Here is a 57671-nt window from a genome sequence, read left to right as displayed (position 1 = left end):
TCCTGCAGATACAGGCCGTCGTCGCGCTGCTGGGCATAGAAATAATCGCCGCAGACTGCCTTCGGCTCGCGTTTCCACTCGCAGGACAGGGCGATCAGCAGGTGCCGCTCGTCGAGTTGCTTGACCGAAATGCGTCCTTTGGAGTAACCCCAGGTGCTGGCCGGCACGGTTGCCGACGAGGCCAGATTGTATTCGCCTACCAGCTTGGTCAGGGGAGCTTGCGCCGAGGCGCAAGCGCACAGCGTCAGGGCGGCGGCCGCAAGGGCGCCTTGTATCTTGGAAAATGGAGTCATGATGGCCATAAAGAAAAGTTGCCATATTATAGATGGCAACTTGCCAAGATGGCCGCGCGCTTGCGCGGCGCGCCGGCCGTTACTTCAGCTTGCTCAATTCCGCGATGTCGATGTTGACTACCTTGTCGCCCACGGCAGCGACCAGCGTCTTGAAGTGCGGTGTCGCTTCATGCCCCGTGTGGGCGGCCTTGTCGGTCCATTCCTCCAGCATGATGAAGCGCGTGGGTATCTTGTTGTCGAGGTGCAGTTCGTAGCGCAGGCAGCCGCTTTCCGCGCGGCTCGGCGGCACGAGGGCTTCCAGAGCGGCGCGCACGGCGTCGATATGTTGGGCTTGGGCATCGATGGTGGCGACGATGATCAGGGTCATGGAGGTCCTTGTGGTTGGGGTGCCAGCAGCTTAGCGCATCTGGCGCTTCCTTGCCGGCTGCGCCGCGACGGCTTGCGGCGCAGCCGGCACTCCTTACGCGGCTTGCAGCGCGCCGATCTGCTCGAAGGCCCCCGCCAAGGCTTGCTCTCTGGCTGCGTCGCTGACCTTGACGCCTTCGGCGCGCACGATCTCGATTTGCGTGACGCCGAGGAAACCGAGGAAGGCGCGCAGATGGCTTTCCTGGTGTTCCAGGGCCGCCATCGGCGTGTCGGCGCCGTAATAGCCGCCGCGCGTCGAGGCGATGATCACGCGCTTGCTGCCCAACAAACCTTCGGGGCCGTTGGCGCCGTACTGGAAGGTTTTGCCGGGGACGGCCAGCGCATCGAGCCACGATTTGAGCTGGCTGGGGATGGCGAAGTTGTACATGGGCGCGCCGATGACGATGACGTCGGCGGCCAGCACTTGCTCGAGCGCGCCGGCCAGCACTGCGCCGTCGGCGGCGCTGGGGGCTGCCGTAAATTGCGGCAACGGTTGCGCGGCCAGGTCATGATACTGGACGGTGGCGCCGGGCGCGGCCGCTTGCAGGCGGGCGACGATGGCGGCGGACAATTGGCGGCTGAGCGAATGCTCGCCGAGGATGCTCGAATCGATGTGCAGGATGTTCATGTGTGCCTTCTTGGGTGGTATGATCGGGTGGTATGTTTTTGTAATCGAGTTAAATATAGTGACTATCAAATTAACGCACAAGAAGGCACTTTTTCCACACTGGGGCACACGGATGTGACTATGGGCGACGCCGCCGCGCAAGGAGCGGAGCTGGAACGGCGCATGCGCGACGAGGGCGGCCATGCGGGCGTGGCCGCTTCCTGCCGCCCGATCACGGATATCCTCACGCGCGTGGGCGACAAATGGAGCGTGATGGTGGTGATATTGCTCGGCAATGGCACCAAGCGCTTCAACGAGATGCGCCGCCTGATCGGCGGCATCTCGCAGCGCATGCTGACGTTGACCCTGCGCGGGCTGGAACGCGACGGCCTGGTCACGCGCACCGTATTTCCCACCGTGCCGCCGCGCGTCGACTATGCCCTGACGGACCTGGGCCGCTCGCTATTGATCCCCATCAGCGCGCTGGGCGCCTGGGCGCATGGCCACCGCGACGCCATCGATACGGCGCGGCTGGTGTTTGATGCCAAAAGCGCCGCTCAAGCGCCATCAGGCGACTAGCTCGGTTCAAACGGCGGTATTGGCACTTTGCATGTCGTGCCGGTAGCGCGCTGGCGGCAGTTCGAACTGGGTCTTGAAAAAGCGGGTGAACGCGCTTTGCGAGGAAAATCCCAGGCGTTCGCCGATTTCCACCACGCTCAGACTCGTTTCGCGCAGCAAACGGCGCGATTCGCGGCTCTTGGCGCGCAGTTCCAGGGCGCGGAACGAAGTCTGTTCCTGCTGCAGTTGGCGCTGCAAGGTCCAGCGGTTCATCGCCAGGCCGTCGCACAGGGCCGGCAGCAGCGAGGCGCTGTCGGCATCCCCGGCGCCTTGCCGGCCCAGCAGATCGATGATGGCTTGCTCCACGCGGGCCGAAAACAGCTGCGCGCCCTGCAGCTGCTGCAATTGCCCCTGCGCGTGCCGCAGCGCGTGCGGCGCCAGCATGGCGTTGAACTGGGCGAAGGGCCGGTCCAGCGCCGGTGCGTCAAACGTCAAGGTATTGCGCGCCTGGCCAAAGGTGGCGGCGGCGCCGAAGCACTCGGAAATGGCCGGCGCGAACCATGGCGCCTTGCCCTGGAAGCCGGCACGAAAGGCGGTGGGCGCGCCATCGTCGTAGGCGCGCGCCACCAGCGACAGCATGCGGAAATTGGCCAGCGCCTGCATGGCGCCTCCTAGTGAACAGAATTCGGACAGGTATTCGATCTCGATGCGCGTGCCATTTTCACTCATCAGCATGAAGTCGAATTCGCCGATCAGGCCCCGCAAGTGCAGCAGCTCGTGCAGCGCGCTGCGCAGGGTGGGGCGGTTGAAGCAAACGTGGGCGATGCCCGAGTAATGCGCGAACCAGTGCGTCACGTCGAGGTCGAGAATGGCCCGGTGCTGCGGCAGCTGCTGCGCGTAAGCGGTCATGCGGCGGTGCCGCTCGGCATTGATGCGCCCGCCAGGTTCCGTGAGTTGCGCCGGCGTGATGCCGGTCTGCCGGAAGAAATCGGCGGGATCGTGGCCATCGGCCTGCATGGCGCGCGCGCATTGCTGCGCGATCCGGTTCGAAACCGTGCGCGTATCGGGTTTGTGCAAGGCTGTCTCCTGCTTATTCTGCTTGTTGTAGTAATTTTTCACAAATATTAGCACTTTGTAGGAAATTGTTGGTTGTTGTGCCATCTAACCAAAAATTGTTCTCGCGGGTATAAAGCGCGTGTTGCGCGGTCAAGAAACTCACGCATTCTCACGCTATATTGATTTCGGGCTGGCCCTGATGCCACCCGGATACCTACAAAAACAGTCTTGGAGATAATGATGAATTGCACTTTGAAACCGATGGCCCGCCTGGTCGCCGGCTGCGTCGCCACGCTTGCCCTGGCCGCCTGCGGCAACGACACTGTCAGCGAGGAATACAAGCAGCCCGTGTTCGGCGCCACCACCTACGCCCAGCTCAAGGCCGACGGCTATGCCTTCAAGGACATGAACCGCAACGGCAAGATTGACCCGTACGAAGACTGGCGCCTGTCGGCCGAGGCGCGTGCGGACGACCTGCTGTCGCGCATGAGCCTTGATGAAAAAGCGGGCCTGATGATGCACGGCACGGCGCCCACCGTGGCCGACCCCACCGGCATCGGCCAGGGCGGCGCGTATGATTTGACGGCCCTGCAAGACCTGATCGTCAAGCAGTACGTCAACACCTTCATCACGCGCATGGCGGGCGATGCGGCCAATATGGCGGCCCAGTACAACAAGGTGCAGGCTCTGAGCGAAACGTCGCGCCACGGCATTCCCGTGTCCATCAGCACGGACCCGCGCCACCATTTCCAGTACACGGTGGGCGCCAGCGCCGGCACCAAGGGATTCTCGCAATGGCCTGAAACCCTGGGCCTGGCCGCCATCGGCGACGATGCGCTGGTGCGCCGCTTCGGCGACATCGCGCGCCAGGAATACCTGGCCGTCGGCATCACGCAGGCGCTGTCGCCGCAGGCGGATCTGGCCACCGAGCCGCGCTGGTCGCGCATCAACGGCACCTTTGGCGAAGATGCGGACCTGGCCAAGCGCATGGTGCAGCACTATATCGAAGGCTTCCAGGATGGGAACACGGGCCTGCATGACGGCAGCGTGGTGGCCGTCGTCAAGCACTGGGTCGGCTACGGCGCCACGAAAGAGGGCTACGATGGCCACAATTACTATGGCCGTTACATGACTTACCCGGGCAACAACTTCGCCTACCACGTCAAACCGTTCGAAGGCGCCTTCACGGCCAAGGCGGCATCCGTCATGCCGACCTACGCTCTGCCGGACGGCAATATCACCATCGACGGCATCACCCTGGAACAGGTGGCGGCCGGCTTCAGCAAGACCATGCTGACGGATCTGCTGCGCGGCAAATACGGCTTCGAAGGCGTGATCCTGTCCGACTGGGGCATCACGTCCGACTGCGACGCCAACTGCCGCAATGGCACGGCGCCCGGCGTCGCGCCTTCCTTCATGGGCTTCGGCACGCCGTGGGGCATGGAAGACGCCACCAAGGCCGAGCGTTATGTGAAAGCCGTGACGGCGGGGATGGACCAGTTTGGCGGCGTGACGGAAGCGCCATACCTGACGCAAGCCGTGCAGCGCGGCCAGTTGACAGAAGCGCGCATCAATGCGTCGGCGCGGCGCATTCTGATCCAGAAATTCAAGCAGGGCCTGTTCGAACATCCGTTTGTCGATGCGGCCAAGGCGGCCACCACGGTGGGCAAGGCGGACTTCATCGAGGCAGGCCTGGAAGCCCAGCGCCGCTCGCTCGTCCTGCTGGAAAACAAGGACAAGGTCTTGCCGCTGGCGGCCACCGTCAAGAAAGTCTACCTGTACGGAATCGACGCGGCCGTGGCCAAGCAGTATGGCTATACGGTGGTCGCCACGCCGCAGGAAGCGGACGTGGCCCTGCTGCGCGTGGCCGCGCCGTATGAAATCCTGCACCCGAACTACATCTTCGGCAGCATGCAGCATGAAGGGCGCCTGAACTATGTCGACGGCGACGCCGACTACGAGGCGATCAAGAACGCGGCCAAATACGCGCCGAAGACGGTAGTGACGGTGTACCTGGACCGCCCGGCCATCCTCGGCAACGTGCAGGACAAGGCCAGCGCCATCCTCGCCAACTTCGGCGTCAGCGACGGCGCGCTGTTCGATGTCTTGACGGGCAAGGCCAAGCCGCAAGGCAAGCTGCCGTTCGAACTGCCGTCGTCGATGGCCGAAGTGCAGGTGCAGAAGTCGGACGTGCCGTATGACACGGCCCATCCGCTGTACAAGTTCGGTGACGGCCTGGCGTACTAAACGCCGTTTAACGTACGGTAATCCAGCTGCGCTCCTGCACGGAGCGCAGCGCCGCGGCTATCAGCCGGTCCACCTCGTAGCCATCGCGGAAGGTGGGCCAGACCGGCTGGCCGCCGGCGATGGCCTGCAGAAAATCGCGCGCTTCGATGACGATCTGCTCGTTGTAGCCCGTGCCGTGCCCGGCGCCCTGGCTGAACGCCAGGTAGTCGGGGTGGGCGGGTCCCATCAGCAGGCGCTGGAAACCCTGACGCTGCGCGGGGCGGCCGGCATCGTACAGCCATAGTGCATTCTGCTCTTCCTGGTCGAAGGCGAGCGCACCTTTCGTCCCCGTGATGCGATAGGTGTAACCCATCTTGCGCCCGGCCGCCACGCGGCTGAAGGTCAGGGCGCCCAGCGCGCCGCTGGCAAAGCGCAGCATCACATTCCCCTGGTCGTCATTCTCCACCGCTTCCATGCCAGCCGGACCTTGCCGCTGCGCGTGCACGGTATTCATGTCGGCCACCAGCGAGTCGACGGGGCCGCCCAGGCGCAGGGCCAGGTTGAGCAGGTGCGAGCCCACGTCGGCCAGCGCGCCGGCGCGCGTTGCCGTCGCTTCCCGCGTGCGCCACGAGGCGGGAGCGTGCGGGTCGTGCAGGTAGTCTTCCACGTGTTCGGCGGCGACGTGGATGATCTCGCCGATTTCGCCTGATTCGATGATGTGGCGCGCCAGCTGGCTGGCCGGCGTGCGGATGTAGTTATAGCCCACCATGTTGGCCACGCCCGCCGCTTCCGCCGCCTGCGCCAGCAGCAGGGATTCGGCGGCTGTCATGCCCAGCGGCTTTTCGCAAAATACGGGTTTGCCCAGGGCCAGCGCCGCCAGCACGATGTCCTTGTGCGTGGCCGGCGGCGTGGCGACGATGATGGCGTCGATGGCGGGATCGGTCACCAGTGCGCGCCAGTCGCCCGTGGAGCGGTTCCAGCCCAGTTCCTGCGCGCTGCGGGCGGCGCCTTCCGCGCTGCTGGTGCTGATGCATTCGCATACGGGGTTCAAGGCCGTGTGAAAAATGCTGCGCACGGTCTTGTAGGCGATGGTGTGGGCCTTGCCCATGTAGCCGGCGCCGATCAGGCCGATGTTGATGTCTTGCATAGGGAGTCTCCGAGGTTGTCGCGGTAGGGGATTCAGGCTTGCTGGCGCCAGGCCTGGCTGTCCAGCGCGTCGAGGAAGCGGGCGGCGGGCCAGTCTTGCGCCAGCGCGTCGTGCATGAGCTGCTGCTGCGTGGGCGGCGCCATGCCGGCTATGGGCTGGTCGCGGTCAAGGTTGCTGGGGAAGGCATAGCCCTCGGCGCAGGCGGCAATCGCATGAACAATGCCGTCGGCGGACAGTGCCCCCTGGTCGCGCAGCACCTGCAGTGCCGGATACAGCGCTGCGCTCATGGCGCGGCGGTCCAGCGCTTCCATGGCGCGCCCGAATGGCGACGACACTTGCAGTAAATTCGCCATGCGGCGGATGTCGGGCGAGCGGTTATGGCCCGCCGCATGAAACAGGGCGGGGTTGAAAAAGACGGCGTCGCCTTGTGACAGCGGCAGCTGCACGCAATGCTGCGCAAAATAATCGCGGAAAGGCCGCTGCTGCCAGGCGAGAAAGCCGGGCCGGTAGCGCTGCGAATAGGGCAGGTACAGGGTGGGGCCGGATACCAGCGGCATGTCGCAATGGGCGACGGCGCCCTGCAAGGTCAGGAGGGCCGACATCTGGTGCACGGGCGCGGGGTAGGCTGCGCAGCTGGCGGCGCTCTGGAAGCCCAGGTGATAGTCGCGGTGCGGCGCCTGGGCCGCACCGCCCGGGTTGACGACGTTCACTTGCGCCGTCATCTGGTAGGCGGGACCGAGCCAGGCCTCGGCGATCCACGCGAAGACGGGATTGCTGTAATAGCGGGCGAACGCCTCGGGCGCGCGCAGACACAGTTTTTGCTGGGCGTTCCAGATGCGGTCATTCGCGCCCGGTTTGGCGAAATGGTCGCCGCCCGCCTGGCCGCCGGCATGCTGCTCGTCGATCAGCGCGCGAAACACGCCGCTCACCTGTTCCAGGGTAGCCATGTCGTCGACGGCGCGCTGGAGCACGATGACGCCCGGACCATCCATCAGCGCCTTGCCCCATTCTGCCTGCAGCCCGCGCAGCGACGCAGCACTGGCGGCCAGCGCGCGTACCTGGTCGCAGTCGTAGACGAGAATATTTGCATCGACAGAGGCGGCGTGGGGATAGTCGGCCAGCGCCGTACCTTGGCTGACGGTGCGGATGAAATCATCGAGCCGGCAGTCTTGCGGCGACAGCCAGAAGGGGGCGGGCGGCGCGGCGTCTTGGGTGGTCATGCGGTGTCTCCTGAGTTTTACGTTGTAGAATCAGTATAGGGATGAAAATCCGCATTTTTCATCAGGAAATCCATCAAAAAACCATCAATAAACGATCAATTACCATGGACATGGCATGACGCATCCGTTTCCCGTCAAGGTCGTGGCGCTGCAGGCCGGCGTCAGCGTGGCCACCGTCGACCGCGTGATCAAGCAGCGCGGCGGCGTGCATGCCAATACGGTGCGCCGCGTGATGCAGGCGCTCGACGAGCTGGCGCGGCAAAGCACGCAGGTGGGTCTGTCCGGCAGAAAATTCATGCTTGACGTGCTGATGGTGGCGCCGCGCCGTTTTACGGACGCCGTGCGCGCCGCACTCGAATCGGAGCTGCCGTCCTTGCACCCGGCCGTGCTGCGCTCGCGCTTTCACCTGCATGAAACCCTGGAAGTGGAGGGCATCGTTGAACTGCTCGAACGCATCCGCAAGAACGGCAGCCACGGCGTGCTGCTGAAAGCACCGGACTTGCCGCCCGTGGCCGAGGCGGTCAACCGGCTGGCGGCGGCCGGCATTCCCGTGGTGACCCTGGTGACGGATTTGCCCGCTTCCGCGCGCCGCAGCTATGTGGGCATGGATAACCGCGCGGCGGGCGAGACTGCCGCCTGCCTGATCGGCCAGTGGCTGGGGGCGGGCCAGCGGCCAAGGAAACAGCAAGTGCTGGTGACCCTGAGCAGCAACCGCTTTCACGGCGAGGAAGAGCGCGAGATCGGCTTTCGCCGCGCGCTGCGCGAACGGCACCGCCATTTGGGTATCGTCGAAGTGAGCGAAGGCCACGGCATCGACGGCGCCACGGGCGCGCTGGTGCGGCAAGCCCTGGCCGGTCATGCGGACATCGCCGCCGTGTATTCGATTGGCGGCGGCAATGCCGCCATCGTGCAGGCATTCGCGCAGGCGGGCCGGCCTTGCCAGGTCTTCATCGGCCACGACCTGGACGCGGACAACGTGGCACTGCTCAAGTCGGGCGCCATCCACGCCGTGCTGCACCATGACCTGGGCCAGGACATGCGCCGCGCCTGCCAAGAGGTGCTGCGGGCGCAGGGCGCGCTGCCGGTCCTGTCGCAAGCGCCGCCATTGTCCGTCATCCAGATCGTCACGCCGTGGAACCTGCCGGCCCTGAACGGCCTGAATTGACAGGCATGCGAGGCTGGCCGATACTCGCCGATTCGCTCATCGCTCATCGCTCACCTCAGGAAGGAATCCCCCGATGTCCGTCACTGCGCAATTGTGCAAGACCGTGCTGGCAGCCGCACTTTCCATCGTATTTGCCATGCCCGCCATGGCCGCCGCTCCTGCCATTCCCGCAGTTGCAGGCGCTTCATCGGCCTGGGTCGAGGCCAGCAACCGCAACGCGGCCATCGTGCTGGCGGCGCAGGCGCAGTTTTCGCCCGAAGACGCCTCCGACACGGGGCTGTCCCAGTACGATGGCCTGGCTGCCGACCTGGGGCCGAACATCACCGAGCGCCATGTGGCGGCCATGCAAAAGGCGCGCGCGCAATTGCAGCAAAAGCTGGAACTGGAACGCGACGAGCGCATACGCCAGGACCTGGAAATCCTGATCGGCGCCGTCGACCAGGAAATCATGGGCACCCAGCTGGAAGCCAAATACACCCTGCCGTGGGTCGATGTGCCGCAAATGGTCTTTGGCAGCATGCAAAGCCTGCTGCAGGAGCAGCGTCCGGCCGCGCGCCGCGCCAAGGCGCTCGAACGCCTGCGGCGCTACGTGGGCCAGTTCCCGGGCAGCACGCCGATCACGGCGCAGGCCAAGGCGCGTTTCACGGAAAAAATCGGCCAGCCTGGCCTGGCGGGACCCGTGCGCCTGCAGGTGGAGCAGTCGCTGGAAAACGTGCCGACGTATATCGCCGGCATCCGCAAGCTGTTCGCCGACATGAAAATCACTGGCACCGAAGCTGCGCTGGCGGCCATGGAGCAGCAGCTGAACGAGTATGCGGCGTGGGAAAAGCAAGTGGTGCTGCCCCTGTCGCGCACAGATTTCCGCATGGCGCCCGAGCTGTATGCATTCCGCCTGAAGCAGGTGGGCATCGATATCGAGCCGCGCGCGCTGATCGAACGGGCGCAAGTGGCCTACCTGGAAACGCGCGCCGCCATGCAGGCGCTGGCGCCCGTCGTGGCGTCGAAACTGTCGCTGAAGGGCGTGGACGGCAGTGACTACCGCCAGGTGCTGCGCGCGCTGAAAAGCGATTCGATTCCCAACGAGCGGCTCGAAGCGCACTACAAGGGCGTCAATACGCAGCTGGAACAGCGCATCGCCCAGCAGCGCGTGGTCGATATTCCTGCGCGCGCCATGACCATGCGCCTGGCGTCCGCCGCAGAATCGGCGGCCCACCCGGCGCCGCATATGCGTCCGCCTCCGCTGATCGGCAATACGGGAGAACACGGCCAGTTCGTCCTGCCCGTCAGCAATCCGGCCGCCAGCGGCAAGGGCGAAGCGTATGACGATTTCAATTTCGCGGGCGCCGCCTGGACCCTGAGCGCGCACGAGGGCCGCCCTGGCCACGAGCTGCAGTTCAGCGCCATGGTGGAGCGCGGCGTGTCGCAGGCGCGCAGCCTGTACGCGTTCAACAGCGTCAACGTGGAAGGCTGGGCCCTGTACGCGGAAGCGGAGATGATTCCCTACGAGCCGGCTGAAGGCCAGTTCATCGCGCTGCAATTTCGCATGCTGCGCGCGGCGCGCGCCATGCTCGACCCGATGCTGAACCTGGGACAAGTCACGCGCGAAGAGGCGGGCCGTATCCTGACGGATGAAGTGATGCTGTCGAAACCGATGGCGCGCCAGGAGCTTGACCGCTACACCTTCAACATGCCGGGCCAGGCGGGCAGCTATTTCTATGGCTATACGCGCATCCTGCAGCTGCGCGCGGAAACGGAGCTGGCGCTGGGCGAGAAATTCGACCGCCTGGCCTTCAACAACTTCCTGCTGGGGCAGGGATTGCTGCCGCCGGACTTGCTGGCCAAGGCCGTGCGCGAACACTTCATCTCGGAGCAGAGAAAAGCCAAAAGCTGACGCCATGGCATGGGAGCGGCAGGGAAGGGGAATTTTGCCGCTATTGTCTTCGGGCGGGTCGTATAATGCCCCTCATTTGCCGGCCATCCAAGGAGTTCCGCTTGCAGTCACCGATCCGTTATCCGAACATGCCGCAACTGCTGCTGAAGGCCCGCGACAGCCTGCTCCAGCATTTCCGCCCCATCCTCAATCACTTCGGCGTGACGGAGCAGCAGTGGCGCATCATGCGCGCGCTCAATGAAAGCCCGACGCTGGAGCCGCGCGAGCTGTGCGAGATCTGCCAGATTTCCAGCCCCAGCATGAGCGGGATCCTGGCGCGCATGGAAGAAATCGGCTTGATCGGGCGCAGCAAGTTCGAAGGCGACCAGCGCCGCCGCAAGGTGCACCTGTCCGAAGCGGGCGCCAGTTTGCTGATGCAAATGGGTAAGCTCATCGACCTGCAGTATGCGCACCTGGAAGCGGCCTACGGCAAGCAGGTGTTCGAAGACATGCGCCGCGCCCTGGAAGCCTTTATTGCCCTTGAAACCCTGCCGGTGGCGCCCGCCATCCTGCGCTGACCTTTCCATTCCCCCGTTTTTCCGCCTGCCTGACCCTCCACCGGGCGCGTGTTTTTCGACACGCGCCGCCGCTGCTTTCCGCATGCCTGCCGCCGTCATTTCCGCACATTGCGGGGCACGCGGCCGCGCGCTTGCCGGTTTTGCTATAAGACTACGCCCTACAGTCAATCACTTACATGTGAGTAAATAAGCGTATAATTTGCCTCACTTGATCCAAATCAAGAAGAACAGCGGACGCCCGTATCAATGGATGGGGCGGCAACGCGGCGCCACGCCCGTATTTCGCCAGATAAAACAGGAAAGTCAGGAAAAAAATGAACACACCATGCATGCGCGCTGCGGCGCTGGCCGTCTCCACGCTCATCGGCGCAAACGTTTGCGCCCAAAGCAATGTCACCATTTACGGCGTCGTCGATGCGGCCACCGCCTACGCCAGCAACCAGGGCGGCAAGTCGACTACCTACATGCGCAGCGGTAACTTGTCTGCCAGCAAGATCGGTTTCCAGGGCGTGGAAGACCTGGGCGGCGACCTGAAGGCGCTGTTCCTGCTGGAAAACGGTTTTGAAAGCGACACGGGCGCCATGAGTTCCGCCGGCACCCTGTTCAACCGCCAGGCTTACGTGGGTTTGCAATCGTCAGCCTACGGCAGCGTGACGGCCGGGCGCCAGTACACCCCGTACTACCTGCTGGTGGGTTCTTTGGCGTCGAGCAACGTCCTGACGGGTGCCACCGGTGCCCACCCGGGCGATATCGACGGCCTCGATACGACCGTGCGCATCAGCAATTCCGTCACCTACAGCATGCCGGCATGGCGCGGTCTGCAGGCCAGCGCGCAGTACGGTTTTGGCGAAGCGTCTGATGGCAATGCCGTGGGCAGCAGCTTCAGCGCCGCCGTCAAATACAGCACCGCGCCAGCCGAATTCGCACTCGGCTACCTGAAGCTGAAAAATGGACAGAATGGCGCTGGCTGGAGCGACAAGGCCTCGGGCAGCTTCGGCATTTCCGCCCTCAACCAGGGCTACGCCTCGGCCGAGAGCGTACAGTTCATCGCCGCCAGCGCGCGCTACACCATGGGCAAGTGGATGGTGGGCGCCAACGCCAGCAACGTGCAATACCAGGCCGGTACCCGCTCGGCCTTCCGCGACACGGCCATTTTCAACACGGCCGGCCTGATCTCGAGCTATCAGCTGACGCCGCAGTGGTTCCTGTCCGCAGGCTATAGCGACACCTTCGCCAGCCACGCCAACGGCATCGCCGACCGCGCGCGCTACCGCCAGCTGTCGTTCGAGCAGAACTACGCACTGTCGAAGCGCACGGCGATTTACCTGATCGAAGCGCGCCAGCTGGCACGCGGCCAGACCCTGGGCCAGGATGGCGCCATCGTCAACGCCGTGGCCTCGGTCGGCGATTCGCAAAACGGCACGCCGTCGTCGAACGGCGGCCAGACGGTCGTCATGATCGGTCTCAAGCATTCTTTCTGAACGGTTGCTGAACTCACGGGAGCTTCAATTGGACGCTACATATAACAAGGAGGGCCGCGGCCCCCTGAATCCCGGCCGCCGCATGGTGCTGGCCGGCTTGCTGTCGGTGTCTGCCGCGGCGCTGATTCCCTGGGCGCTGGCCGAGCCGGTCGCCAATGCGGAAGAGGGCGCTTTCCTGGCCGTATCCGCCGTGCTGGTGGGCCGCCAGGCACTCGATCCGGATCTGGCCCAGCGCCTGTACAAGGCGCTGGTGGCGCAGGATGCCGCCTTTCCCGCGCACGTGCGCACCCTGCTGGCGCTGATCAACGCGCAAGGACTGAAGAGCGCAGGCATGCAAGCCGCGCTCGATGCGGCGCAGTCGCCGGTGGCCGCCTTGCCGCGCCAGATCGCCAGCGCCTGGTACCTGGGCATCGTCGGCACGGGCGAGGCGGCGGTTTGCGTCGCTTATGAAGAAGCGCTGAACGCAGCCGTCGTCGCCGATGTGCTGGTCCCCCCTTCGTATTCCTACGGCGCCTACGGCAGCTGGGCCAGAAAACCAATTTAAGGAGCCATGATGGCTGAACAATACACTGCCGATTACATCGTGATCGGCTCCGGCATGATCGGCTCCCTGGTCGCGCGCAAGCTCGCGCTGGCCGGCGCCAAGGTGCAGATACTGGAAGCGGGACCGCGCGTGACGCGCGGCGAAATCGTCGGCCGCTTTCGCAATTCCACGCGCCGCAGCGACTTGATGTCGCCGTACCCGTCGGTGCCGACCGCGCCGCACCCGATTTACCAGCCCAAGGACAGCGGCTACCTGGTGCAGGCCGGTCCGTATCCGTACCCGGCCGAATACATCCGCCAGTTTGGCGGCACCTCGTGGCACTGGGCCGCGCAAGCGTGGCGCAACGTGCCGAACGACTTCCGCATCCATACCCTGTATGGCGTGGGCGTCGACTGGCCGATCAGCTATGCAGACCTGGAGCCGTTCTACCAGGAAGCGGAAGACATCATGGGCGTCTCGGGCGCCGACAATACGGGTTCGCCGCGCAAGCAGGCCTTCCCGATGGAACCCGTGACGGAACCGTTTGCCATGCGCCGCATCCGCGAGCGCCTCGACCCCGTCTACAAGGTGGTCGGCAATACGGTGGCGCGCAACAGCGTCAGCTACGATGGCCGTCCGGCCTGCTGCGGCAACAACAGCTGCCAGCCGATCTGCCCCATCGACGCGCAATACCACGGCGGCATCGCCGCGCTGCAGGCCGAGGAGGCCGGCGTCCAAATCCTGTGCAATGCCAACGTCTACAAGCTGGAACACGACGCGCAGGGCCGCATCACGGCCGCGCTGTACTACGACGTCGACAAGAAAAGCCACCGCGTGACGGCCAAGACGTTTGTTTTGGCCGCCAACGGCATCGAAAGCCCGCGCCTGCTGTTGCTGTCCGCCTCGGAAAAGTATCCGAACGGCCTGGCCAACAGCAGCGACATGGTGGGCCGCAATCTGATGGACCACCCGAGCACTTCGCTCACCTTCGACGCCGATGAAGACCTGTGGCTGGGCCGTGGTCCGCAAAGCCCCAACTCGATCAACACTATGCGCGATGGCGACTTCCGCAGCCAGCATTCGCCGTATCGCCTCGATTTCACGAACATCTCGAGAGTCGACGGCGCCACCAAGGATCTGATCAGCAAGGGCGTGTTCGGCGAAGAATTCGAACAGCAGCTGCGTTTCCGCTCGGCGCGCGAAATGAGCTTGAAGACGGTGCTCGAAGTGCTGCCAAATCCTGAAAACCGCATTACGCTGAGCGAAGAAAAGGACAGCATGGGCATTCCCAAGCCGCAGGCGCATTACGCGATCGACGAGTACACGAAGCGCGGCCACGAGCGGGCGAAGCAGGATTTCGAACGCATCGCCAAGCTGATGGGCGGCACCAATCTGCGCCACAGCAAAGAAGGCGTATTTGCCAACAACCAGCACATCTGCGGCACCTTGTCGATGGGTTCCGACCCGGCCAAGGCCGTGTGCGACCAGTGGGGCCGCACGTTCGACCACGCCAACCTGTTCCTGTGCAGCACCGGCGTGCTGCCCACGTCCGGCACCTGCAATTCGACGGAAAACGGCCTGGCCGTGGCGCTGCGCACCGTCAAGCACATCCTCGACGAACAACAGGGAGGCACGGCATGATGGCGACCTTCAGAACGGCGGCCGGCGCCGCCTTGCTGTCCCTCGCGGCCTTGCCGGTGCTGGCGGCGCAAGCGCCCGGCGCTGACGTGCAATCGATCGAACGTGGCCGCTACCTGGCCACGGCGGGCGACTGCATCGCCTGCCATAGCGTGCCTGGCGGCAAACCGATGGCGGGCGGCCTGGCCCTGGCCACGCCGCTGGGGGCCATCGTCGCCACCAACATCACGCCGTCAAAAACGCATGGCATCGGGAACTACACCTTGGCGCAGTTTTCCGCCGCCGTGCGCCATGGCGTGCGTGCCGACGGCGCGCACCTGTATCCGGCCATGCCCTACACGGCCTACGCCAAGGTGACGGACGACGACACGGCCGCCCTGTACACCTACTTCATGCATGGCGTGGAGGCGGTGGACACGGCGCCTTCGCAAAAGACGGACTTGCCGTTCCCTTTCAATATCCGTCTGTCGATGGCGGGCTGGAACCTGCTCTTCCTCGATAAAAAACCGTTCGTGGCCGATGCGTCGAAAAGCATGGAGTGGAACCGCGGCGCCTATCTGGCGCAGGGCCTGGCCCACTGCAGCACCTGCCACACGCCGCGCAATGCGCTGATGGCAGAGCAGCTGTCGCAGGACCTGGGCGGCGCGGACCTGGGCACGTGGTACGCGCCGAACATCACGTCGGACGTCAACAGCGGCGTGGGCGGCTGGAGCCAGCAGGAACTGGCCGGCTACCTGCGCACGGGCCGCGCAGCCAGCAAGGCGCAGGCGGCGGGACCGATGGCCGAAGCCATCGACCATAGCCTGAAGCACCTGAGCGACGCGGACCTGAACGCCATCGCGCACTATATCAAGAGCGTGCCCGCCATCCGCGACAAGGCGGACGTGAAACCGGTGACGCAATGGGGCCAGCCCGGCAATGAGCTGGGCGCGATCCGCGGCGTGCCGCTGCCGCAAGACTTGAACAGGATGTCGGGCGCGCAGCTGTACGATGCGCAGTGCGCCAGCTGCCACCATGCCAGGGGCGAGGGCAGTGCCGATGGCTCCTTGCCACCCCTGTTCCACAATTCGGTGACGGGTCGCAGCAACAGCAATAACCTGGTGATGGCGATACTCGATGGCGTGGAGCGTCAGGATGGTGGCAGTGGACACCTGATGCCCGCCTTCCGCCAGACCCTGTCGGACGAGCAGATCGTCACCCTCGGCAATTACGTGCAGCAGATGTACGGCAACCCCGCTGTCAAGGTCACGCCGCAGCAGGTGACGACCCTGCGCAATGGTGGCGCGCCGTCCAACCTGATCGGCCTGGCCCGCGCGGGCATCATCGTCGGCGTGCTGGTGCTGCTGGGCTTGCTGCTGTGGTGGCGCGGACGGCGACGCAAAGAAACATCAGCAGTGTAAAAATACACCCTGAAGCAAAGGCTGGGGTCAGATCCGACAGGGTCTGATCCCTTTTTTTGCACGGGATTTTGCAACCTGTTTGCATCTGAGAAAATTATGTACTATCATTAGTTACATGAGACGCGACAGCAAACTATCATCGATCCTCCATGTGCTGCTGCACATGGCCCATGCGGGACGCCCGATGACGTCCGAAGAACTCTCCGGCTACCTGGACACCAACCCCGTGCTGGTGCGGCGCGTGATGGCCGGCTTGCGCGAGCGCGGCTACGTGGCGTCCGTCAAGGGGCATGGCGGCGGCTGGCGCATCGTCTGCGACCTGCACAAGGTGACCCTGCAAGACATCTACGTGGCCGTGGGTTCGCCCACCATCTTCGCCATGGGCAACCGCGTCGACCAGCCTGGCTGCCTGGTCGAGCAAGTGGTCAACCAGTCGCTGGCCGGCGCCTTCGATGAAGCCGAGGCGCTGCTGATCCAGCGCTTTGGCGCCGTCACCCTGGCCGACCTGGCCGACCGTTTCAGCCAACAATACGCCACCCACAAAGGAGCACCACATGCACATTCCTGAATCGCCTGGCATCCCGTTCGATGCCATCATCGTCGGCGGCAGCTACGCGGGCCTGTCCGCCGCCACGCAACTGGCGCGCGCCCGCCGCCGCGTCCTGGTGATCGATGGCGGCCAGCGCCGTAACCGCTACGCCAGCCATTCCCACGGTTTCCTGACCCAGGACGGCAGCGGCACGGCCGCCATCGCGGCCGAGGGCAAGGGGCAACTGATGGCGTATGCCAGCGTCACCTGGCTGGATGGCATGGCCGTGCAAGCGGCGGCCAACGGCGATGGCGACGGCTTCGACGTGACCCTGGCGGACGGTCGTCGAGTGCACGGCCGCCGCCTGGTGCTGGCCACCGGCGTGATCGACGAACTGCCGCCGGTTGCTGGTCTGGCCGAGCGCTGGGGCGGCAGCGTCTTTCACTGCCCGTACTGCCATGGCTATGAACTGGAGCAGGGCGCCATCGGCGTGCTGGCCACCGGCCCCCTGTCCATGCACCACGCCCTGATGCTGCCCGACTGGGGCACGGTGACTTTTTTCCTGAATGGCGCGTTCGAGCCCGATGCGGCGCAGCTGGCGCAACTCGATGCGCGCGGCGTCAAGCTGGTGCGCACGCCCGTAGCACGGATCGACGGCGTGGCTGACGTGGTCATGGCCGACGGCAGCCGCCACGCGATGGCCGGCCTGTTCGTGGCGACCCGCACCCGCCTGGCCAGTTCCCTGGCCGGCGAATTGGGCTGCGCGCTGGAAGAGGGGCCCATGGGACCGTTCGTGCGCACCGACGAGCAAAAGGCCAGCAGCGTGCCTGGCGTGTTTTGTTGCGGCGATGCGGGCCGCATGGCGGGCAGCGTGGCGTTTGCGGTGGCCGATGGCGCCATGGCGGGCGTGGCGGCGCACCGCTCGCTGATGTTCGGACTCGATCAGGCGGCAAAACCGCCATCGATCTTCAGCCCGGCGCCCGTGACGAACGCCGCTTCCGCGCTGGCCAGGTAAGCCACCATGCCGGCGATTTCATCGGCCGTGCCGTGGCGGGGCAGGGCCATCAGGCCGTGCATCAGGTCGGCGAAGTCGCCCGTCGGCGGGTTCATGTCCGTGGCGACGGGGCCCGGTTCCACGTTGTTGATGGTGATGCCGCGCGGACCCAGGTCGCGCGACAGGCCTTGCGTCAGGCCGCTCAGCGCCGATTTGCTCATGGCATAGGCAGCCGCGCCGCCGAACGGCATGCGGTGCGCATTCGTGCTGCCGATGTTGATGATGCGCCCGCCCGTTTGCATGTGCGCCACGGCCGCCTTGATGGCGACGAACACGGCGCGCACGTTGACGTTCAAGGTCTTGTCAAAGTCTGCCAGCGAAAAGTCGTCGATGGCGCCGGGCAGGAACACGCCCGCATTGTTGACGAGTATATCGACACGGCCGAACTGCGCCGCCACCTTGGCGATGGCGGCCGTCAGGGCGCTGGCGTCGGCCGCATCGGCTTGCACGCCCAGGGCCTTGCCGCCGCTTGCCTCCACTTTGGCGGCCAGCGCCTGCGCTTCGGCGGCGGAGCTTTGATAGGTGAAGACGACGTTGGCGCCCTGGCTGGCAAGGCGGCGCACGATGGCGGCGCCGATCCCGCGCGAGCCGCCCGTCACAAAGGCGATCTTGTCTTGCAGTGGCAAGGTGGTGCTGCTGCTGGTGCTGATGGTGGCTGGGGTTTGCATGATGTGCTTTCTGTGTGAGGAGTCGAGGAATTCAGTATCTGCCTTTCATTCCTGTCGCGCTAGACATCAATCTCTACAATCACTTTCAACCATTGCTATCAAATGGGCGGGTAGAATAGGCGCATGGAAGCCCTCAATCACTTGCAATCATTCGTGCTGTCTGCCGAGCTGGGCAGCTTTTCGGCCGCCGCGCGCCGCCTGGGGTTGACGCCGGCGGCCGTCAGCAAGAACGTGGCGCGGCTGGAAGCGAGTCTGGGACTGCGGCTGTTCCAGCGCAGCACCCGCCGTTTGACCCTGACGGAAGGGGGCGAGCGCTTCCTGCAGCAGATCGGCGGCGCCCTGTCCACCTTGCGCGAAGCGATCGCCGGCGTGGCCGAAGAGGGCGGCCAGCCGGCCGGCATCCTGAAAATCAGCATGGCGCCATCGTTCGGGCGCAGCTACGTGGTGCCCTTGCTGGGCGACTTCATTGCGCGCTATCCTGGCGTCATCCCTGACTGCCATTTCGACAACCGGCAAGTGGACTTGATCGGCGAAGGCTTCGATGTCGCCATCGGCGGCGGCATCGAACTGACGCCGGGCGTGGTGGCGCGGGAACTGGGCCACGCCCACATCGTCGCCACGGCGTCGCCCGCCTTCATGCAGGGCAAGGCCATGCCCGCGCATCCGTTGGACCTGGCGCACTTCGACGGCGTGGCGCGCCGCTCGGCCGGCAGCGGCAGATTGCGCAGCTGGATACTGCGCGATGGTTCCGGCGGCGAAGGCGTGGCCGAATGCCGGCCGCGCGCCATCTTCGACGATCCGGAAGCGATGGCGCAGGCGGCCATCCTGGGCGTCGGCGTGGCGCTGCTGCCCATGCCGCACGCGCTGGCCCACTTGCGCAGCGGCGCCCTGGTCCGCTTGCTGCCCGGCTGGCACGCCGATTCCGGCCCCCTGTCCGTGTACTATCCCAGCAAGAAACTGCTGCCCGCGAAGACGCGCGTGTTCGTCGATTTCTTGCTGGAGCAGTTCCGCCAGCGTGATTTCGCCGCGCAGATACGGCCCGATTAAATAATGAAAAATCTTATGCCTGACAATTACAGCCTGTTTTACACCTTTGATGGCGATGTACCCACCCGCTTCCGGGAAGTGCGTGTCTTCGGCACCACCGTGTGGACAGCCGCCGGTGCGGCCATGACCTGGGGCGAGGAGACGCGCACGCAGTATGCCAGCGTAGCCGAAGCGCAGGCCGCGTATGTGGCGCATTGCCAGGCCGCCCTCGACGAAGGCTATACGCTGGCGCGCGCCATGCTCGTCGACCCTGCCATCTTCGATTTCGCGTTGCTGCAAACCCTGGTGGCGGACGCCGCGCGCCGGGCTGTCGCTGCCGTGCGCCGTGCCCATCCCGGCCAGCACATCGACGCTTTCGCGCTGGTCAGCGACGACAGCGCCATGACCATCGGCCCGGCGGCCAACAGCCGCGAAGCGCTGGCCGCCTCGGAATACGGCGAAGAGATGTTGTGGAATCCGGCCGAATGGGCGTTTGAGGACGGGGTCGCGTATTTCGACAGCGCCTACCGTTTGCTGCTGCAGGCGCACCGCGACTTGCCGTTCGACGTCGATTTCAGCACCCTCCGCAGCGGCGTGTTCGAGGCCTGCATCGCGGCGCTGGCGCAGCTCGATGGCGAAGGCTGTTTTGGCGCGGGAGTGCAGCGCGACGATTTCGTACTGCTGTTCGAGGTCAGCGACAGCGAAGCCGTGGAAGGCGCCATGGCACGATTGAATCCGCCGGCCGTGGTGGCGCGTTTCGAGGCGTGGATGACCAGTTGCGCGGAGTAACGCTTACGCTGCCACCAGCCTCAGTCTCGTAATCTCCGCTGGCGCGCCGATGCGTTTCGGCGGGCCCCAGTAACCGGTGCCGCGGCTCACATAAATCCACAAGCGGCCTTGCCGGTGCAGTCCCGCCACATACGGCTGCTGCAGCGGCACGAACAGGTTCCAGGGCCAGAACTGGCCGCCGTGCGTATGGCCCGACAATTGCAGATCGTAGCCGGCCGCTTCGGCCTCGGGCGCGCTGCGCGGCTGGTGCGCCAGCAGTATGCGGGGGAGATCGGCCGGTGCGCCGGCGATGGCCGCTTGCGGGTCGCTTTTCTGGGCAGGGTCGAAACTGCCCGCATTGAAATCGGTGACGCCGGCCAGCGCCAGGCGCGCGCCGTCGTGTTCAAGGACCGCATGTTCGTTCATCAGTACGCGCAAGCCCAGGCGGCGGAACTCCGCCACCCACGGTGCTGCACCTGAATAGTATTCGTGGTTGCCCGTCACGAGGAAGACGCCGTGGCGCGCGCGCAGCTCGCCCAGCGGCGCCGTATGGCTGCCCAGTTGCGCCACCGTGCCGTCGACCACGTCGCCCGTGATGGCGACGATGTCGGCCCGCAGGCCGTTGGCGCGCGCGACGATGGCTTCCACGTAGGCGCGCTTGATGGTGGCGCCCACGTGGATGTCGCTCAGTTGCACGATGGTCAAACCCTGTAAGGCGGCCGGCAGGCCGGCGATGGGCACCGTCACTTCGCGCACGCGCGCCACCCTGCGGGCGTTGATGAAACCGACGGCGGTGGCCAGCAGCGCCAGAACGAGGACGGCCACGGCGGACGCCTGCGCGTGCGTGCGGGCGGCGGGAATCAGCAGGGTGAGTTCGCGCAGCACGGTGAGCACGAACAGCGAGGAAAAAAAGCCCATGCATAGCGAGCCGGCCCAGCTCAGGCGGTCGGCCAGGCGCGCATCGTTGGTGACGGCGCGGGCGAAGATGGTCATCGGCATGAGCATGGTCGAGGCCAGCAAGACGGCGCCGCCCAGCAGCCAGCCGGCCAGGCCGACGGGCAGGGCCGGCAGCAGCAGCCAGCCGAGCAGGGCGTGCAGGGCGCCCAGTATCATGGTGATGCGCAGCAGCGGCGTGCGGGTTTTCATGTGATGGTTCCAGAGGTGAGGCGGCCGCCGATTATAGCGGACGCCCTGGCAACGCGCAGCCGCCATCCCCGCCATCGCGCTCAGGGCGCGATATGCAATCCCAGCATGGCCAGCTTGCCGAAATCGACGGGTTTGGCAAAGTGTTCATTGAAACCCGACGCCAGGGCCGCCTGCCGGTCGTGTTCCTGGCCATAGCCGGTCAGCGCGACGAGCAGGAATTGCTGCGGTATCGGCAGCTGGCGCATTTTGACGGCCACGTCGTAGCCGCTCATGTCGGGCAGGCCGATGTCGAGAAAGACGATGTCGGGCTTGAATTCCAGGGTGCGCTCGGTCGCTTGCGTGCCCGTGTAGGCCGTGCGCACCGTGTGGCCGTACATTTCCAGCAGTTCGGCCAGGGTGTCGGCCGCATCGCAGTTGTCGTCGACGACGAGGATGCGCTGGCTGCCGCCGGTGGCCGCTTCCGGCACCGGCGCGGCCGGCTGCGGCAGGTTGGCGTCGAGCGGCAGGATGACTTCGAAGGTGCTGCCCAGTCCCACGCCGGGGCTGTGCACGCTGACCTGGCCGCCGTGCAAGGTCACCAGATTGCGCACCAGCGACAGGCCGATGCCCAGGCCGTCCTGCACCCGGTCGGGCGAGTGGCCGCTTTGCTCGAACAGGCCGAAGATGCTGTCGATATTGGCGGCGGCGATGCCGATGCCGTTGTCGCTGAGGCGGATGCGCACATTGTCGCCTTCGCGCGCGGCGGTGATGGCGATGCGCCCGCCCGGCGCCGTGAACTTGGCCGCGTTGAGCAGCAGGTTGGCGACGATCTGCGACAGGCGCACGGCGTCGCCGCAGACCCACAGTTCTTCCTTGGGCAGGTTCACGTCCAGCGCATGGCCGCGCGCTTCGACGCTGTGCGAACTCGTCTCCAGCGCGCTGCGGATGACGCTGGCCAGGCTCACGCTTTCCCATTGCAGCGAGATCTTGCCCTGCGAGATGCGCGACACGTCAAGCAGGTCGTCCACCAGGCGCACCAGGTGGTCCGTGTGGCGGCCGATGGTGCGGCGCGCATTGTCCTGCACGGCCGGCACGACGGGGTCGAGCTTGCACAGCAGGGCCAGCGCCGTGCGGATGGGGCCCAGCGGGTTGCGCAATTCGTGCGCCAGGGTGGCCAGGAATTCATCCTTGCGGCGGTCCACGTCGCGCAGCGCGCGCTCCACGCGGCCCAGGCGCAGCAGCGCCTTGACGTTGGCGATCAGTTCATCGGCCTCGATCGGCTCGACCAGGTAGTTGTCGGCGCCGCCATCGAGGGCGCGGATCTTGTCGGCCGAGCCGATGCAGGAAGCGGACGTCTGCAGCACCAGGATGGTGTTGGTCTCGGCGCCGCCCTTCAATTGGCGGCACACTTCCAGGCCGTTGATGTCGGGCAGCTTGACGTCGAGGAGGATCAGGTTCGGGCGGTCCTGGCGGGCGCGCAGCAGCGCGTCGCCTCCGTTCGAGGCTTCGATGACCTTGAAGCCGGCGCGTTTGAGGATGCGCGACTTGGCGTAGCGTGCGCCATCGCTGTCATCGACGTTCAGGATCAGAGCATCGCTGTTGTTATCCGGTAGCATGCGCATTGTCCCAGGTGGTTGTGCCTTGCGGCGGAACCGGCTCTTGCCGGTGGTGTGTATTGCCGATCAGCGCGCGCAGGGTCGCCAGCAATTGCTGGCGCGACAGCGGCTTGACGTAGTAGGCGTCGGCGCCCAGGGCCAGGCCCTTGCGCACGTCGTCGATTTCGGTGGCGACGATGACGGGCACCTGGCGCCGCAGCGGATCGTTTTTCAGCTCGGCCAGCCAGTGCCAGGCCGTTTCGCCGTGCAGCATGATGTCGAGGATGACGGCGGCGGGACGCTGCTGTTCCCAGCGCTCCTGCGCCTCGCGCACGCTGCGCGCGGGAACGACGCGAAATTCGCTGCCGGCCAAAAATTTTTCATACAGCAGGCGCACGGGCGGATTGTCTTCCACCACCAGCACGCCGATGCGCTGGTCGTTGCCATTGTCGTTGGCCGGCGCGCTGGGCGGCAGGCTGCCTTCGGGCGCATGGTAGCTGGTGGGCAGGACGACGGAAAACAGCGAGCCCTCGCCAGGCGTGCTTTCCACGCTCACCGTGCCATTGAGCAGGGTGGCCAGGTTGCGGCACAGGGGCAGGCCCAGGCCCGTGCCCTTGACCTTGCGCTGCATGTGGTTTTCCACCTGGCTGAATTCCTCGAAGATCAGCTGCACGTCTTCGGCGGCGATGCCCAGGCCCGTGTCGGAGACGGAAAAGCGGATGGCATCCTGCTCCGGCAAGCTCGTGGCGCTGACGATGATGGCGCCCGCTTCCGTGAACTTCAGGGCGTTGGCGATGAAGTTGCGCAGGATCTGCGACAGCTTGCCTTCATCCGTGTGGATGTGCAGCGCCGGGTCGGGATCGATGAAGGTCAGGCTGAGCGACTCGGACACCAGCAGCGGGCGCAGCATGCCGCGCAGGGCGCTGAACAGGTCGGCCACCTGGAAACTGTTGGCGTGCACGTCGACCTTGCCCGCCTCGATCTTGGCCAGGTCCAGCAGGTCGTTCACCAGATCGCTCAGGCTGACGGCGCTTTGCAGGATGAACAGCACCTGCTTTTCCTGTTCCTCGGACAGCTCGCCGTCGATGCGGTCGAGCAGCAGCTTGGACAGGGCGCGGATGGAGCTGAGCGGCGTGCGGAATTCATGGCTCATGTTCGACAGGAAGCGCGATTTCATCTGGTCGGCGCGGCGCAGGTGGTCGGCTTTTTCATCGAGTTCCGCGAACAGCGCCACCACGCCACGGTTGGTGTCTTCCAGTTCGCGCGTCAGTTGCAGCAGGTCGTCCTGGCGCGTCTTCAGTTCGGCCAGGGTGGTCAATAGTTCGCGGTTCTGCTGCTGCACTTCGGACAGCGTGATATCCGAGGGCAGCGCCTGCAGGCTGCCGGACAGCGTGCCGATCATGCTCCCGTCGAGCAGGGGCGCGTCGCGCGGAAACAGCTTGTGCAGCGTGATGTGCGTGCCGTCGCCCGGCGTGCTGTGGATATGGCAGCGGTCCATCAGGCGCTGTGCGCCCAGGATGCCCAGGCCCATGCCCGTCGGCGAGCGGTAGGTGCCGGCGAATATGCGGTCGAGCTGCGCGATGCCGGGGCCCTGGTCCTCGATGCGGATGCTGAGTACCTGCGGCGCCGTCTGGCCATCGATGGCGAAATGCACCTTGCCGCTGCCGGCGTAGTTGTAGACGTTGCGCGCCAGTTCCGACACGGCCGTGGCGATGCGCACCTGGTCCTGCACGCCGAAGCCGCACAGGGCGGCGATCTGCCGCGCGCGCTGGCGCGCTCCCACCACATCGAGTTCGCTGCCGATATGGGCCGTCAATATGCGTTGCGTCATGTTGTTTCGCTCCTTTCCGCACCGGCCGGCAGGTGCTCCTCGTGTTCGCGCAGCACCACCACCGTGACGTCGTCGCGCCCGCGCGCAAAATCGCGGTACAGTACGGCGGCGACGAGGCTGGGGTGGCAATGCGCCAGGCCAGGATACTGTTCCAGGTCCCAGCGCGTGTGCAAGCCGTCCGAGTGCATGATCAAAGTCGCGCCCAGCTGCCACGGATAGCAGAATTCCTGCACCTTGCGCAGGTTGCTGCCGACGATGCCGTTGTGCGACAGCAGATGCCGGCGCTGCTGCGCATCGAAGGCGCAGGCGGCGATGTTGCCCACGCCCGCATAGCGCAATTCGCGGCGCGCGCTGTCGATGTGCGCCACCGCCAGGGCCGCGCCGCGCGTGGTGCGCAGGGCGCCGTGGGCCAGTTCGATGAAGGGGGCGGGCAGGGGCGGCAAGCCGGGTGTGTCAGTTTCCAGCAAGGCGCTGGCGCGTTCCGAGGCGCGCGCCGCCAGCGGGCCGTGACCCAGCCCATCGGCCACCAGCAAGCTCAGTTCATGGCCTTCGCAGACCACGTTCCAGGCGTCGCCGCACACCTGTTCCGAGGGCAGCGGCAGGCACACGGCGCCGACCTGCCAGTTCGGATGGGCGGGAATGGCGCTGCTGGCGTGCTGCCCCCAGACCACCACCATCAGCACCGTGCCCTTGCCGGGCGCCGTGTACAGGTCGAATTCCTGGCCCAGGCGGCGTATCGCGCCCAGGCCCACGCCATAGGTGCCCGTGGTGGAATGGCCATCGGCCATGTGCTGGCGTACATTGCCCATGCCGGGGCCGTTGTCGATGGCCAGCACCTCGATGCCGCTGGTGCCGCCGCGCAGCACCTTGCGCAGCAGGATCTCGCCGCGTTGCGCGTGCTTGACGATGTTGGTCGCCGCCTCGCTGATGATGATGGCCAGCTGGCCCGTGCGCACGTCGTCGAAACCGATGCGCCGCGCCAGTTCATTGCCGGCGCGGCGGGCCGCGGCGATTTCGCTCGGTTCGCTGATGGGAAAACTGCGTTGCCTGGCTATGTCAGGGGCTTGCTCGATGTGGTTCAAAACAGCTTCCATTTCGCGATGGTGACGGTGGTGCCCGCGCCGGGCGCCGTGTCGATGTGAAATGCGTCGGCCAGGCGCTTGGCGCCGCCCAGCCCCAGTCCCAGTCCGCCGCCGCTGGTGTAGCCATCGGTCAGCGCCAGGGGGATATCGTCGATGCCCGGTCCCGCATCGACAAAGCGCAGTTCCAGTCCCTGCCGCCCGCCATCGCAGACACGCGCGATGCGCGCTTCGCCGCCGCCGCCGTAGCGCAGGGTATTGCGCGCCAGTTCGCTGGCCGCCGTGATGATCTTGGTCTGTTCGATCAGGCCAAATCCCATGGCGACCATGCTGTCGCGTACCTGCTTGCGCAGCCGCACGACGTCTTCGTCGCTGTGCAGGGGCAGGATCTGCTGCGCCTGTTGCATTCCTGCCTGTGCCTGCGCGCCTAGCATGGCGCCCCCGTCATGCGCATGCGCCGCCCCGTTCGAGCATCTTGATGCCCCGCTCCACGTTGAGCGCCGTGCTCACGCCGTCCAGGGTCAGCCCCAGCTCCACCAGGGTGATGGCGACGGCCGGCTGCATGCCGACGACGACGGTGTGCGCATCGAGGATCTTCGCCATCGCCGCCGTGTTGCTGATCATGCGGCCGATGAAGGAGTCGACGATGTCGAGTGCGGAAATGTCGATCAGCACGCCCGTGGCGCGGTCCGTCACGATGCGGGTGGTCAGGTCGTCCTGCAAGGTCATCGCCAGGCGGTCATGCATGTCCACCTGTATCGTCACCAGCAGCAGGCGGCCCATGCGTAAAATGGGGATTCTTTCCATAGGCGCCTCAGTGTGGTTGCTGCTGGTAGGTGATGCTGGAGCCCGTGCGTTTCAGGGCCACGACGAAAGCGTCGGCCAAGGTGGCCTTGGTCATCACGTCTTCCAGGTTGACGCCCAGGTGCACGATGGTTTGCGCGATCTGCGGGCGGATGCCGCTGATGATGCAGTCGGCGCCCATCAGGCGCGCGGCGGCGATGGTTTTCAGCAGGTGCTGCGCCACCAGGGTGTCGACGGTGGGCACGCCGGTGATGTCGATGATGGCGATCAGGGCGCCCGTATCGACAATCTTTTGCAGCAGGCTTTCCATCACCACCTGCGTGCGCGCGCTGTCGAGGGTGCCGATCAGGGGCAGGGCCAGCACGTTTTGCCACAGCTGCACCACGGGCGTGGACAGCTCCAGCAATTCCTGCTGCTGGCGCAGGATCACCTGTTCGCGCGCCTTCTGGTAGATGGCGATGGTCAGCAGGCCCAGCTCGTCGAACAGTTTGCTGGTGCTGACGATGGCGTCGCCCAGCTGGTCCGGCTGCGCCGTGATCGCCTTGCGCAGGTAGCCGAACAGCGGCTCCTTGAGGGCGAACATGAAGCTGGCCGTGTCGATCGGCGAATAGCCCTGGCGCACGCGCGACTGCGATATTTCAGCGAGCAGCTGGCGCGTATCGTCCCAGGCGCCGCCTTCGAGATCGAACGAGTCGCCGCTTTCCAGCGCGCCCGCCAGCAGCGGCAGCAATTGCGATGCCTGCTGGCGCAGCTCGTTTTCGGCGATCTTGTCGCGCCGCACCAGGCGGGCGATCAGGCCGGCCATCCAGCCGTCCAGCAGTTCCGTGTGGTGTTCGTTGATGATGCCGGCCAGTTGCTGCGCCTGGCCCGTGCCCGTTTTGTTTTTCATGCTGATCCTTGGCTGGAGTGGGGGTTGCGGCACGGCCGCAAACGGGCCCGCGCTGTGATGAAGAAATTATAGGCAGACATGGCCGCAGCTTGTGTTCCATGCCGCACATAGTGGCCATGTCAGTATGAAATACTGGCCATTTAAAGATGCATGTAATTTGCATGTTTAAGCGAATTCCGCTACACTGGCAACACTCAACAAGAGAAACACGCCATGAATATCGACAAATTCAAACAGCAGCACCTGGACATCCTGGCCGCCATCGACGACTTGCGCCAGCTGGCGCGCGGCGGTGTGGCCGCGCAGGCACAGGCCATTGCCGAACAGATCATCGCCATGAGCGGCTTGATCAAGCTGCACCTGGCCGTCGAGCAGCGTTACCTGTATCCGGCCGCGCAAGCGTCCGGCGTGGCCAAGGTGGCACAACTGGGACGCCAGTACGAAAACGAAATGCACGGCATCGCCGGCGCCTACCTCGATTTCGCCGGCCGCTGGAATACGCCAGTGCGCCTGGAAGCGGAACCGGAAGCCTTCCGCAGCGAAGCCAATACCGTCCTGCACGCGCTGTTCCAGCGCATGCGGCGCGAAGACCATGAGTTATATCCAGCCGTAGAGACGCTGGCCTAGACCGATTACTTACATTCTACTTACATTCTCACAGGAGTTCCACATGCTGACCCAAGAACAACGCGCCATCATCACGGCCACCGTCCCCATCCTCGAGCAGGGCGGCGAAGCGCTGACGCGCCACTTTTACAAGAACCTGTTCCGCGACCATCCCGAAGTGCTGCCATACTTTAACCAGGCGCACCAGCACAGCGGCGACCAGCAGCGCGCACTGGCCAATGGCGTGCTGATGTATGCCAAACATATCGATCAACTCGATGCGCTCGGTGACCTCGTGTCGATCATCGTCAACAAGCACGTGGCCCTGCAAATTCGCGCCGAGCACTATCCGCTGGTCGGCGCCAGCCTGCTGCAGGCGATCCGCGAAGTGCTGGGTGTAGAAGTGGCCAGCGACGCCGTCATCGATGCCTGGGGCGCGGCGTATGGCCAGCTGGCAGATATTTTGGCTGGCGAAGAAGGGCGCATCTACAAGGCGCAGGCGGCCGCGCCGGGCGGCTGGAGCGGCGCGCGCGATTTTCTGGTGAAAAGCAAGACGGTGGAAAGCGAAGAGATCACCTCCTTCCTGCTGGCGCCCGCCGATGGCCAGCCCGTGCTTGACTTTGCGCCAGGCCAGTACATCGGCGTGGTGGCCACGGTCGATGGCGTGCCCATGCGCCGCCAGTATTCCTTGTCGGCCGCCAGCAATGGCCAGACCTACCGCATCAGCGTCAAGCGCGAAGCGGGCGGCAAGGTGTCGACATTCTTCCACGATCATGTGCAGGCGGGCGACACGGTGCAGCTGACGCCGCCATCGGGCGACTTCGTGCTGACCGATAGCGACAAGCCGCTGGTGCTGATCAGCGGCGGCGTGGGCATCACCCCGACCCTGGCCATGCTGACGGCGGCCCTGCGCGGCAAGCGTCCCGTGCATTTCATCCACGCGGCGCGCCACCACGGCGTGCACGCGTTCCGCGCGCAGATCGACGAGCTGGCCGCGCAGCACCCGCAGTTGCAGCGCTTTTACTGCTACGCGGAACATGGTGGTGAACACGACGCGCCGGACGCCGTCGGCTTGCTGAATAAGGAGCAGCTGAATCACTGGCTGCCGGTCTCGCGCGACGTCGATGCCTATTTCCTGGGGCCGCAGCCATTCATGCGGGCCGTCAAGCAATACCTGCGCGAGCTGGGCGTGCCGGAACAGCAGACGCACCATGAATTCTTCGGACCGGCTGCCGCCTTGAACTGATTTTCTGCCTGCCTTGTGTTGTCCCTGCGAGAAAAAACGCTGCCGTAAGGGGCGGGTAAGTCTCGCGCTGTACTGTGAATCCAAGCTCGCACAAAAGAGCACGCTTTTACATAACAGGAGGCAACACAATGCATGACGATCTGGTTCAAAAAATCAAGGGCGACCCCAGCTATCATCAGCTGGTCAAGGTGCGTTCCCGCTTCGGCTGGGCGCTGACGGGCCTGATGATGCTGGTGTATTACGGCTACATCCTGCTCATCGCCTTTAACAAGGAATTTCTGGCCACGAAAACGGGCGCCGGCGTGATGACCTGGGGCATGCCGATCGGCCTGTTCGTCATCGTGTTTACCGTGCTGGTCACCGGCATCTATGTGCGCCGCGCCAACAAGCAATTCGACGACCTGACCAGCGCTATCCAGGCACGGGTGCAGGCATGAGCGCCGCCAAGCATGTGCTGCGCGGCGTGTCCTGTCTGAGCACCTTGGCCTTGCTCGGTGCCAGCAACGCCGCGTTCGCGGCCGGCGCCGACCTGGGCCAGGCAGTCAAGCAACCGACCAACTGGACGGCGATCATCATGTTCGCCGCCTTCGTCATTTTTACCTTGTTCATCACCAAGTGGGCGGCCGCGAAGACCAAGTCGGCTTCCGATTTCTACACGGCCGGCGGCGGCATCACGGGCTTCCAGAACGGCCTGGCGATTGCCGGCGACTATATGTCGGCAGCATCGTTCCTCGGCATTTCCGCCGCCGTCTTTTTGAACGGCTACGATGGCCTGATCTATGCCATCGGCTTCCTCGTCGGCTGGCCCATCATCACCTTTTTGATGGCCGAGCGCCTGCGCAACCTGGGCCGCTACACGTTTGCCGACGTGGCCGCCTACCGCTTCAAGCAGGCGCCGATCCGCATCTTTTCCGCTTCCGGCACGCTCGTCGTGGTGGCGTTTTACCTGATCGCGCAGATGGTGGGCGCGGGCCAGCTGATCAAGCTGCTGTTCGGCCTCGAGTACTGGATCGCCGTCGTCCTGGTCGGTACCTTGATGATGATTTACGTGCTGTTTGGCGGCATGACGGCCACCACCTGGGTGCAGATCATCAAGGCCGTGATGCTGCTGGGCGGCGCCACCTTTATGGCCGTGGCCGTGTTGGCGCAATTTAACTTCAGCCCGGAAGCGCTGTTCGCCAAGTCGGTGGACGTGCACGCCACCAAGGAAGCCATCATGGGTCCTGGCAGTTTCATCAAGGATCCGATCTCGGCCATCTCCTTCGGCATGGCGCTGATGTTCGGCACGGCCGGCTTGCCGCACATCCTGATGCGTTTCTTCACGGTGCCGAGCGCCAAGGAAGCGCGCAAATCCGTGTTCTGGGCCACCACCTGGATCGCCTATTTCTACATTCTGACCTTCATCATCGGTTTTGGCGCCATCGTGCTGGTGAGCACGAATCCCGAGTTCAAGGATGCCGCCGGCAAGCTGCTGGGCGGTAACAACATGGCGGCCGTGCATCTGGCCAAGGCCGTGGGCGGCAACGTCTTCCTCGGCTTCATGTCGGCGGTCGCGTTCGCCACCATCCTCGCCGTCGTGGCGGGATTGACCCTGTCGGGCGCGTCGGCCGTGTCGCACGATCTGTATGCGACCGTCATCAAGAAGGGCAAGGCGACGGGCGCCAACGAACTGAAAGTGTCGCGCGTGACGACGATCGTGCTGGGCATCATCGCCGTGGTGCTCGGTATCGCCTTTGAAAAGCAGAACATCGCCTTCATGGTCTCGCTGGCTTTCGCGATTGCCGCTTCGGCCAACTTCCCCGTGCTGTTTATGTCGGTGCTGTGGAAGGATTGCACCACGCGGGGCGCCACCATCGGCGGCTTCCTCGGCTTGATCACGGCCGTCGCGCTGACGGTGGTGTCGAAGTCCGTGTGGGTCGACGTGCTCGGCCATGGCGAAGCGCTGTTCCCGTATGCCTCGCCGGCGCTGTTCTCGATGACGGCCGGCTTCGTTGGCATCTGGCTGTTCTCGGTGCTCGACAAGAGCCCCCGCGCGCGCATCGACCGCGCCGGCTACGAAGCGCAGCAAATGCGTTCGGAAACGGGCATCGGCGCGGCAGGCGCCAGCGCGCATTGATGTAGAGGAGTTGCTGAAAGAAACAATGCCCGGTTCGCCGGGCATTGTTGTTTTTGCGCGCTTACTTTGCCACGCGCAGGGGAATCACGCCCGCCGCCAGCGCGGGCGCGCCCGGCGTCGCTTCGAGTATCGACGCCAGGGTCACCGTGTCGAGCACGGCCAGGAAGGCGGCCGTGGCCTGGCCCAGCTTGGCCTTCAGCAGGCAATCTGGTGTGAGCGGGCAGGTATTGCTTTCCTTGTTAAAACATTCCGCCATGAAAAAATCACTTTCCGTCTCGCGCACAACGGTGCCGATATTGATCTCGGCCGGGTCGCGCGCCAGGCGCAGGCCGCCATTTCTCCCGCGCACCGTTTCCACGATGCCTGACAGGCCCAGCTGGTGCACCACCTTCATCAAGTGATTCTTCGAGATGGAATGCAGGTCGGCGATGTCCTGGATGGTCACGAGGCGGTCGCGGTGCACGCCCAGGTACATCAGGGTGCGCAGGGTGTAGTCGGTATAGGCAGTCAGTCGCATGGGGTATCGTTCATAAGATGTGGATTACATCCTTGTTTCAACCGCAGCATACAGGAGAGTGCCGGCCGTGTGTGTTGCGCCGTCACTTTTCAGCCTCGAAAGACAAAAGTTGATTGCCTTTCGCTTAAATGCGTAGTAAATTTTCATATTGTTGCCATGGCAAACAGCTCGTAAGCCCTTGTAAGCCCTTTGGGTAGGATTTTTTTTGATGGAAATCAAGAGGATGGTGAAGCAATAAGGTAAATTTACTACAAATTCGACGATGGGCGTTTCCCGGGCCGGGAAGCGCGAACTACGCAATCTGTGCGGTGCCGCCGTGGCCGCCCCAGGAAATACATACCATGCAAATGAATGAAGTGAAAGACGAGCTGCTGAGCAGCGATATCCGCCAGCTGGGCCGTCTGCTGGGCGACGCCATCCGCAACCACCTGGGCGATCCCGCCTTCGAGCGCATCGAACATGTGCGCCAGCTGGCCATCCGTTTCCGCCGCGACAATGATGAAGCGGCGCGCGCGCAACTGTCGGACGCGCTGCAAGCGCTGTCGCAGGAAGAAACCACACAATTGACGCGCGCTTTCAGCTATTTCTCGCTGCTGGCCAATATCGCGGAAGACCAGCATCACATCCGCCGCACGCGCGCCCATTTGATCGCCGGCTCGCCGCCGCGCCAGGGTAGCCTCAGCCATGCCGTCGGCAATGTGTTTGACGCGGGCAAGGCCGATGCGCTGGAAACCTTCTTTGAAGATGCGTTCGTCAGCCCCGTCTTCACGGCGCACCCGACGGAAGTGCAGCGCAAGAGCATCCAGAATTGCCAGATGGCCATTGCCCGCCTGTTGAGCGAGCGCGACCGCGTGCAAATGACGCCGGAAGAGGCGGAGCAAAACGAAGAAGCGCTGGGCCGCGGCATCGTCACCCTGTGGCAGACGCGTTTGCTGCGCACGAGCAAGCTGTCGGTCATGGATGAAGTGGCCAATGGCCTGTCGTTCTACGACCATACCATCCTGCGCGAATTGCCGAAATTGTATTCCTCGCTGGAAACCATGCTGGCCCAGCGCGATGCCCGCTGGGAAGATGCGGAATTGCCCAATTTCATGAAAGTCGGCAGCTGGATAGGCGGCGACCGCGACGGCAACCCGTTCGTCACGGCCGACATCCTGCGCAGCACCCTGCAAACGCAGGCCGACAAAGTACTCGATTTTTACCTCGGTGAATTGCGCAAGCTCGCATCGCAGCTGTCGCTGGCGCAAATACTGAACGCCTGCAGCGAGCCGCTGCGCGCGCTGGCCGAACGCTCGGCCGATGCGTCGCCGCACCGCGTGGACGAGCCGTACCGCCGCGCCTTGCACGGCATTCATGCGCGCCTGGACGCCACGCGCGTGGTTCTCTCCGGCAAAGGCAAGCAAGCCGACGGCGTGCAGCCCTATGCGGCGGCTGCCGAACTGCTGGCCGACCTGGACGTGGTCCAGCATTCGCTCGTCAGCAATGGCTTGCGCGCACTGGCACGGGGCCGGCTGCGCCAGCTGCGCCGCGCCGTCAAGGTTTTCGGCTTTTCGCTGGCGCCGCTGGACTTGCGCCAGAATTCCGACGTGCACGAGCGCGTCGTGGGCGAACTTTTCGCGGGCGCCCAGCCGGGCCTGGTCTACCTGGACCTCGACGAAGAGCGGCGCATCAGCTTGCTGCTGGCCGAACTGGAATCGCCACGCCTGCTGACGTCGCCGTATGCGCAATACTCGGAAGAAACGACGTCCGAACTCGACATCTTCCGCGCCGTACGCGAAGCGCACGTCAAATACGGCCGTGAATCGGTGCCGAACTGCATCATCTCCAAGGCGGCCAGCGTCTCGGACTTGCTGGAAGTGGCTTTGCTGCTGAAAGAAGTGGGCTTGCTGCGCCAGGACAGCCGCGAAGTGGACGTCAACATCATTCCCCTGTTTGAAACCATCGACGACTTGCGCGCCGGCCCCGCCATCATGGCGCGCGCCTTCGGCTTGCCGTTCTACCGTGGCTTGCTCGAATCGCGCGCGGACCAGCAGGAAGTCATGCTCGGCTATTCGGACAGCAACAAGGACGGCGGCTTTTTGACGTCCGGCTGGGAACTCTACAAGGCCGAGATCGAGCTGGTGACGGTCTTCAAGCAATACCAGATCAAGCTGCGCCTGTTCCACGGCCGCGGCGGTTCCGTGGGCCGTGGCGGCGGACCCAGCTATGAAGCCATCCTGGCCCAGCCGGCGGGGGCCGTGCAGGGACAGATCCGCCTGACGGAGCAGGGCGAAGTCATCACGGCCAAGTATGCAAACCCGGAAGTGGGGCGCCGCAACCTGGAAGTGCTGGTGGCTGCCACCATCCAGTCGACCCTGTTGCCGCAGGCACAGCTGCAGCCGAAGGCGTCGGCCGGCGCTGGCCACCTGGCCGCGATGGAAGAGCTGTCCGGCACGGCCCTGAACGCCTACCGCGACCTCGTCTACGGCACGGAAGGGTTTGAACAGTATTTCTGGGAATCGACGGTGATCGCGGAAATTGCCGCCCTGAATATCGGCAGCCGTCCCGCCTCGCGCAAGAAATCCACGTCCATCGAGGATTTGCGCGCCATTCCCTGGGTGTTGAGCTGGGCGCAATGCCGCTTGATGCTGCCGGGCTGGTTTGGTTTCGGTTCCGCGGTGCAAGCCTACCTGGCAGCCCATCCCGCCGATGGTGCGGACGTGCTGCGCGGCATGTACACGGACTGGCCCTTCTTCACGTCCTTGCTGTCGAACATGGATATGGTGCTGGCCAAGAGCGACATCGCCATTGCCGGCAAGTATGCGGAACTCGTCAAGGATAAAGTATTGCGCGAGGCCATCTTCACGCGCATCCGTGCCGAATACGCGGCCACCCTCGACGCCTTGAAACTGATCACGGGCCAGGAAGAGTTGCAGCAAGCTAATCCGCTGATGCAGCGGTCCATACGCAACCGTTTCCCGTATATCGATCCGCTCAATCACGTGCAGGTGGAGCTGTTGAAACGCTTCCGTGAGGGCAAGCAGGATGCGGCGGCGCGCACGGGGATTCATTTGTCGATCAATGGGATTGCGGCGGGATTGCGGAATAGCGGTTAATTTTTAGGGCAGACCCGCCGAAAATCCGGGGTCAGACCCGGCGGGTCTGACCCCAGCTTTGCACTCTGGGTGGCTTTACGAACTCAGCAGAAAACATCAAGGAGACAGCATGACCATCAAAGTTGCCATCAATGGCTATGGCCGCATCGGCCGCAACGTCTTGCGCGCGTTTTATGAAGGCGGCAAGCAACAGGATATCGAAATCGTCGCCATCAATGACCTGGGCGACGCCAAGTCGAATGCCCATCTGACGCGCTACGACACGGTGCACGGCAAGTTTCCCGGCGTCGTCACCATCGATGGCGAAAACATGCTCGTCAATGGCGACCGCATCCGCGTCTTCGCGCAGCGCGACCCGGCCCTGATACCGTGGGGCGAACTTGGTGTCGATGTGGTGCTCGAATGCACGGGTTTCTTCACGACCAAGGAAAAAGCGTCAGCCCATTTGAAGGGCGGGGCGAAAAAAGTCATCATTTCCGCACCGGGCGGCAAGGATGTGGACGCCACCATCGTGTTCGGCGTCAACCAGCACGTGCTGAAAGCCGCGGATACCGTCATTTCCAACGCTTCGTGCACGACGAATTGCCTGGCGCCATTGGTCAAACCCCTCAACGACGCCATCGGCATCGAATCGGGCCTGATGACCACCGTGCACGCCTACACGAATGACCAGGTCTTGTCTGACGTGATGCATGAAGACTTGCGCCGCGCCCGCTCGGCCACGCATTCGATGATTCCCACCAAGACGGGGGCGGCGGCCGCCGTCGGCCTCGTCTTGCCGGAACTGAATGGCAAGCTCGATGGCTTTGCCATCCGCGTGCCGACGATCAACGTGTCGCTGGTCGACCTGTCCTTCATCGCCAAGCGCGAAACCAGCGTCGAGGAAGTCAACGCCTTGCTGAAAACGGCGTCGGAAGGCGCTTTGCAGGGTATTTTGACGTACCAGACGGAACCGCTCGTTTCCATCGATTTCAACCACAACCCGGCTTCGTCGAACTTCGATTCGACCCTGACCAAGGTTTCGGGCCGCCTCGTGAAAGTGTCGTCGTGGTACGACAACGAGTGGGGCTTCTCGAACCGCATGTTGGACACCACGGTCGCCCTGATGGCGGCCAAGTAAGAACGTAGTACCGCTGATCCAGCGCACCAGGACGGCCGGCCCACAAGGCTGGCCCTTGTAGCAACTTATTTTAGAAAGCAGCAACCATGACCATGCAAGTACAGCAACGCGCCACCAAGATCGTTTCCACCATCGGCCCCGCTTCGAACGATATCGACACCCTGGTCCGCATGTTCAAGGCCGGCGTCGACGTCGTGCGCCTGAACTTTTCGCATGGCAAGGCGCAAGACCATATCGACCGCGCCCGCATGGTGCGCGAAGCGGCTGCCCTGTGCGGCCGCGAAGTGGCCATCATGGCCGACTTGCAAGGCCCGAAGATTCGCGTCGGCAAGTTTGAAGAAGGCAAGATTTTCCTGGAAAACGGCGCCAAGTTCATCCTCGACGCGAAATGGGGCGAAAACGGTGAACTGGGCAATCTCGAGCGCTGCGGCCTCGACTACAAGGAATTGCCGCGCGACTTGCGCGCCGCCGACGTATTGCTGCTCAATGACGGCCTGATCGTGCTGACGGTCGACAAAGTCGTCGGCAGCGAAATCCACACCACCGTCAAGATCGGTGGCGAGTTGTCGAACAACAAGGGTATCAACCGCCAGGGCGGCGGCTTGTCCGCGCCAGCGCTGACGGCCAAGGATATGGAAGACGTGAAAACGGCGATGAGCTTCCAGGCCGATTACGTGGCCGTGTCCTTCCCGAAAAACGCCACCGACATGGTCATGGCGCGCCAGCTGGCCAATATCGCCGGCGAAGCGTGGGACCACAAGCCGATGATGATCGCCAAGATCGAACGCGCGGAAGCCATTCCTGCGCTGCAAGAAATTCTCGACGCCTCCGACGGCATCATGGTGGCCCGCGGCGACCTGGCCGTGGAAGTGGGCAATGCGGCCGTGCCGGCCTTGCAAAAACGCATGATCAAGATGGCGCGCGCGTCAAATAAACTGGCGATCACGGCCACGCAGATGATGGAATCGATGATCGTCAACGCCGTGCCGACCCGCGCGGAAGTGTCCGACGTGGCCAATGCCGTGCTCGACGGCACGGATGCCGTCATGACGTCGGCGGAAACGGCGTCGGGGCGTTATCCGATCGAAACGGTGGAAGCGATGGCCGCCATCTGCCTGGACGCGGAGAAATGGGACACTTGCAAGCTGGACGCCGATTTCCTCAACGCCACGTTCTCGCGCATCGACCAGTCGATCGCCTACGGCGCCCTGTTTACGGCCCACCATTTGCGCGTCAAAGCGATTGCCACCCTGACGGAATCGGGTTCGACGGCACTATGGATGAGCCGTTGCAACATCGACATCCCCATCGTCGCCCTGACCCCGAGCGTGGGCACGCGCCGCAAGCTGGCCCTGTACCGCAACGTCAGCACCCTGGAACTGACGTCCGGCACCGACCGCGACAAGGTCTTGCAGCAGGCGGAAGATTTGCTGGTCGAGCATAAAGTCGTGGCCAAGGGCGACACGGTCGTGCTGACCTGGGGCGAGCCGATGGGCAAGGTCGGCGGCACGAATGCACTGAAAATCATGAAGATCGGCCAGCACTGACCGTCTCGCCCGCCGCCAGTCGCCTGCAGCCTTAAGAATGGCTGAAAAACAGGCGCTTGGCCACCCGCCGCAATGGCAGATGCCCAATCTGCCATTGCGGTCGCCACATTTCCGTGTCAGCATGGCTTCCTGCCCTCCAGGGCGCATCCGGAGTTCATGATGACCGAGTACTTGCCTGCCTTGATCTGGTCGATGTCGGCCTTCGCTTGCCTCTTCATCGCCAAACGCCGCGCCTTGCGAATAACGGCCATCCGTGCCGTCCTGGTGGTGTTTCTGGGTCCTTTCGCCATTCCCTTCGTGCTGGCCGCAAGGCCCGAGATGCACGGCTAAGCGTGTGGCCTGCACGCGTTCCTCTTTGCTATAGTCAAGTTTTTAGCTGAGGAATGCCCATGCAGCGCAGCGCGCCCCTGTTTTTGATGACCATCCTTGCCCTGTCCACGGCCACGTTCGCTTCGGCGGCCGAGCCGGCGCAGCGCCTGCAGCGCGCCACCGGACTGTGGAAGGTGACGCCCGCCACCTCGCCATTTTCCTGGGAAATCTGCGTCGACCACGCGCGCGACCGGCTGATCGACGACGACCTGTGGTCCGATTTCGAACAGGAATGCAAGATCGAGTCGCACAGCCGCCAGGGCGATAGTTACCATTTTCAATCCAGCTGTCCGGACGCCAGGCTGGCCGTCACCTTCAAGGGCGACCTGGCCAAGGCATATACCCTGAGCGCCGACACCACCGTGCAAGTCAATGGCAAGAGCGAAGTGCAGCGCACGGAACTGGCGGCCGTGTTCCAGGGCGCTTGTCCGGCTGGGCTGGCGCCGGGCGCGAAGAAAATGCGCGGCGGCATGGTGATGAAGAGCTTGTACATCAACCGCTAGAAGATTGCCGCCACGCTGAAACAACAGTTTCCAGGGAGAGGCAGGCATCGGCATTGACGCCATAGGCAATGATTTGTGATAATGAGAATTATTATCAATTAGCCGCGCCTTGCCTTGCGCGCATCGGAGTCCCAGTGAACATTGCGCAGTCCAGCGAGTCGATAGCCGGCATTTACAGCCACCACCATGGCTGGCTGATGCGCTGGCTGCGCGCCAAGCTGCAGTGCGCCGACCATGCGGCCGACCTGGCACACGATACCTTCGTGCGCCTGCTGACGGCGCCGCCGGAGAACCGGCAAGCCTTGCGCGAACCGCGCGCCTATCTGACGACCGTGGCGCAGCGCCTGCTGATCGATCATTACCGGCGCCTGTCGCTGGAGCAGGCCTGGCTGGAAACGCTGGCGCAGCAGCCTGAATTGCTGATGCAGTCGCCGGAAGAACGGCTGCTCGTGCGCGAAGCCCTGCAGCGCATCGATGCCATGCTCGACGGCTTGCCGCCGCCGGTACGCAGCGCCTTCCTGTTGGCCCACGTTGACGGCCTCGGCTACGGGGAAATCGCCCGGCGCCTGGCCGTGAGCGAGCGCAGCATCAAGCGCTACATGGTGCAGGCGTTCGAGCGCTGCATCCTGCTGATCCTGTGAGCGCCATCGATCCCCGCGCCGCACGCGCGGCGGCGCAATGGCTGGTGCGCCTGCACGGGGGCGCCTTGACCCCAGACGAGCAGCAAGCGTTCCAGGCCTGGCGCGCCAGCGATCCCGCGCATGAAACGGCCTGGCAGCGGGCCGAACTGGTGTGCAGCACCCTGGCCAGCGTGCCGCCCGCCCTGCGCCAGGCGGCGGACGCGGCGGTGCCGTCGCCGCAGCGGCGCGCCGTGCTCTACGGCCTGGCGGGGCTGATCGCGGCCGGGCCGGCCCTGTGGCTGGCCAGCCAGTCGGCGCCCTGGCAAGCGTGGCGCGCCGGCATCCGCACGGCCAGGGGCGAAATCCGCCACATGACATTACCCGACGGCACGCAGCTGGTGCTCAATACGGACACGGCCATCGACGTGCGTTTTGACGCCGCGGCGCGACTGGTGGACTTGCATGCGGGTGAACTTCATGTTGCCACGGCGCACGACAGGGCCGTGCCGGCGCGTCCGTTTCTCGTGCGCAGCAGCAATGGCGCCGTGCGCGCGCTGGGCACGCATTTCAGCGTGCGCCAGCGCGGTACTGTGCTGGCGCCGCGCACCGAGGTCAGCGTCAGCGAGGGGGCCGTCGAGATCGCGCCATCGCAGGCGCCCGAGACCTTGCACAGGGTCGATGCGGGCCGGCAGGGCAGTTTCGACGACGTCGCCGTTTCCGCCTTGACGCCACTGTCACCGCATGCGGATGCCTGGCTGCGGGGCGTGCTGATCGCCGAGCGCATGCCGCTTGGCGAGGTGCTGGAACAGGTGGCGCGCTACCGCTATGGCGTGCTGCGCTGCGATCCCGCGCTGGCCGCCATGCCCGTGGACGGTATCTTCCAGCTGAACGACCCGGACAACATCCTGCTCTTGCTGCAGCGCTCCCTGCCGATCCGGCTGGCGCGCCGCACGCGCTACTGGATCAGTGTCGAGGCGGCTTGAGCTGGTCGGATTACGCGTGGCCTTGCCCCGCTAAGCCGACCTACGCCTGTCGGGTATGGTAGGTCGGCTTAGCCCGTAGGGCGTAAGCCGACGTGCTCCAATTTACTTCTTGCCTGTCCCTTTTTGCGGATTGCTTCGTCATACAAGATAGAGAACGAACAATCCGAACCATCGAAAGGGCTTTACATGGCTTTGCAGCACCGCAGTTTGACAACGGCACGCATGACGCTCCATCCCACCACCGGCGCCGTGCGCGCCGCGCTGGTTCTGTTCCTCGCCGTGGGCGCCGCCGGCGCCGGCTTGCCGCAAATGGCGCTGGCCGCCGAGTCCGCCCCGGCCGTCACCGCGCGCGACTATCATATCCCCGCCGGCAGCCTGCGCGATGCGTTGCCCGCGTTTGCCATCGCCGCCGGGATCAATCTGTCCACCCAGGGCGTGGCGCTCGACGGCATGGCGACGCCGGGCTTGCAGGGGCGCCATGGTGTCACGGCCGGCCTGCAAAAACTGCTGCAAGGCAGCGGCCTCGAAGTGACGGATGGTGGCAATGGCAATTACCTGCTGCGCAAGATCAATGCCAGCACGGCCGATGGCGGCCTGGCCAGCATGCCGGCCGTCGTCGTCAGCGCCGAAGCCGACCGCGCCACGGAAGGCACGGGGCTATACACGTCGAGGAATATGTCGACGGCCACAGGCTTGAACCTGTCGCAGCGCCACACGCCGCAAACGGTGAACGTCATTTCGCGCCAGCAAATGGAAGATTTCGATCTGACCACCCTGCAGGACGTGGCGCGCGCCACACCCGGCATCTATGGCAAGACGCAGGGCGTGTCCGACCAGGAAACCAGGTATTTCGCGCGCGGCTTCGCCTTGAGCCACGTGAATGTCGATGGCTTGCCGCTCGACGTCACGGATTTCAATGAGCGCAACGTCTCCGCCGACATGCTGATGTACGACCGCGTGGAAGTGGTGCGCGGCGCCACTGGCCTGATGGAAGGGGCGGGCGCGCCGTCTGGCAGCATCAACATGGTGCGCAAGCGTCCCACGGCCACGCCTTTGCTGGACGCCTCCATTCACCTGGGCAGCTGGAAGGACCGGCAATTGACGGTGGACGCCAGCAATGCGCTGAACGACTCGGGCAGCGTGCGCGGGCGCGTGGCGGCCAGCCTGCGCGACAGCGATAGTTTTGTGGACGTGGTCAACAACAAGAACAGCACCGTGTATGCGATCGTCGAGGCGGACCTGACGCCATCGACCACGGCCGGCATCGGTTTTTCGCGCCAGCACAGCCGCACAGACGGCGTGTTCGTCGGCTTGCCGACCTTGCTTGACGGCCGTCACATGGACTTGCCCCGCTCGACTTTCCTGAACAATGCTGATTCCTTCCAGAAACGCGACAACAACGTCGTCTTCGCCGACCTGGAAACAAAGCTGGAGAAGGGCTGGCGCAGCCGCTTTGCCATCACGCATATCGACGCCTCGTCGGACACGCGCAATACCACCAACAGCCGCGTCGCTGGCGAAACGTATCTGCTGGAACAGTCGGAAACGGGCTGGAAGTACGGCACGAAGCAAGTGGTGGCGGACTGGCGCTTGAGCGGCCCCGTCACCTGGTTCGGCCGCCAGCATGACGTCATCGTCGGCGCCAGCTACCGCCATGACGATTCGGACGCGGCCCAGAGCTGGGAAGGCGCGCAAACGCGCGTGATCGATATCCGCCGCTGGAATCCGCGCGCCTACCGCATGAACGGCGCGCCATTTGAGCCGTACAACTGGGGCCGCAAGACGGACGAGAAGGGCCTGTACGCGGCCGGCAACTTCAGCCTGGCCGATCCGCTGCGCCTGGTGCTGGGCGGGCGCTTCGGCTGGTATGCGCAGGATGTCACGGGCTGGTATGCCACCAATCCGACGTGGCGCCGCAGCCTGACGGAGAACGCGAAATTTACGCCGTACGCTGGCCTCGTCTACGATCTGGACCAGCACCACTCCATGTATGCGAGCGGCACGCAGATTTTCGAGCCGCAAAGCGTGCTCGATGTCAAAGGCAGTACCTTGCCGCCGTTGAGCGGCACCAACCTGGAAGTGGGCGTCAAGGGAGAATATTTTGGCGGCAGGCTCAACGCCAGCGGCGCCTTGTTCCGCATCCGGCAAAACAACCGCGCCATGACCGATGAAGTCAATTGCCCCACGGGCGGCCCCATCTATTGCGCCCGCGCGGCCGGGCAAGTGCAAAGCGAAGGCGTCGACTTGCAATTGTCGGGCTCGCCATTGCCGGGCTGGCAGATTTCGGGAGGCTACACCTATGTGCTGGCCAAGTACACGAAGGACAGCGTGGCCGCCAACATCGGCCAGCGCATCGCCACCGATGAACCGAAGCAATTGTTCAAGCTGTACACGAACGTGCAGCTGAGCGGCAGCCTGGCGCCATGGAATGTGGGTGCCTCCGTGTACGCGCAGGACAAGATCTACCGCCGCGATACGGCTTACCTGACGCGGCAGGGCGGCTACGCCATCGTCGGGCTGACGGCCGGCTATCGCATCAATGAGCAGTTGCAGCTGCGCGTGAACATCGATAACGTGCTCGACCGCCGCTACTACCAGGCGCTCGGCTATTCCTGGTCGGGCGGGCTGGAACGCCACGGCGCGCCGCGCAGCGTGCTTGTCTCGCTGAACTACAAGATGTAGCGGCTGCGCCAGCAGAGCGCGCCCGTGCGGGCGCCTCTGCTACACTGCCGCCGTCTTTATCTTTCCCCTTTGCCATGACCGCCATCCCAGTCCTCACACCCCTGAAAAGCGCCTTCCAGCAATCGCGCGCCGAGAATAACATCGAGCTGATCCTGCCTGAACTGCTGGCCGCGCAACTGCACGTCGTGATCGGCGGGCAAAGCGAGCAGATCGACCTGTTCCTCGTGCCGTCGCCCAATCCCGAGCGCCAGTGCGTCACGGTGGCGGAAGACCTGGCCTTCCTGGCCGGCATCGCCTTTCCGAAGATTCCCGTCACGGGTGCGCAATTGGTCGCCTCGATTCCGGCCGAGATCGAAATCGTCATCCTGCATGGCGACGGCGCCAATTACCTGACGCGCGAGCAACTGGCGTGGTTCCGCGGCATGCTGGCGCAGCATACTTGAGCGGCATTCCCGCCAGGCGATTCAAGCCGGCGCGCGCGGAATGGATACGCTTTGCGGCCGCCGACGATGCCAGCGCGCAAGCGGCGATGCTGGCCAATCTGCGTCCCGTGCTGTGGCGCAGCGTGCTGCTGGGCGGCTGCGCCCTGATCCTCGCCTTTGTCGGACAAGCCGTCTGGCGCGATGCGGCGTACGCGGGCGAGGCAGTGCTGCTGCTCCTGCCGGCGCTGGCCGCATGGATCGTCGGCCTGTTGGTGCTGACTGGCCCCGCGCTGTCTTTTCATGTCAAGATCAACGACGCCGGCCTGCTGCTGCGCCGGGTGGCGCGGCGCCTGCCTGGCCATGACAAGGTGCTGCAACTGGCGCCGCGGCAGATCCGCGCGCTCGAGGTAGTGACCTACGCGGGCGCGGTGAATGTCTATCGCGGCGGGCCGCCGATGGCGCGCGTGGAGCTGCTGCTGCACACGACCCTCGGCGACTGTCCGCTGATCCGCGTGGTGGGCATGGATCTGCCCGTGCCGCAGCGCTGGTCCTTGCGGCAGATCACCGACGAGCTAAGCGACCGCTGTACGCTGGCCGGTATCCCTGTGGCCGTGCGGGCCGGTCCCACTTATCAGGCATCTGCCGCGATACGCGCGCAGTGGCCGCCAGCCTGAACAGACGAACGCTGTCGCATGGCGACCTCGGAATATTGCCTTTCTTGCCATAATATTGCTGAAGTCCTATGAATATGTTCGCAAAGCAACTATACTCATGGCTCTTTAAAAATCATCGTCACGCTGGCGGCCAGCCATCCGCGCCAGAGTTCGTACGCATTCCGCTTTTTCCCTCTGTAAAAAGCACCTTTCCCCCGCGCGGCAGGCGCGGGCGTGATGACCGAGCCTTGCCCTGGTCGACTGCTACCGTTGTCTTTTCCGCTGTGTTGCCGCTTTAGTAAAAAGCGTGGCGCCGGCGCGCGCGGTGCGCCGTCATGTTTTGCGACGTCACGTTTCACTCTATTGAGTTCACGACAGTATGCTGAGTTCCATCTTTGCCGTATCGACCGATACCATGCAGTACATCTATGGCACGCACAATGCGTGGCTGGTGCTGTTTTCCATCGGCATCGCCATCTTTGCCTCGTTCATGGCCCTGCAGATTGCCGGCATGGCGCGCAGCAGCGAGCGCGGCTTCCAGCGCCAGACGGCCATCATCACGGGCGCCATCGCGCTGGGCGGCGGCATCTGGTCGATGCACTTCATCGGCATGCTGGCCTTCGACATCTGCACGCGCGTGTCCTTCGACCCCAGCCTGACCTTGCTGTCCATGCTGCCCGGCGTGGCCGCCTCGTGGGTGGCGCTGCACATGCTGGCGCGTCCGAGCATCAACTGGCGCCAGCTGGTGGTGGGCGGCGTGCTCGTCGGCGTGGGCATCGGTTCCATGCATTACAGCGGCATGGCCGCCATGCAGACGTCGCTGACCCTGCATTACCAGCCGTGGCTGTTCGCCCTGTCGCTGGTGGTGGCGGTCGTCATGGCCATGCTGGCCCTGTGGATACGCTTCGGCCTGAGCGCCATGCGTTTGCGCCTCAGTCCCCTGGCGTCCTTGCTGGTCAGCAGCGTCGTCATGGGGTTGGCCATTTCCGGCATGCATTACACGGGCATGCTGGCGGCGCGTTTTTCCGGCACGCCCACGGTTGGCGACAACACGATCACGGTGCAAGCGTCGTTCGTGGCCCTGGCCGTGGCCCTGATCACCGTCACCCTGACCGTCTTCGTGGCCGCCGCGAATGGCTTGCTGCGCTACCGCCAGCTGCTGCGCCACGCCAGCGCCAGCGAATCGCGCCTGCGCGCCATCGTCGATACGGCGGCCGACGGCTTGATCACCATCGATGGACAGGGCAAGGTGCGCTCCTTCAATCCCGCCGCGGAAAGCCTGTTCGGCTGGCGCGAAGCGGACATCGTGGGGCGCGACGCCAGCGTGCTGCTGCAGCCGGCCGACGCGGCCGAGTACCAGGGCTATCTGCGCGACTACCTGGAAACGGGCGCCTCGCGCATCCTCGACAGCGGACGCGAACTCGATGGCTGCCACAAGGATGGCACGGTGCTGCCCATGCGCGTGGCGATCGGCAAGATCGACACGCCGGGCCAGCCCCTGTTCGTGGCGTTCGTCACGGACATGCGCTCGTCGCGCAGCATGGAGCAGGCGCTCAAGGACAGCGAGCGCCAGTACCGCACTCTGATCCGCAATATCCCGGGCGTGTCCTTCCACTGCAGCTTCGCGCCCGAATGGAAGATGATCTTCATCAGCGACGCCGTTTTCAATTTGACGGGCTGGATGCCGCAGGACTTCATCGAGGGGCGCGTGCGCCTGTTCGAACTCGTGCACCCTGACGACCGCCAGCGCGTCAACGACACCTGCGTGCAGGCGGCCGGCGAAAAGCGCGATTTCGAGAACGTCTACCGCATGATGCACCGCGACGGGCGCGAGCGCTGGGTGCGCGAAAGCAGCGGCCCCGTGCTCGATAACGACGGCGTGGTGCGCTGGATCGACGGCGTCATCCTCGATATCACGGAAAGCGAATTGCGCAACGCCGAATACGAAGGCAAGGTGACTGCCATCTCGCGCGCGACGGCCGTCGCCGAGTTTGACTTGCAGGGGCGCATCCTGGCGGCCAACGAGAACTTCCTCGACCTGGTCGGCTACCGGCTCGACGACGTGCTGGGCCTGCACCACAGCATCTTCTGCGAACCGGGTTATGTAACCTCGCCCGATTACATCGCGTTCTGGCAGCACCTGGCGCAGGGTGAATTCAACACGGGCGAGTACAAGCGCATCGGCAAGGATGGCGGCGAAGTGTGGATACAGGCCTCGTACAACCCGATCTTCAACACGGACGGCAAGCCGTTCAAGGTGGTCAAGCTGGCCACCGACGTGAGCGAACGGCGCGCCATGCAGGAAAACCTGCGTGCGGCAAAAGACCGCGCCGAACTGGCCGCCGAATCGAAGACCAGCTTCCTGGCCAACATGAGCCATGAAATCCGCACGCCGATGAACGCCATCATCGGCTTCACGGAAGTGCTGCTGGGCACGGCCCTGGACAGCCTGCAGCGCCGCCATCTGGGCACGGTGCGCCAGTCGGCCCGCTCGCTGCTGGAACTGCTCAACGACATCCTCGATATGGCCAAGCTGGAAAAGGGCGCCACCGAACTGGAACTGGTGGACTTTTCGCTGCCCGACCTGGTCGATCACGTGGCCGCGTCGCTGCGCGTCACGGCGCAGGCGCGCGACCTGGTGCTGCATGTCGACGTCGATCCCGGCATGGGCCAGTTCTTCCTGGGCGACGCGCGCCGGGTGCAGCAGGTGCTGACGAACTTGATCGGTAACGCCGTCAAGTTCACGGAAGTGGGCCATGTGCGCGTGGCCGTCGGCATGCAGGGCGAGCAGGTGCATATCGCCGTGCATGACACGGGCATCGGCATTCCTGCCGACCGCCTGGACAAAATCTTTGCGCCGTTTACGCAAGCCGATTCCTCGATGAGCCGGCGCTTTGGCGGCACGGGCCTGGGCACGACGATTTCTCTGCAGCTGGTCGAACTGATGGGGGGCACCATCACGGTGGAAAGCACCCTGGGCGTGGGCAGCGTGTTCCACGTACTGCTGCCGCTGGCGCCGGGCAAGGCCGTGGCGCGCCGCAGCGAGCAACCGGTGGTGGCCCTGCCGCCGCTGCGCATCCTGGCGGCCGACGACGTGCCGCAGAACGTGGAGCTGCTCTTGATCAGCCTGGGCGCGGCCGGCCACCAGGTGATCGCCGCCAGCGATGGCGAGAGCGCCGTGCGCGAGTTCAGCAAGGGCAGTTTCGACATCGTCCTGATGGACGTGCAGATGCCGCGCATGGATGGCCTGGAAGCGGCGCGTTTGATCCGCGTGTTCGAGCGCGAACAGGGCCTCAAGGTGACGCCCATCATCGCCCTGACGGCCAGCGTGCTGGAACAGGACCGGCGCGCCGCGCAGACGGCCGGCATGAACGGCTTTGCTTCGAAGCCGCTGGAAATGCACAAGCTGACGGCGGAAATCGCCCGCCTGCTCGATATCGCCGTGGCCATGCCGCCGTCGGCATCGGGCGCGGCGGCGAGAGTGGCGTCCGGCCAGGTCGACTGGCAGCGCGGCATCGCCCTGTGGGGCGGACGCGAAGCCTTGCAGCGCGCGATTGGCCGTTTCGTGCAGGCCAATGGCGATTGCGCCGCCATGCTGGCGGCGGAACTGGAGCGCGGCGGCGTCAGCGTGGCCGGCCATCTGCTGCACCGTATCAAGGGCGCGGCGGGCAACCTGTGCCTGGTGCAGGTCGAAAGCCTGCTGGGACGCATCGAGCAAGCCATCGCGCGCCAGCTGCCGGTGACGCAATTGCTGGTGCAGCTGGCGGCCGCCTTCATGGCGCTGGCCGGCGAGCTGGAAGAGGCGGGGTTGCCGGCCGTGGCCGTAGGTGCGCCGACTGCCGGCGCGCCCCTCGATGCCTCCGCCGCGGGCGCCTTGCTGCGGCAAGCCATCGCCAGCCTGGAAGGCGGGCAACTGGACGACGCCCTGATGGCGCAGATCGCCGCCATGCTGGCGCCGCACGGCCAGCAGCCGCGCCTGCAGGCGCTGGCCAGCGCCATCGACGACTTTGAATTTGCGCGCGCCGCGGGCGTGCTGCGCCAGCTGCTGGCGTGGCTGGAAACGCCAGCGCCGGCCGACCTTTCCTGATATTGGGCTAACGATGACATTACACGAAGATAAACCGATCCTGCTGCTGGTCGACGATGAAGCGACGAATCTGCAGGTGCTGCGCCAGATTTTGCAGGACGATTACCGCCTGCTGTATGCCAAGGATGGCGAGAAGGCGCTGGAACTGGCGCAGAACAATCCCGTCGAACTGATCCTGCTCGACATCATGATGCCCGCCATGACGGGCTATGAAGTGTGCCGGCAATTGAAGGCCATGCCGGCCACCGCGTCCATCCCCGTCATTTTTGTGACGGCCCTGTGCGACGTGAAAGACGAGGCGGACGGCTTTGACGCCGGCGCCGTCGACTACATCACGAAACCCGTCAGCCCGCCCATCGTGCGCGCCCGCGTGCGCACGCATCTGTCGCTGGTCGACGCCGAGGAATTGCGCCGCTCGCGCCTGCAGGTGATCCAGACCCTGGGCCAGGCGGCGGAGTACAAGGACAACGAGACGGGCATGCACGTCATCCGCATGAGCTATTACGCGCGCCAGCTGGCGCTGGCGGCCGGCTACAGCGCGGCCAGAGCGGAAGATTTGCTGAACGCGGCGCCCATGCACGACGTGGGCAAGATCGGCATCCCCGACGCCATCCTGCAAAAGCCGGGCAAGCTCGATGCGGACGAGTGGCAAGTCATGCGCCGCCACGCGGAAATCGGCGCGGCCATCATCGGCGAGCACGCAAGCGGCCTGCTGAAAATGGCGCGCACCATCGCCCTGACGCACCACGAGAAATGGGATGGCAGCGGCTATCCGCAAGGCTTGAAAGGCGAGGAAATCCCGCATGAGGGCCGCATCGTCGCCATCGCCGACGTCTTCGACGCCCTCACCAGCGAACGCCCGTACAAGCGTGCCTGGACCATCGACGAAGCCATCGCCACCATGCAGCGCGACAGCGGCACGCACTTCGACCCTGAGCTGCTGGCGCTGTTCGTGGAACAATTGCCGGCCATGCTGGAGATCAAGGACAAGTGGCGCGAGCCGGTATAGGGAATCTCAGATCAGGGCGGGTCCACGCGCAGGTGATCGGCCAGCAACTGTGCATACGCAGCGCTGTCGCCGAATGCCAGTTGTGAGCACGCCATGGTCTGGCCCAAGGTTGCCATGTGGCGCGATGAAATGGCATACGCAAGTTTGCCGGGCTGGCGGCGCGATGGATACATGAAACCGTGAATCGCGCCGGCTTCCTGTGCGATGATCTGATCCAGCTGCCAGCCCAGCCATTGGCACCAGCCGTGATCGGGGCTGCGCAATTGGTCAAAAATACCGAGCCGGCTGGCGGCAAGCCCTGTCAGATCGAGCAATTGCAGCGGGGTGCTGAATGACAAGGTCGCGATCAGCGCTTGTTGCGCGCCATGCGCGATATAAAAGGTGCCCGGGCGCGTGACGTCGTTGCGGCAAAGCTGGGCTTCCCAGGCTGCCGTGCAGGTATCTTCCGCGATATAGACCCAGTGATAGGGGAAACCGTCCCGCTCAGCCAGCTCGGCGGGCGGCCCGAAGCGGTAGGTGCGTTCGACTTTCGCCGGCCAGATGGATGCCACGTTCCACGCTGCGCGTATCAGGGCCTGGCCAGCTGGAAAGGTGACGATATTGCGCAATAATTCTGCGCGCAGCCATATCCGGTGGGACGGGGGACGTTGTATGTCCGTGTTGCATGTTAACCCACGATGTCAGCCATCCCCCTATGCTGCCACTTCGCCACCGCAAGCACCTTGCGCAATCTCTCGTTTGCCGGCAGATTCAGCAGCGCCTGCTGGCCTGGATGGATCTCGGCCCGCGTCTCGAACGATTTGCCAGCGAGCATCTCTGCAGGCGACAGTTCGTTGAGTTCGTCTGCACCACTGACCCAGAAGGCATGGATTTCACTGCTGGGCTGGCCGGCAAGGATGGCCAGTACCGGCGCGATCAGTTCCGGTACGGGCTGGACAAATTGCCACGCAGGAAATTCCTTGCCGATACTGCGCCCTTTGGGCGTCACGCAATAAAACCGATTGTTTTCCACCGCGCGATACAGCGACGCTTGCGACAGTTCCACCCATCCTTGTCCAATGACATCGGACACCTTGAGTTTTGACACGGGAAGCTGGAGCGGCGTGAGCGGCGGCGCGGCGCCCAGCGAGGCGCGCGCCTCATGGAGCGCGCGTGTGGCCAGGTCGATCAGGCGCGGGCGCTCGGGCCCTTGCGCCAGTATGTCGAGCTGTGCGGTCACGAGGCGCGAGAATTGTTCCACCAGCCGCAGGTCGCTATCCGTTAAGGCCTGAAGCTCGGGCGCCAGAGTATCGTGATGCAGATGCGCTGTCATGATGATTCCTTTGCAGTAGCGTGGTAAAGCACATCATATACAAGATTCTCATGTTTCGCAACTTTATCATGCGATGTAACTTTCGTATCCAGCGATAAGGCATGCGGAAAGAATGCCAGGTGCATCAGGGCAAGGTGTCAGGCATGCGCAAAATCCGCCGTATCTCCAGAATCGCCTGCGGACTTTCCTGCACGCTGTGCCACGACGGGATGACTTTTTCCGACAGGGCGCCGTCGAGGTGGGCGCTGGCGTAGGGCACCACGCCGTCGCTCGATTCCGCCAGCGGCAGGTCCGGCGTGTCGTTGCCCATGATGGAGTAGTAGCGCACGTTCGGGCTGATGGGCAGGTCGGCTACCAGGCGCACGAACGGATCCTTGTCGCTGAGATTATCGATGCTGTTGGGGATGCGCAGCGGTTCGCTGCTGCCCGTGTCGAGCTGCGCCAGGCTGCCAGCCGCGTCGGACAACTGGTCGAGCATGTTGATGGGCAGAGTGATCAGGTTGGCGATCCAGCGCGCCACCTTGTGGTTGGCGAACGAGGTGCCGCGGTGCGGCGCGGCGATGAAGATGGCGCGGTTTACTTGCGGCATGGCCGTGAAATTCAGGTAGGGCGCCAGGCCGGCGCGCACTTTTTCCGCTTTCTTGCCCTTCAAATTGTATTCTTCCGTGATGGCGTCGAGCAGGGTGTTGCTGGCATCGGAGACCATCAGGCGCGCCAGTACGCCGCCCATGCTGTGGCCGATCAAGACCATGTCGTTGGCCGCGTCGGCCCTGGACGAAGGGTCGAACTGCGCCAGGGTCGCGTTCAGCGCCTTGCGGATGGCGGCGTTGTTGGCCGCCAGCGGCGCATTGCTCGGGTAGTACACCTGCCAGATCTGGTAGCGGCGGCGCAGCTGTTCGTCGCCCATCAGTTCATTTGCCACGTTGATCCACGCTTCCGGGCTGCTGGCCAGGCCGTGCAGCATGACGATGGTGCGCTTGTTCGGATCGTAGGGCTGCATCAGGTGCACCTGCGGGCGCGAGATGCCGTCGGCGCGGCCGAACAGGGTGCGCAGCGCCTGCACGCCGAAGCCGGAACGGGCCAGCCACAGGCCATAGCCGGCCGTGAAATTGGCGGCCACGGGCAGTTCCTGGCCCGCCATGCGCGTCGATTCGCTGCGCGTCGGGTCGACCAGCATCACCAGCAGCTGCTGCGTGGCCAATACCTCCTGCAGGCTGTTGCCGTCGAAGCGGATCAGCGCCGTGACGACAGGGAAGCGGGTTTCCTGATACGGTACATAGCCGTCTTTCGAAGGCCTGGGCTTGGGCATGACGGCCACCAGGTCGGCGCCGAAGCCGTCGCGCCGGTACACATTACGCAGGCCGGAAAACGACAGCGAAGTGGCCGGCAGCAGTTCGTCGGGCAGGGTGCCGTCATCGGGCAGGCGCAGGGCCGACAATTCGCTGTCGATCTGCCAGCCGGCGACGCGGATTACATGGCCGTCGGGCCGGTATTCGCCACGGTGGCGAAACAAGTTGCCGACGGCCTTTTGCACGGCATAGTTATAGTAGTCGCGGATTTGCGTCTGGCGTTCCTCGAAGGCGCGCTGGCCCGGCGTGCGCGTCGTGTAGAACAAATAGGCATACGCGTAGCGGGCCGACTCGAGCCAGGCGGCCAGCGTTTCCGCACTCGGGTGGCCGCCCTGTTTTTCTTCCGCCAGCGCGCTTTCCAGCCACAGTTCGGACAGGGTGGCCAGGCGCTGCTCGTCGCTGAGCAGCTCGGAGCGGGCCAGGTCGGCGCGGCAGCTGCCCGTATTGGCTTCGCAGGCGGCGATGTCGCTGCCGATGATGCGCAGCACCTCGCTGGCCGAGGCGCTGAGTTTGCCCGTGGTGAGGATGTCGCCGCGCCGCTGCTGCAGGTAGTCGGCCGGCGAGATCGCGCTGACGGTGACGGCGGCGCAGCCGCTCAGGAGCGCCGCCGCGCACAGCAGGGCGCATACGCGCAGGCGCCGCATCGGCATCAGCATGTGGGGGTGCGCCTTAGAACGAGTAGACCAGCGTCAGCGACGTTTGCGTATCCGTGTTCTTCTTATCGTCCGGTACGCGCGTGTCGTTGCGGGCGCTGAAGGCGGCTTTCATCTGCATGGTGCCGTTGATTTTCGTGCTGAGGGCTGTTTCGGCGATCGAGTGGGTGTTCGACGTGCCCCGTTCCACGCTGACCGTCTGGGTGAACATGGCCGACTGGCTGATTTTCCACTTCATGGCGGCCGCGCCGCGCACCGTCAGGCCGTGCTCCGATTCGCCCGCGTCGTTGGTGCCGCTGAAATAGCCCGGACCGACTTCCACGTCGACGCTCTTGTCGCTCGACTGGTACCAGCGCGAGCCATGACCGACGGCCAGCGTCGAGTACTTGGTGTAGGCGCCGAACTTGTCGTTGACGTGCGAGGCCAGCACGAACAGCTTTTCATGGTCGGCCATCAGCTTGTAGGCGGCCTTGGCGGACGCGGAAAAGCGTTCGGCCGAGCGTTCGCGCACTTTCTCGCCATCGTCGTTGGTCGTTTCGTCTTCCTTGAAGTAACCGCTGAAGATGTACTGGTTGCTCCAGTCATCGAGTTCCTGGCGCGCGTCGATCTTGCCCGTGACGGAAGTGCCGACCGTATTGCCCGAGGTGGTGATGGCGCCCAGTTCGGCGGAAGTGCTCCAGCTGCCGATGGGGATTTCATCGAACAGCATGCTTTGCTTGGTGTCTTTTGTGTCTGCGGCGGCGCTGCCGCAGCTGATGGCCATGGCCAGCGCCAGTGCGAGAGAGTGGGTCGATTTCATGGCAGTATTGGTTTGTGGCGTGCGCCAGGCGCGCCTGATCTTCGTTAATGGCAGTGGTGGTTTGCAGGCCGCGGCAAGCCGGAAGGCGCCGAAAACATGCGCACATCAGCATGCGCGCGCGGGCGCGGCCAAACATTGTCGAGGCTGTATTGTACCTGACCCTGCCATCGCGCGCCGCACGCGGCGGGGCTGGCAAGTGGTGCGCGCCTGGCGTATGCTGCGCCTATTTGCTACCTGATCTTTACAAGGAACTCCCGTGCGCTGCCTGGTCATCGAAGACGAAGCTGAAACTTCCCGCTATATCTGTGCCGGCCTGCGCGAGGCCGGCCACGACGTCACCGCTTGCGACAATGGCATCGACGGCATGCGCCTGGCCTGCGGCGAAGACTGGGATGCGCTGGTGCTCGACCGCCTGCTGCCCGGCGAGATCGACGGCCTGGCCATCGTCGCGCGCCTGCGCGGCATGGGGCGCAATACACCCGTGCTGGTGCTGTCGGCGTTGTCCAGCGTCGACGAGCGCGTGCGCGGCCTGCGCAGCGGCGGCGACGATTACCTGTCAAAACCGTTCGCCATCGCCGAACTGCTGGCGCGCATCGAGGCGCTGCTGCGGCGCGCCGCGCCCGTGCCCGAAGCGACGCAGCTGCAGGTGGCCGACCTGGTGCTCGACATGCGCACCATGCGCGTGACGCGCGCCAACCGGCAGATCGCCCTGCAGCCGCGCGAATTTCGCCTGCTCGAATACCTGATGCGCCACCAGGGCCAGTCCGTCACGCGCGCCATGCTGCTCGAAGCCGTGTGGGACTACCATTTCGACCCGCAGACCAACGTCATCGACGTGCAGGTGAGCCGCTTGCGCACCAAGGTGGACAAGGAATTCTCGCCGCCGCTGATCCACACGGTGCGCGGCGTCGGCTACACCCTTGGCGTGATCGACGGTGCGTAACTGGCACCGCTCGATCGCGGCCCGCCTGGCGCTTGGCTATGGCGTGCTGGTGGTCGTCTCGATCAGCATCGTCTGCGCCGTGTTCTATTTCGGCACCATCGGCGTGCTCGATCGCAGCGTGGACCGCAAGCTGACTTTGCTCTCGGAGCGCCTCGCCGCGCTGTACCAGCAGGGCGACAGCAGCCGCACGACGGCGGAAATCGCTCATCTGCTGACCGACCGCACAGACAGCGACACGGAGATCTTTTTGCTGGTGGGCGCCGATGGCCGCCGCGTGGCGGGCAATCTGTCGGCCTGGCCCGACGTGGGCAGCCCCGTGGGCCGCCTGCTGCACCGCGACGTCACGCGCGAAGGACGCCGGGTGCCTGCGCGCATGCTGATCCGCGATCTCGATGGTGGCGCGCGCCTGTTCGTCGGGCGCGACATGGAAGAGGGCAAGTCGATCCGCACGCTGGTGCTGCGCTCGCTGGCCTATGGCGGCGGGGTGGCCATTTTGCTGGTGGTGGCGGGCGCGTGGCTGTTCCGCCGCCAGCTAGAAGCGCGTATCGGGCAGATCCGCCGCACGGCGGGCGAAATCGAGGCCGGTGACCTGAGCCGGCGCATTCCCGTCGCCAGCGAAGACGAATTCGGCTTGCTGAGCCGCGACATCAACCGCATGCTCGACCGCATCGAACACTTGATGGAAGGCGTGCGCCACGTGTCGAACGCCATCGCGCACGACTTGCGCACGCCGCTGGGACGCATCCGCAACAAGCTCGATGGCGCCCTGCGCCAGCGGCAGGACGTGGCCGGCTATGCGCAGACGGCGCAGGCGGCCATCGATGATATCGATGACCTCACGCGCGTGTTCGACAAGCTGCTGCAGATCGCGGCGGCCGAATCGGGCATGCGCCCCGAGAATTTCGACGACATCGACCTGCAGCAGATCGGCGCCGACATCGTGGAAATGTACGAAGCCACGGCTGACGAGCAGGGCGTGCTGCTGGTGCAGATGTATGGCGACGGCGTGCCCGCGCGCGGCGACCGCAACCTGCTGGGCAGCGCGCTGGCCAGCCTGGTTGACAACGCCATCAAGTATGCGGGGCCAGGCGCCACGGTGGAAGTGTCGGCCGGCAGCGATGAGCAGGGCGGCTGGCTGGCCGTGCGCGACAATGGCCCCGGCGTGCCAAAGGAAGAACTGCCGAAGCTGACGCAGCGCTTTTACCGGCTCGACAAGAGCCGCCACTTGCCCGGCAATGGCCTGGGCTTGTCCATCGTGGCGGCCATCGCGGCCCTGCATGGCGGCAGTCTGGAGATCGAGGACGCGGCGCCGGGCTTGCGCCTGCGGTTGCGGCTGCTGCGCTAGCATGGCCGGCGTGGCGTATCGGCACATTACCAACTTGTAACCCCCTTCATTTTCGCCTCCCCCTATCATCGGCTCTACCCGGCGTGGAGCGGCTGCGTGCGCGCAGCCGCCTGTTCCGGGCTGCCCGCGGCCGTCGCCGCGTCCATTTCAGTAGAGCCGTTCGCATGCATACTTTTACCGCCACCGGCGACAACGCCGCGCCGCAGCAGGCGCCACTGCGCCAGCATGGCCACCGTATCAAGGCCGCGCTGGGCGCCATCGTCTTTCCCGTGCAGCGCGCGCGCTGGCAAGCGTTCATTGCCGCGACGCCGGGACTGGCGGCGCTGGCGCAAGCCCATACCAGCCTGCTGTACAAGATTTATCGTCCCTACGCCAGCCGCCAGTTCGGCGGCGCGGCGCGGGTGGACCTGCTGTGCGGGCATTACCGTTTCCTGTGGCAGGCGGGCGCGCGGCCGCTGGTGGAATACGCGGCGCGCCGCGCGCTGGTGCTGGCCGCCATCGAGGGCAAGGATGGCGCCAGCTACCGCTTGCAGCTGACGGCCATCCACGACAGCCACCGCGAAGGGGAGTTGTGTCTGCGCCTGACGCGCGACGGCGTGCCGTTGTACCTGGCCAGTTTCCTGTTCCGGCCCCGGCCCGACGGCGCCGTGATCCAGCTGGGCGCCTTGCAGGGCTTGCGCTCACCGGCCGGCGCGCAGGCGGTCAAGGAAGCCACGCGGGCGCTGCACGGCTGCCGGCCGAAAAACCTGATGGTGGCCGCCTTGCGCGACCTCGGCGATTTTTTCGGCTGCGGCCACCTTGACCTGGTCAGCAACGCCAACCGCATCGCGCTGAACTGGCGCCGGCGCCGGCATATCTCGTGCGATTACGACCTGGCGTGGCGCGAATTGCATGCGCTGCCCACCAGCGGCGGCAATTACCGCCTGCCTTGCGGCCCTTGCCGGATGCCGGAGCTGGAGCTGCTGCCGTCGAAAAAGCGGGCGGACGCGCGCCGCCGCGGCGCCATGCTGCTGCAGCTGGCGGCCGACATGCGCTGGCAAGTGGCGGCCCTGCTGCACGCGCAATGACGGGGCGGGGCGGGGTTTCTTGACCTGCGCGGCTTTTTTGCCGGGCGGCCCGGCGCAAGCGCCTTGATCGGCGTATACTTGCGGGCGTCCTCAACCTGAAGCCAGTTACCATGCCAGCACAATTCCCCACTTCGCGCATGCGCCGCCTGCGCGCGACCCCGCAACTGCGCGAGCTGTTCCGCGAAACCGAAATCAATCCGCGCGACCTGGTCCTGCCGATCTTCGTCGACGAAGGCAGCAGCGATTTCATCGACATCAAGTCCATGCCCGGCGTGCGCCGCATTCCCGAAGCGAAGCTGGCGCAGGAAATCGAGCGCTACGCGCGCGCGGGCCTGCGCTCCGTCATGACCTTCGGCATTTCGCACCACAAGGACAGCCACGGCACGGACACGCTGAACCCGGACGGCCTGGTGGCCCGCATGTCGCGCATCATCAAGGACGCCGTGCCGGAAATGGTGGTCATGTCCGACACCTGCTTCTGCGAATACACGGACCACGGCCATTGCGGCATCCTGCATGGCGACACGGTCGACAATGACAGCACGGTGCTCAACCTGGGCAAGCAGGCCGTCATCGCGGCCCAGGCGGGCGCCGACATCATCGCGCCATCAGCCGCCATGGATGGCCAGGTGGCGGCGATCCGCAGCGCGTTGGATGCGGCCGGCTTCCACGACACGCCCGTGATGGCGTATTCGACCAAGTTCGCCTCCGGCCTGTATGGCCCGTTCCGCGACGCGGCCGGCAGCACCCTGAAGGGCGACCGCAAGACCTACCAGATGGACCCGATGAACCGCCGCGAAGCCGTGCGCGAGTCCTTGATCGACGAAGCCGAAGGCGCCGACGCGCTGATGGTCAAACCGGCCGGCGCTTATCTGGACATCATCCGCGACCTGCGCGAAGTGACCCGTTTGCCGATCGGCGCCTACCAGGTCAGCGGAGAATATGCGATGATCAAGTTCGCCGCGCAAGCGGGCGCCATCGACGAGCGCCGCGTGGTGCAGGAAACCCTGGGCGCCATCAAGCGCGCGGGCGCGGACATGATTTTTACGTATTTCGCGATGGATGTGCTGAATAATCCGTATTGAGCCTTGTC

Annotated in this window: 52 protein-coding genes (1 of these 52 running past the window's edge); 33 read left to right on the top strand and 19 right to left on the bottom strand. The window is 64.7% G+C overall.

All coding sequences use genetic code 11. The features are described from left to right. The 3 genes from HWE17_RS19795 to HWE17_RS19785 all read right to left on the bottom strand — a co-directional run. Nucleotides 1-293 carry the 5' portion of a hypothetical protein gene (locus HWE17_RS19795; protein WP_176389911.1) on the bottom strand. It extends 274 nt beyond the left edge of the window, so 293 of the gene's 567 nt are visible here — the first part of the coding sequence; its start codon is at nt 291-293; its stop codon lies beyond the left edge, outside the window. Nucleotides 294-372: 79 nt separating this feature from the next. Then, nucleotides 373-660: a putative quinol monooxygenase gene (locus tag HWE17_RS19790; protein ID WP_176389910.1), complete on the bottom strand. Its 288-nt coding sequence runs from the start codon at nt 658-660 to the stop codon at nt 373-375. A 93-nt stretch (nt 661-753) separates the two neighbouring features. Continuing rightward, nucleotides 754-1326 (bottom strand): FMN-dependent NADH-azoreductase, encoded by a 573-nt coding sequence (locus HWE17_RS19785; protein WP_176389909.1) that lies wholly within the window; start codon nt 1324-1326, stop codon nt 754-756. 162 nt (nt 1327-1488) lie between these two features. On the opposite strand from HWE17_RS19785, the gene HWE17_RS19780 reads away from it, so the two are divergent. After that, nucleotides 1489-1884 carry a helix-turn-helix domain-containing protein gene (locus HWE17_RS19780; RefSeq protein WP_176389929.1) on the top strand — a complete coding sequence of 132 codons (396 nt, stop codon included), beginning with the start codon at nt 1489-1491 and terminating at the stop codon, nt 1882-1884. Nucleotides 1885-1890: 6 nt separating this feature from the next. Here the strand turns inward: HWE17_RS19780 and HWE17_RS19775 are convergent, their stop codons facing one another. Next, nucleotides 1891-2940 (bottom strand): AraC family transcriptional regulator, encoded by a 1050-nt coding sequence (locus tag HWE17_RS19775; RefSeq protein WP_176389908.1) that lies wholly within the window; start codon nt 2938-2940, stop codon nt 1891-1893. A 216-nt stretch (nt 2941-3156) separates the two neighbouring features. Here HWE17_RS19775 and HWE17_RS19770 point away from each other — a divergent pair, with 216 nt between their 5' ends. Further along, nucleotides 3157-5166, top strand: coding sequence for a glycoside hydrolase family 3 N-terminal domain-containing protein (locus tag HWE17_RS19770; RefSeq protein ID WP_217916827.1), 2010 nt, complete (start codon nt 3157-3159; stop codon nt 5164-5166). A 7-nt stretch (nt 5167-5173) separates the two neighbouring features. On the opposite strand, the gene HWE17_RS19765 is transcribed toward HWE17_RS19770, so the two are convergent. Further along, entirely contained in the window at nt 5174-6292 is a 1119-nt protein-coding gene (locus tag HWE17_RS19765) for a Gfo/Idh/MocA family protein (RefSeq protein ID WP_176389907.1), read from the bottom strand. Nucleotides 6293-6324: 32 nt separating this feature from the next. Further along, nucleotides 6325-7512, bottom strand: a complete 1188-nt coding sequence (locus HWE17_RS19760) for a phytanoyl-CoA dioxygenase family protein (RefSeq protein ID WP_176389906.1) — start codon at nt 7510-7512, stop codon at nt 6325-6327. A gap of 115 nt (nt 7513-7627) precedes the next feature. Here HWE17_RS19760 and HWE17_RS19755 point away from each other — a divergent pair, with 115 nt between their 5' ends. From HWE17_RS19755 to HWE17_RS19715, 9 genes are all read left to right on the top strand, one after another. Next, entirely contained in the window at nt 7628-8677 is a 1050-nt protein-coding gene (locus tag HWE17_RS19755) for a LacI family DNA-binding transcriptional regulator (RefSeq protein WP_176389905.1), read from the top strand. Between the two features lie 73 nt (nt 8678-8750). Continuing rightward, on the top strand, nt 8751-10568 hold the full coding sequence (locus tag HWE17_RS19750; RefSeq protein WP_217916826.1) for a DUF885 domain-containing protein: 1818 nt from the start codon (nt 8751-8753) through the stop codon (nt 10566-10568). A gap of 101 nt (nt 10569-10669) precedes the next feature. After that, a complete protein-coding gene (hpaR, locus tag HWE17_RS19745; RefSeq protein WP_235211677.1) occupies nt 10670-11125 on the top strand; it encodes a homoprotocatechuate degradation operon regulator HpaR in 456 nt (151 codons plus the stop codon). Between the two features lie 314 nt (nt 11126-11439). Next, nucleotides 11440-12606, top strand: coding sequence for a porin (locus HWE17_RS19740; RefSeq protein WP_255206322.1), 1167 nt, complete (start codon nt 11440-11442; stop codon nt 12604-12606). Nucleotides 12607-12634: 28 nt separating this feature from the next. Next, nucleotides 12635-13150, top strand: a complete 516-nt coding sequence (locus HWE17_RS19735; protein WP_255206321.1) for a sorbitol dehydrogenase family protein — start codon at nt 12635-12637, stop codon at nt 13148-13150. Nucleotides 13151-13159: 9 nt separating this feature from the next. Beyond that, on the top strand, nt 13160-14770 hold the full coding sequence (locus HWE17_RS19730; protein WP_176389925.1) for a GMC family oxidoreductase: 1611 nt from the start codon (nt 13160-13162) through the stop codon (nt 14768-14770). Then, nucleotides 14767-16167, top strand: a complete 1401-nt coding sequence (locus tag HWE17_RS19725) for a cytochrome c (RefSeq protein WP_176389904.1) — start codon at nt 14767-14769, stop codon at nt 16165-16167. The genes HWE17_RS19730 and HWE17_RS19725 overlap by 4 nt, the downstream gene beginning before the upstream one ends. A gap of 115 nt (nt 16168-16282) precedes the next feature. After that, nucleotides 16283-16735, top strand: coding sequence for an Rrf2 family transcriptional regulator (locus HWE17_RS19720; RefSeq protein WP_176389903.1), 453 nt, complete (start codon nt 16283-16285; stop codon nt 16733-16735). Further along, nucleotides 16722-17711: an NAD(P)/FAD-dependent oxidoreductase gene (locus HWE17_RS19715; protein WP_176389902.1), complete on the top strand. Its 990-nt coding sequence runs from the start codon at nt 16722-16724 to the stop codon at nt 17709-17711. The genes HWE17_RS19720 and HWE17_RS19715 overlap by 14 nt, the downstream gene beginning before the upstream one ends. Here the strand turns inward: HWE17_RS19715 and HWE17_RS19710 are convergent. After that, nucleotides 17639-18418 (bottom strand): SDR family oxidoreductase, encoded by a 780-nt coding sequence (locus HWE17_RS19710; protein ID WP_176389901.1) that lies wholly within the window; start codon nt 18416-18418, stop codon nt 17639-17641. The two genes, HWE17_RS19715 and HWE17_RS19710, sit on opposite strands and share 73 nt — an antisense overlap. A 123-nt stretch (nt 18419-18541) precedes the next feature. Here HWE17_RS19710 and HWE17_RS19705 point away from each other — a divergent pair, with 123 nt between their 5' ends. Both HWE17_RS19705 and HWE17_RS19700 read left to right on the top strand, forming a co-directional pair. Beyond that, nucleotides 18542-19465 (top strand): LysR family transcriptional regulator, encoded by a 924-nt coding sequence (locus HWE17_RS19705; RefSeq protein WP_176389900.1) that lies wholly within the window; start codon nt 18542-18544, stop codon nt 19463-19465. A 15-nt stretch (nt 19466-19480) separates the two neighbouring features. After that, nucleotides 19481-20233 (top strand): DUF4303 domain-containing protein, encoded by a 753-nt coding sequence (locus HWE17_RS19700; RefSeq protein ID WP_176389899.1) that lies wholly within the window; start codon nt 19481-19483, stop codon nt 20231-20233. A gap of 3 nt (nt 20234-20236) precedes the next feature. Here HWE17_RS19700 and HWE17_RS19695 read toward each other — a convergent pair whose 3' ends face one another. From HWE17_RS19695 to HWE17_RS19665, 7 genes are all read right to left on the bottom strand, one after another. Continuing rightward, on the bottom strand, nt 20237-21358 hold the full coding sequence (locus HWE17_RS19695) for a metallophosphoesterase (protein ID WP_176389898.1): 1122 nt from the start codon (nt 21356-21358) through the stop codon (nt 20237-20239). An 80-nt stretch (nt 21359-21438) separates the two neighbouring features. Next, nucleotides 21439-22953, bottom strand: a complete 1515-nt coding sequence (locus HWE17_RS19690; RefSeq protein ID WP_176389897.1) for a response regulator — start codon at nt 22951-22953, stop codon at nt 21439-21441. Further along, nucleotides 22940-24763, bottom strand: a complete 1824-nt coding sequence (locus tag HWE17_RS19685; protein ID WP_176389896.1) for an ATP-binding protein — start codon at nt 24761-24763, stop codon at nt 22940-22942. The genes HWE17_RS19690 and HWE17_RS19685 overlap by 14 nt, the downstream gene beginning before the upstream one ends. Next, nucleotides 24760-25845 carry an ATP-binding SpoIIE family protein phosphatase gene (locus HWE17_RS19680; protein ID WP_255206320.1) on the bottom strand — a complete coding sequence of 362 codons (1086 nt, stop codon included), beginning with the start codon at nt 25843-25845 and terminating at the stop codon, nt 24760-24762. The genes HWE17_RS19685 and HWE17_RS19680 overlap by 4 nt, the downstream gene beginning before the upstream one ends. Further along, nucleotides 25842-26249, bottom strand: coding sequence for an ATP-binding protein (locus HWE17_RS19675; RefSeq protein WP_176389894.1), 408 nt, complete (start codon nt 26247-26249; stop codon nt 25842-25844). The genes HWE17_RS19680 and HWE17_RS19675 overlap by 4 nt, the downstream gene beginning before the upstream one ends. 37 nt (nt 26250-26286) lie before the next feature. Continuing rightward, on the bottom strand, nt 26287-26649 hold the full coding sequence (locus tag HWE17_RS19670; RefSeq protein WP_176389893.1) for an STAS domain-containing protein: 363 nt from the start codon (nt 26647-26649) through the stop codon (nt 26287-26289). Between the two features lie 7 nt (nt 26650-26656). Continuing rightward, nucleotides 26657-27535: an STAS domain-containing protein gene (locus HWE17_RS19665; RefSeq protein WP_176389892.1), complete on the bottom strand. Its 879-nt coding sequence runs from the start codon at nt 27533-27535 to the stop codon at nt 26657-26659. 213 nt (nt 27536-27748) lie between these two features. Here HWE17_RS19665 and HWE17_RS19660 point away from each other — a divergent pair, with 213 nt between their 5' ends. The 4 genes from HWE17_RS19660 (at nt 27749) to HWE17_RS19645 (ending at nt 31503) form a co-directional block, all read left to right on the top strand. After that, entirely contained in the window at nt 27749-28162 is a 414-nt protein-coding gene (locus HWE17_RS19660; RefSeq protein ID WP_099402142.1) for a hemerythrin domain-containing protein, read from the top strand. Between the two features lie 43 nt (nt 28163-28205). Continuing rightward, on the top strand, nt 28206-29387 hold the full coding sequence (gene hmpA, locus HWE17_RS19655) for an NO-inducible flavohemoprotein (RefSeq protein WP_176389891.1): 1182 nt from the start codon (nt 28206-28208) through the stop codon (nt 29385-29387). Nucleotides 29388-29515: 128 nt separating this feature from the next. Beyond that, nucleotides 29516-29824, top strand: a complete 309-nt coding sequence (locus tag HWE17_RS19650; protein WP_099377336.1) for a DUF485 domain-containing protein — start codon at nt 29516-29518, stop codon at nt 29822-29824. Further along, nucleotides 29821-31503 carry a cation acetate symporter gene (locus HWE17_RS19645; protein WP_176389890.1) on the top strand — a complete coding sequence of 561 codons (1683 nt, stop codon included), beginning with the start codon at nt 29821-29823 and terminating at the stop codon, nt 31501-31503. The genes HWE17_RS19650 and HWE17_RS19645 overlap by 4 nt, the downstream gene beginning before the upstream one ends. 61 nt (nt 31504-31564) lie before the next feature. Here the strand turns inward: HWE17_RS19645 and HWE17_RS19640 are convergent, their stop codons facing one another. Further along, complete coding sequence (locus HWE17_RS19640) at nt 31565-32020, bottom strand: Rrf2 family transcriptional regulator (RefSeq protein WP_035819341.1); 456 nt, start codon at nt 32018-32020, stop codon at nt 31565-31567. 341 nt (nt 32021-32361) lie between these two features. Here HWE17_RS19640 and ppc point away from each other — a divergent pair, with 341 nt between their 5' ends. The 12 genes from ppc to HWE17_RS19580 all read left to right on the top strand — a co-directional run bounded on the left by ppc (nt 32362) and on the right by HWE17_RS19580 (nt 49110). After that, entirely contained in the window at nt 32362-35115 is a 2754-nt protein-coding gene (gene ppc / locus HWE17_RS19635; protein WP_217916825.1) for a phosphoenolpyruvate carboxylase, read from the top strand. Nucleotides 35116-35224: 109 nt separating this feature from the next. Further along, nucleotides 35225-36235, top strand: a complete 1011-nt coding sequence (gap, locus tag HWE17_RS19630; RefSeq protein ID WP_176389889.1) for a type I glyceraldehyde-3-phosphate dehydrogenase — start codon at nt 35225-35227, stop codon at nt 36233-36235. An 86-nt stretch (nt 36236-36321) separates the two neighbouring features. After that, entirely contained in the window at nt 36322-37782 is a 1461-nt protein-coding gene (gene pyk, locus HWE17_RS19625) for a pyruvate kinase (protein WP_081922461.1), read from the top strand. A gap of 156 nt (nt 37783-37938) precedes the next feature. Next, nucleotides 37939-38112 carry a hypothetical protein gene (locus HWE17_RS19620; protein WP_176389888.1) on the top strand — a complete coding sequence of 58 codons (174 nt, stop codon included), beginning with the start codon at nt 37939-37941 and terminating at the stop codon, nt 38110-38112. 59 nt (nt 38113-38171) lie between these two features. Next, a complete protein-coding gene (locus HWE17_RS19615) occupies nt 38172-38654 on the top strand; it encodes a DUF3617 family protein (RefSeq protein ID WP_099402137.1) in 483 nt (160 codons plus the stop codon). 134 nt (nt 38655-38788) lie between these two features. Next, nucleotides 38789-39295, top strand: coding sequence for a sigma-70 family RNA polymerase sigma factor (locus HWE17_RS19610; protein WP_278316052.1), 507 nt, complete (start codon nt 38789-38791; stop codon nt 39293-39295). After that, entirely contained in the window at nt 39292-40257 is a 966-nt protein-coding gene (locus HWE17_RS19605) for a FecR domain-containing protein (RefSeq protein WP_176389887.1), read from the top strand. The genes HWE17_RS19610 and HWE17_RS19605 overlap by 4 nt, the downstream gene beginning before the upstream one ends. A gap of 222 nt (nt 40258-40479) precedes the next feature. After that, entirely contained in the window at nt 40480-42939 is a 2460-nt protein-coding gene (locus tag HWE17_RS19600) for a TonB-dependent siderophore receptor (RefSeq protein ID WP_255206319.1), read from the top strand. A 74-nt stretch (nt 42940-43013) separates the two neighbouring features. Beyond that, the gene (locus tag HWE17_RS19595) at nt 43014-43382 is read left to right on the top strand and encodes a hypothetical protein (protein ID WP_099402134.1); all 369 of its coding nucleotides are present in this window, start codon (nt 43014-43016) and stop codon (nt 43380-43382) included. After that, the gene (locus tag HWE17_RS19590) at nt 43379-44035 is read left to right on the top strand and encodes a hypothetical protein (RefSeq protein ID WP_176389886.1); all 657 of its coding nucleotides are present in this window, start codon (nt 43379-43381) and stop codon (nt 44033-44035) included. Before HWE17_RS19595 ends, HWE17_RS19590 begins: the two co-directional genes overlap by 4 nt. A gap of 358 nt (nt 44036-44393) precedes the next feature. Next, nucleotides 44394-48101 carry a PAS domain S-box protein gene (locus tag HWE17_RS19585; RefSeq protein ID WP_176389885.1) on the top strand — a complete coding sequence of 1236 codons (3708 nt, stop codon included), beginning with the start codon at nt 44394-44396 and terminating at the stop codon, nt 48099-48101. A gap of 13 nt (nt 48102-48114) precedes the next feature. Then, entirely contained in the window at nt 48115-49110 is a 996-nt protein-coding gene (locus HWE17_RS19580) for an HD domain-containing phosphohydrolase (protein ID WP_176389884.1), read from the top strand. A gap of 11 nt (nt 49111-49121) precedes the next feature. On the opposite strand, the gene HWE17_RS19575 is transcribed toward HWE17_RS19580, so the two are convergent. From HWE17_RS19575 to HWE17_RS19560, 4 genes are all read right to left on the bottom strand, one after another. Beyond that, nucleotides 49122-49718 carry an RES domain-containing protein gene (locus HWE17_RS19575; protein ID WP_176389883.1) on the bottom strand — a complete coding sequence of 199 codons (597 nt, stop codon included), beginning with the start codon at nt 49716-49718 and terminating at the stop codon, nt 49122-49124. Between the two features lie 59 nt (nt 49719-49777). After that, the gene (locus HWE17_RS28740; RefSeq protein WP_255206318.1) at nt 49778-50422 is read right to left on the bottom strand and encodes a hypothetical protein; all 645 of its coding nucleotides are present in this window, start codon (nt 50420-50422) and stop codon (nt 49778-49780) included. Between the two features lie 124 nt (nt 50423-50546). Beyond that, entirely contained in the window at nt 50547-52427 is a 1881-nt protein-coding gene (locus HWE17_RS19565) for a triacylglycerol lipase (RefSeq protein ID WP_176389882.1), read from the bottom strand. 13 nt (nt 52428-52440) lie between these two features. Continuing rightward, the gene (locus HWE17_RS19560) at nt 52441-53223 is read right to left on the bottom strand and encodes a YdiY family protein (protein WP_176389881.1); all 783 of its coding nucleotides are present in this window, start codon (nt 53221-53223) and stop codon (nt 52441-52443) included. A gap of 256 nt (nt 53224-53479) precedes the next feature. Here HWE17_RS19560 and HWE17_RS19555 point away from each other — a divergent pair, with 256 nt between their 5' ends. The 4 genes from HWE17_RS19555 (at nt 53480) to hemB (ending at nt 57663) form a co-directional block, all read left to right on the top strand. Then, nucleotides 53480-54166, top strand: a complete 687-nt coding sequence (locus tag HWE17_RS19555) for a winged helix-turn-helix domain-containing protein (protein ID WP_035819315.1) — start codon at nt 53480-53482, stop codon at nt 54164-54166. Beyond that, complete coding sequence (locus HWE17_RS19550) at nt 54159-55511, top strand: HAMP domain-containing sensor histidine kinase (RefSeq protein ID WP_176389880.1); 1353 nt, start codon at nt 54159-54161, stop codon at nt 55509-55511. Before HWE17_RS19555 ends, HWE17_RS19550 begins: the two co-directional genes overlap by 8 nt. A gap of 164 nt (nt 55512-55675) precedes the next feature. Further along, entirely contained in the window at nt 55676-56578 is a 903-nt protein-coding gene (locus HWE17_RS19545) for a DUF535 family protein (protein WP_176389879.1), read from the top strand. 110 nt (nt 56579-56688) lie between these two features. Next, complete coding sequence (gene hemB / locus HWE17_RS19540; protein ID WP_070218449.1) at nt 56689-57663, top strand: porphobilinogen synthase; 975 nt, start codon at nt 56689-56691, stop codon at nt 57661-57663. Nucleotides 57664-57671 lie beyond the last annotated feature (8 nt).

It is taken from the genome of Janthinobacterium sp. BJB401 (assembly GCF_013372745.1).
Lineage (GTDB): Bacteria > Pseudomonadota > Gammaproteobacteria > Burkholderiales > Burkholderiaceae_D > Janthinobacterium > Janthinobacterium rivuli.
The sequence above is the reverse complement of the archived record's forward strand: the minus strand, read 5'-3'. Positions and strand labels throughout refer to the sequence as shown.

Coding starts and splice junctions, on each gene's coding strand:
- HWE17_RS19725 (WP_176389904.1), top strand. CDS start 14,767: ATGATGGCGACCTTCAGAACGGCGGCCGGCGCCGCCTTGCTGTCCCTC.
- HWE17_RS19785 (WP_176389909.1), bottom strand. CDS start 1,326: ATGAACATCCTGCACATCGATTCGAGCATCCTCGGCGAGCATTCGCTC.
- HWE17_RS19690 (WP_176389897.1), bottom strand. CDS start 22,953: ATGCTACCGGATAACAACAGCGATGCTCTGATCCTGAACGTCGATGAC.
- pyk (WP_081922461.1), top strand. CDS start 36,322: ATGACCATGCAAGTACAGCAACGCGCCACCAAGATCGTTTCCACCATC.
- HWE17_RS19700 (WP_176389899.1), top strand. CDS start 19,481: ATGCCTGACAATTACAGCCTGTTTTACACCTTTGATGGCGATGTACCC.
- HWE17_RS19675 (WP_176389894.1), bottom strand. CDS start 26,249: ATGCAACAGGCGCAGCAGATCCTGCCCCTGCACAGCGACGAAGACGTC.
- HWE17_RS19545 (WP_176389879.1), top strand. CDS start 55,676: ATGCATACTTTTACCGCCACCGGCGACAACGCCGCGCCGCAGCAGGCG.
- HWE17_RS19710 (WP_176389901.1), bottom strand. CDS start 18,418: ATGCAAACCCCAGCCACCATCAGCACCAGCAGCAGCACCACCTTGCCA.
- HWE17_RS19755 (WP_176389905.1), top strand. CDS start 7,628: ATGACGCATCCGTTTCCCGTCAAGGTCGTGGCGCTGCAGGCCGGCGTC.
- HWE17_RS19715 (WP_176389902.1), top strand. CDS start 16,722: ATGCACATTCCTGAATCGCCTGGCATCCCGTTCGATGCCATCATCGTC.
- HWE17_RS19660 (WP_099402142.1), top strand. CDS start 27,749: ATGAATATCGACAAATTCAAACAGCAGCACCTGGACATCCTGGCCGCC.
- gap (WP_176389889.1), top strand. CDS start 35,225: ATGACCATCAAAGTTGCCATCAATGGCTATGGCCGCATCGGCCGCAAC.
- HWE17_RS19780 (WP_176389929.1), top strand. CDS start 1,489: ATGCGCGACGAGGGCGGCCATGCGGGCGTGGCCGCTTCCTGCCGCCCG.
- HWE17_RS19685 (WP_176389896.1), bottom strand. CDS start 24,763: ATGACGCAACGCATATTGACGGCCCATATCGGCAGCGAACTCGATGTG.
- HWE17_RS19665 (WP_176389892.1), bottom strand. CDS start 27,535: ATGAAAAACAAAACGGGCACGGGCCAGGCGCAGCAACTGGCCGGCATC.
- HWE17_RS19765 (WP_176389907.1), bottom strand. CDS start 6,292: ATGCAAGACATCAACATCGGCCTGATCGGCGCCGGCTACATGGGCAAG.
- HWE17_RS19560 (WP_176389881.1), bottom strand. CDS start 53,223: ATGAAATCGACCCACTCTCTCGCACTGGCGCTGGCCATGGCCATCAGC.
- HWE17_RS19770 (WP_217916827.1), top strand. CDS start 3,157: ATGATGAATTGCACTTTGAAACCGATGGCCCGCCTGGTCGCCGGCTGC.
- HWE17_RS19640 (WP_035819341.1), bottom strand. CDS start 32,020: ATGCGACTGACTGCCTATACCGACTACACCCTGCGCACCCTGATGTAC.
- HWE17_RS19565 (WP_176389882.1), bottom strand. CDS start 52,427: ATGCTGATGCCGATGCGGCGCCTGCGCGTATGCGCCCTGCTGTGCGCG.
- HWE17_RS19620 (WP_176389888.1), top strand. CDS start 37,939: ATGATGACCGAGTACTTGCCTGCCTTGATCTGGTCGATGTCGGCCTTC.
- HWE17_RS19580 (WP_176389884.1), top strand. CDS start 48,115: ATGACATTACACGAAGATAAACCGATCCTGCTGCTGGTCGACGATGAA.
- HWE17_RS19615 (WP_099402137.1), top strand. CDS start 38,172: ATGCAGCGCAGCGCGCCCCTGTTTTTGATGACCATCCTTGCCCTGTCC.
- HWE17_RS19585 (WP_176389885.1), top strand. CDS start 44,394: ATGCTGAGTTCCATCTTTGCCGTATCGACCGATACCATGCAGTACATC.
- HWE17_RS19740 (WP_255206322.1), top strand. CDS start 11,440: ATGAACACACCATGCATGCGCGCTGCGGCGCTGGCCGTCTCCACGCTC.
- HWE17_RS19720 (WP_176389903.1), top strand. CDS start 16,283: ATGAGACGCGACAGCAAACTATCATCGATCCTCCATGTGCTGCTGCAC.
- HWE17_RS19730 (WP_176389925.1), top strand. CDS start 13,160: ATGGCTGAACAATACACTGCCGATTACATCGTGATCGGCTCCGGCATG.
- HWE17_RS19645 (WP_176389890.1), top strand. CDS start 29,821: ATGAGCGCCGCCAAGCATGTGCTGCGCGGCGTGTCCTGTCTGAGCACC.
- HWE17_RS19650 (WP_099377336.1), top strand. CDS start 29,516: ATGCATGACGATCTGGTTCAAAAAATCAAGGGCGACCCCAGCTATCAT.
- hemB (WP_070218449.1), top strand. CDS start 56,689: ATGCCAGCACAATTCCCCACTTCGCGCATGCGCCGCCTGCGCGCGACC.
- HWE17_RS19600 (WP_255206319.1), top strand. CDS start 40,480: ATGACGCTCCATCCCACCACCGGCGCCGTGCGCGCCGCGCTGGTTCTG.
- hmpA (WP_176389891.1), top strand. CDS start 28,206: ATGCTGACCCAAGAACAACGCGCCATCATCACGGCCACCGTCCCCATC.
- HWE17_RS28740 (WP_255206318.1), bottom strand. CDS start 50,422: ATGACAGCGCATCTGCATCACGATACTCTGGCGCCCGAGCTTCAGGCC.
- HWE17_RS19695 (WP_176389898.1), bottom strand. CDS start 21,358: ATGAAAACCCGCACGCCGCTGCTGCGCATCACCATGATACTGGGCGCC.
- HWE17_RS19760 (WP_176389906.1), bottom strand. CDS start 7,512: ATGACCACCCAAGACGCCGCGCCGCCCGCCCCCTTCTGGCTGTCGCCG.
- HWE17_RS19705 (WP_176389900.1), top strand. CDS start 18,542: ATGGAAGCCCTCAATCACTTGCAATCATTCGTGCTGTCTGCCGAGCTG.
- HWE17_RS19790 (WP_176389910.1), bottom strand. CDS start 660: ATGACCCTGATCATCGTCGCCACCATCGATGCCCAAGCCCAACATATC.
- HWE17_RS19750 (WP_217916826.1), top strand. CDS start 8,751: ATGTCCGTCACTGCGCAATTGTGCAAGACCGTGCTGGCAGCCGCACTT.
- HWE17_RS19670 (WP_176389893.1), bottom strand. CDS start 26,649: ATGGAAAGAATCCCCATTTTACGCATGGGCCGCCTGCTGCTGGTGACG.
- ppc (WP_217916825.1), top strand. CDS start 32,362: ATGCAAATGAATGAAGTGAAAGACGAGCTGCTGAGCAGCGATATCCGC.
- HWE17_RS19595 (WP_099402134.1), top strand. CDS start 43,014: ATGACCGCCATCCCAGTCCTCACACCCCTGAAAAGCGCCTTCCAGCAA.